At 47.8% G+C, this 57,671-nt stretch carries 57 protein-coding genes and 5 pseudogenes (2 of these 62 cut by a window edge); 30 read left to right on the top strand and 32 right to left on the bottom strand.

The features are described from left to right. The 17 genes and pseudogenes from B5F53_RS20945 to B5F53_RS03795 all read right to left on the bottom strand — a co-directional run. Positions 1-130, bottom strand: a pseudogene (locus tag B5F53_RS20945) (recombinase family protein) (its annotated part extends 694 nt beyond the left edge of the window); the annotation flags it as partial. Between the two features lie 52 nt (positions 131-182). Beyond that, positions 183-410, bottom strand: coding sequence for an SHOCT domain-containing protein (locus B5F53_RS03875; RefSeq protein ID WP_087220001.1), 228 nt, complete (start codon positions 408-410; stop codon positions 183-185). A 159-nt stretch (positions 411-569) separates the two neighbouring features. After that, positions 570-2,069, bottom strand: coding sequence for an N-acetylmuramoyl-L-alanine amidase (locus tag B5F53_RS03865; protein ID WP_087219994.1), 1,500 nt, complete (start codon positions 2,067-2,069; stop codon positions 570-572). A 1-nt stretch (position 2,070) separates the two neighbouring features. Beyond that, entirely contained in the window at positions 2,071-2,484 is a 414-nt protein-coding gene (locus B5F53_RS03860) for a phage holin family protein (RefSeq protein ID WP_087219991.1), read from the bottom strand. 46 nt (positions 2,485-2,530) lie between these two features. Continuing rightward, positions 2,531-3,367 (bottom strand): DUF859 family phage minor structural protein, encoded by an 837-nt coding sequence (locus B5F53_RS03855; protein WP_087219989.1) that lies wholly within the window; start codon positions 3,365-3,367, stop codon positions 2,531-2,533. Between the two features lie 145 nt (positions 3,368-3,512). Beyond that, complete coding sequence (locus tag B5F53_RS20265; protein ID WP_242970235.1) at positions 3,513-3,659, bottom strand: hypothetical protein; 147 nt, start codon at positions 3,657-3,659, stop codon at positions 3,513-3,515. 14 nt (positions 3,660-3,673) lie between these two features. Further along, positions 3,674-4,405, bottom strand: a complete 732-nt coding sequence (locus B5F53_RS03845) for a hypothetical protein (RefSeq protein ID WP_242970234.1) — start codon at positions 4,403-4,405, stop codon at positions 3,674-3,676. Positions 4,406-4,446: 41 nt separating this feature from the next. Next, complete coding sequence (locus B5F53_RS03840; protein ID WP_162610521.1) at positions 4,447-5,253, bottom strand: MerR family transcriptional regulator; 807 nt, start codon at positions 5,251-5,253, stop codon at positions 4,447-4,449. Between the two features lie 477 nt (positions 5,254-5,730). Further along, complete coding sequence (locus tag B5F53_RS03835) at positions 5,731-5,943, bottom strand: hypothetical protein (protein ID WP_087219983.1); 213 nt, start codon at positions 5,941-5,943, stop codon at positions 5,731-5,733. Continuing rightward, a complete protein-coding gene (locus B5F53_RS03830) occupies positions 5,933-7,066 on the bottom strand; it encodes a zinc ribbon domain-containing protein (RefSeq protein ID WP_087219981.1) in 1,134 nt (377 codons plus the stop codon). Before B5F53_RS03830 ends, B5F53_RS03835 begins: the two co-directional genes overlap by 11 nt. A gap of 106 nt (positions 7,067-7,172) precedes the next feature. Then, positions 7,173-8,921 carry an AIPR family protein gene (locus B5F53_RS03825; protein WP_087219979.1) on the bottom strand — a complete coding sequence of 583 codons (1,749 nt, stop codon included), beginning with the start codon at positions 8,919-8,921 and terminating at the stop codon, positions 7,173-7,175. An 11-nt stretch (positions 8,922-8,932) separates the two neighbouring features. Next, positions 8,933-11,812, bottom strand: coding sequence for a DEAD/DEAH box helicase (locus tag B5F53_RS03820; RefSeq protein WP_087219976.1), 2,880 nt, complete (start codon positions 11,810-11,812; stop codon positions 8,933-8,935). 2 nt (positions 11,813-11,814) lie between these two features. Then, entirely contained in the window at positions 11,815-13,944 is a 2,130-nt protein-coding gene (locus B5F53_RS03815; protein ID WP_087219973.1) for a site-specific DNA-methyltransferase, read from the bottom strand. A 9-nt stretch (positions 13,945-13,953) separates the two neighbouring features. Beyond that, the gene (locus tag B5F53_RS03810; RefSeq protein WP_242970233.1) at positions 13,954-14,718 is read right to left on the bottom strand and encodes a radical SAM protein; all 765 of its coding nucleotides are present in this window, start codon (positions 14,716-14,718) and stop codon (positions 13,954-13,956) included. Positions 14,719-14,736: 18 nt separating this feature from the next. After that, positions 14,737-15,597 (bottom strand): three-Cys-motif partner protein TcmP, encoded by an 861-nt coding sequence (locus B5F53_RS03805; protein WP_087219970.1) that lies wholly within the window; start codon positions 15,595-15,597, stop codon positions 14,737-14,739. 35 nt (positions 15,598-15,632) lie between these two features. Continuing rightward, entirely contained in the window at positions 15,633-16,757 is a 1,125-nt protein-coding gene (tcmP, locus tag B5F53_RS03800; protein ID WP_087219967.1) for a three-Cys-motif partner protein TcmP, read from the bottom strand. Positions 16,758-16,768: 11 nt separating this feature from the next. Further along, a complete protein-coding gene (locus tag B5F53_RS03795) occupies positions 16,769-16,990 on the bottom strand; it encodes a helix-turn-helix domain-containing protein (RefSeq protein WP_087220082.1) in 222 nt (73 codons plus the stop codon). A 199-nt stretch (positions 16,991-17,189) separates the two neighbouring features. On the opposite strand from B5F53_RS03795, the gene B5F53_RS03790 reads away from it, so the two are divergent. The 25 genes and pseudogenes from B5F53_RS03790 (at position 17,190) to B5F53_RS03665 (ending at position 39,210) form a co-directional block, all read left to right on the top strand. Then, positions 17,190-19,064 carry an ImmA/IrrE family metallo-endopeptidase gene (locus tag B5F53_RS03790; RefSeq protein ID WP_087219964.1) on the top strand — a complete coding sequence of 625 codons (1,875 nt, stop codon included), beginning with the start codon at positions 17,190-17,192 and terminating at the stop codon, positions 19,062-19,064. 410 nt (positions 19,065-19,474) lie between these two features. After that, positions 19,475-19,987 (top strand): hypothetical protein, encoded by a 513-nt coding sequence (locus B5F53_RS03785; protein ID WP_087219961.1) that lies wholly within the window; start codon positions 19,475-19,477, stop codon positions 19,985-19,987. 298 nt (positions 19,988-20,285) lie between these two features. Further along, on the top strand, positions 20,286-20,618 hold the full coding sequence (locus B5F53_RS03780; protein WP_087219958.1) for a DNA ligase: 333 nt from the start codon (positions 20,286-20,288) through the stop codon (positions 20,616-20,618). Continuing rightward, positions 20,608-21,747 carry a DUF2800 domain-containing protein gene (locus B5F53_RS03775; protein ID WP_087219955.1) on the top strand — a complete coding sequence of 380 codons (1,140 nt, stop codon included), beginning with the start codon at positions 20,608-20,610 and terminating at the stop codon, positions 21,745-21,747. Before B5F53_RS03780 ends, B5F53_RS03775 begins: the two co-directional genes overlap by 11 nt. Beyond that, positions 21,740-22,312: a DUF2815 family protein gene (locus tag B5F53_RS03770; RefSeq protein WP_087219952.1), complete on the top strand. Its 573-nt coding sequence runs from the start codon at positions 21,740-21,742 to the stop codon at positions 22,310-22,312. The genes B5F53_RS03775 and B5F53_RS03770 overlap by 8 nt, the downstream gene beginning before the upstream one ends. An 18-nt stretch (positions 22,313-22,330) precedes the next feature. Next, positions 22,331-22,522: a hypothetical protein gene (locus B5F53_RS03765; RefSeq protein ID WP_087219948.1), complete on the top strand. Its 192-nt coding sequence runs from the start codon at positions 22,331-22,333 to the stop codon at positions 22,520-22,522. 63 nt (positions 22,523-22,585) lie between these two features. After that, positions 22,586-24,557, top strand: a pseudogene (locus B5F53_RS03760) (DNA polymerase). 86 nt (positions 24,558-24,643) lie between these two features. Continuing rightward, the gene (locus B5F53_RS03755; protein WP_087219945.1) at positions 24,644-25,066 is read left to right on the top strand and encodes a DUF7768 domain-containing protein; all 423 of its coding nucleotides are present in this window, start codon (positions 24,644-24,646) and stop codon (positions 25,064-25,066) included. A gap of 4 nt (positions 25,067-25,070) precedes the next feature. Beyond that, positions 25,071-25,289 carry a hypothetical protein gene (locus tag B5F53_RS03750; RefSeq protein ID WP_242970232.1) on the top strand — a complete coding sequence of 73 codons (219 nt, stop codon included), beginning with the start codon at positions 25,071-25,073 and terminating at the stop codon, positions 25,287-25,289. Positions 25,290-25,397: 108 nt separating this feature from the next. Continuing rightward, a complete protein-coding gene (locus B5F53_RS03745; RefSeq protein WP_242970231.1) occupies positions 25,398-27,752 on the top strand; it encodes a phage/plasmid primase, P4 family in 2,355 nt (784 codons plus the stop codon). Continuing rightward, complete coding sequence (locus B5F53_RS03740; RefSeq protein WP_330396142.1) at positions 27,662-28,729, top strand: DEAD/DEAH box helicase; 1,068 nt, start codon at positions 27,662-27,664, stop codon at positions 28,727-28,729. The genes B5F53_RS03745 and B5F53_RS03740 overlap by 91 nt, the downstream gene beginning before the upstream one ends. A gap of 220 nt (positions 28,730-28,949) precedes the next feature. After that, positions 28,950-29,378 carry an RNA polymerase subunit sigma-70 gene (locus B5F53_RS03730; protein ID WP_087219939.1) on the top strand — a complete coding sequence of 143 codons (429 nt, stop codon included), beginning with the start codon at positions 28,950-28,952 and terminating at the stop codon, positions 29,376-29,378. A gap of 162 nt (positions 29,379-29,540) precedes the next feature. Beyond that, positions 29,541-29,888 (top strand): HNH endonuclease, encoded by a 348-nt coding sequence (locus B5F53_RS03725; protein WP_087219936.1) that lies wholly within the window; start codon positions 29,541-29,543, stop codon positions 29,886-29,888. 116 nt (positions 29,889-30,004) lie between these two features. Beyond that, the gene (locus B5F53_RS03720) at positions 30,005-30,586 is read left to right on the top strand and encodes a P27 family phage terminase small subunit (protein ID WP_087219932.1); all 582 of its coding nucleotides are present in this window, start codon (positions 30,005-30,007) and stop codon (positions 30,584-30,586) included. Continuing rightward, positions 30,587-31,851: pseudogene (locus B5F53_RS03715) on the top strand (site-specific DNA-methyltransferase). A gap of 145 nt (positions 31,852-31,996) precedes the next feature. Further along, positions 31,997-32,665: a virulence protein gene (locus B5F53_RS03710; protein ID WP_087219928.1), complete on the top strand. Its 669-nt coding sequence runs from the start codon at positions 31,997-31,999 to the stop codon at positions 32,663-32,665. Further along, positions 32,656-32,880 (top strand): DUF4314 domain-containing protein, encoded by a 225-nt coding sequence (locus B5F53_RS03705; protein WP_087219925.1) that lies wholly within the window; start codon positions 32,656-32,658, stop codon positions 32,878-32,880. The genes B5F53_RS03710 and B5F53_RS03705 overlap by 10 nt, the downstream gene beginning before the upstream one ends. A 142-nt stretch (positions 32,881-33,022) precedes the next feature. Beyond that, complete coding sequence (locus B5F53_RS03700) at positions 33,023-33,388, top strand: DUF7698 family protein (protein ID WP_087219922.1); 366 nt, start codon at positions 33,023-33,025, stop codon at positions 33,386-33,388. Between the two features lie 4 nt (positions 33,389-33,392). After that, a complete protein-coding gene (locus B5F53_RS03695) occupies positions 33,393-33,641 on the top strand; it encodes a DUF7678 domain-containing protein (RefSeq protein ID WP_087219919.1) in 249 nt (82 codons plus the stop codon). Between the two features lie 115 nt (positions 33,642-33,756). Next, a pseudogene (locus tag B5F53_RS03690) lies at positions 33,757-35,360 on the top strand (terminase large subunit). A 103-nt stretch (positions 35,361-35,463) separates the two neighbouring features. Next, on the top strand, positions 35,464-36,783 hold the full coding sequence (locus B5F53_RS03685) for an ATP-binding protein (RefSeq protein ID WP_087219916.1): 1,320 nt from the start codon (positions 35,464-35,466) through the stop codon (positions 36,781-36,783). 36 nt (positions 36,784-36,819) lie between these two features. Beyond that, entirely contained in the window at positions 36,820-38,178 is a 1,359-nt protein-coding gene (locus B5F53_RS03680; RefSeq protein ID WP_442856285.1) for a phage portal protein, read from the top strand. Then, complete coding sequence (locus B5F53_RS03675; RefSeq protein WP_140398199.1) at positions 38,063-38,803, top strand: head maturation protease, ClpP-related; 741 nt, start codon at positions 38,063-38,065, stop codon at positions 38,801-38,803. Before B5F53_RS03680 ends, B5F53_RS03675 begins: the two co-directional genes overlap by 116 nt. Positions 38,804-38,816: 13 nt before the next feature. Beyond that, positions 38,817-38,990, top strand: a pseudogene (locus tag B5F53_RS03670) (phage major capsid protein); the annotation flags it as partial. Further along, positions 38,920-39,210, top strand: coding sequence for an SPOR domain-containing protein (locus tag B5F53_RS03665; RefSeq protein ID WP_242970230.1), 291 nt, complete (start codon positions 38,920-38,922; stop codon positions 39,208-39,210). The pseudogene B5F53_RS03670 and the gene B5F53_RS03665, both read left to right, overlap by 71 nt. Here the strand turns inward: B5F53_RS03665 and B5F53_RS03660 are convergent. From B5F53_RS03660 to B5F53_RS03640, 5 genes are all read right to left on the bottom strand, one after another. After that, positions 39,119-40,342 (bottom strand): terminase large subunit domain-containing protein, encoded by a 1,224-nt coding sequence (locus B5F53_RS03660; protein WP_204246898.1) that lies wholly within the window; start codon positions 40,340-40,342, stop codon positions 39,119-39,121. The two genes, B5F53_RS03665 and B5F53_RS03660, sit on opposite strands and share 92 nt — an antisense overlap. Next, positions 40,335-40,721, bottom strand: coding sequence for a P27 family phage terminase small subunit (locus B5F53_RS03655; RefSeq protein WP_087219907.1), 387 nt, complete (start codon positions 40,719-40,721; stop codon positions 40,335-40,337). Before B5F53_RS03655 ends, B5F53_RS03660 begins: the two co-directional genes overlap by 8 nt. Positions 40,722-40,744: 23 nt before the next feature. After that, a complete protein-coding gene (locus B5F53_RS19800) occupies positions 40,745-40,954 on the bottom strand; it encodes a hypothetical protein (protein WP_087219904.1) in 210 nt (69 codons plus the stop codon). A gap of 154 nt (positions 40,955-41,108) precedes the next feature. Next, positions 41,109-41,255, bottom strand: coding sequence for a hypothetical protein (locus B5F53_RS20255; protein ID WP_242970229.1), 147 nt, complete (start codon positions 41,253-41,255; stop codon positions 41,109-41,111). 31 nt (positions 41,256-41,286) lie between these two features. Continuing rightward, positions 41,287-41,472, bottom strand: a complete 186-nt coding sequence (locus tag B5F53_RS03640) for a hypothetical protein (RefSeq protein WP_087219901.1) — start codon at positions 41,470-41,472, stop codon at positions 41,287-41,289. Positions 41,473-42,162: 690 nt separating this feature from the next. Here B5F53_RS03640 and B5F53_RS03635 point away from each other — a divergent pair. Then, on the top strand, positions 42,163-43,380 hold the full coding sequence (locus tag B5F53_RS03635) for a tyrosine-type recombinase/integrase (RefSeq protein ID WP_087219898.1): 1,218 nt from the start codon (positions 42,163-42,165) through the stop codon (positions 43,378-43,380). 133 nt (positions 43,381-43,513) lie between these two features. On the opposite strand, the gene rlmD is transcribed toward B5F53_RS03635, so the two are convergent. The 4 genes from rlmD to B5F53_RS20250 all read right to left on the bottom strand — a co-directional run bounded on the left by rlmD (position 43,514) and on the right by B5F53_RS20250 (position 47,988). After that, positions 43,514-44,875: a 23S rRNA (uracil(1939)-C(5))-methyltransferase RlmD gene (gene rlmD / locus B5F53_RS03630; RefSeq protein WP_087220076.1), complete on the bottom strand. Its 1,362-nt coding sequence runs from the start codon at positions 44,873-44,875 to the stop codon at positions 43,514-43,516. A gap of 137 nt (positions 44,876-45,012) precedes the next feature. After that, entirely contained in the window at positions 45,013-45,960 is a 948-nt protein-coding gene (locus B5F53_RS03625) for a 3'-5' exoribonuclease YhaM family protein (protein WP_087219895.1), read from the bottom strand. A 14-nt stretch (positions 45,961-45,974) separates the two neighbouring features. Then, positions 45,975-47,273, bottom strand: a complete 1,299-nt coding sequence (locus tag B5F53_RS03620) for a S1C family serine protease (protein ID WP_087219892.1) — start codon at positions 47,271-47,273, stop codon at positions 45,975-45,977. 97 nt (positions 47,274-47,370) lie between these two features. Next, on the bottom strand, positions 47,371-47,988 hold the full coding sequence (locus B5F53_RS20250; protein ID WP_242970228.1) for a YARHG domain-containing protein: 618 nt from the start codon (positions 47,986-47,988) through the stop codon (positions 47,371-47,373). Between the two features lie 146 nt (positions 47,989-48,134). Between B5F53_RS20250 and B5F53_RS03610 the strand changes: the two genes are divergently transcribed. The 3 genes from B5F53_RS03610 to B5F53_RS03600 are packed head-to-tail and all read left to right on the top strand — an operon-like array spanning position 48,135 to position 52,635. Further along, positions 48,135-50,516 carry an endonuclease MutS2 gene (locus B5F53_RS03610; RefSeq protein WP_087219886.1) on the top strand — a complete coding sequence of 794 codons (2,382 nt, stop codon included), beginning with the start codon at positions 48,135-48,137 and terminating at the stop codon, positions 50,514-50,516. Positions 50,517-50,536: 20 nt separating this feature from the next. Next, entirely contained in the window at positions 50,537-51,238 is a 702-nt protein-coding gene (locus B5F53_RS03605) for a response regulator transcription factor (RefSeq protein WP_087219883.1), read from the top strand. Beyond that, entirely contained in the window at positions 51,235-52,635 is a 1,401-nt protein-coding gene (locus tag B5F53_RS03600; RefSeq protein WP_087219880.1) for a HAMP domain-containing sensor histidine kinase, read from the top strand. Before B5F53_RS03605 ends, B5F53_RS03600 begins: the two co-directional genes overlap by 4 nt. A 1-nt stretch (position 52,636) precedes the next feature. On the opposite strand, the gene B5F53_RS03595 is transcribed toward B5F53_RS03600, so the two are convergent. From B5F53_RS03595 to B5F53_RS03580, 4 genes are all read right to left on the bottom strand, one after another. After that, positions 52,637-53,140, bottom strand: coding sequence for a tRNA (cytidine(34)-2'-O)-methyltransferase (locus tag B5F53_RS03595; RefSeq protein WP_087219877.1), 504 nt, complete (start codon positions 53,138-53,140; stop codon positions 52,637-52,639). Beyond that, positions 53,128-53,709, bottom strand: a complete 582-nt coding sequence (locus tag B5F53_RS03590; RefSeq protein WP_087219873.1) for an AIR synthase-related protein — start codon at positions 53,707-53,709, stop codon at positions 53,128-53,130. Before B5F53_RS03590 ends, B5F53_RS03595 begins: the two co-directional genes overlap by 13 nt. A 157-nt stretch (positions 53,710-53,866) precedes the next feature. Beyond that, positions 53,867-54,496, bottom strand: coding sequence for an endonuclease III (gene nth, locus B5F53_RS03585; RefSeq protein ID WP_087219871.1), 630 nt, complete (start codon positions 54,494-54,496; stop codon positions 53,867-53,869). Positions 54,497-54,510: 14 nt separating this feature from the next. Beyond that, entirely contained in the window at positions 54,511-56,178 is a 1,668-nt protein-coding gene (locus B5F53_RS03580; protein WP_087220073.1) for a B12-binding domain-containing radical SAM protein, read from the bottom strand. A gap of 161 nt (positions 56,179-56,339) precedes the next feature. On the opposite strand from B5F53_RS03580, the gene B5F53_RS03575 reads away from it, so the two are divergent. Next, a complete protein-coding gene (locus tag B5F53_RS03575; RefSeq protein ID WP_087219868.1) occupies positions 56,340-57,011 on the top strand; it encodes a Crp/Fnr family transcriptional regulator in 672 nt (223 codons plus the stop codon). Positions 57,012-57,047: 36 nt separating this feature from the next. Here B5F53_RS03575 and trxA read toward each other — a convergent pair whose 3' ends face one another. Together trxA and B5F53_RS03565 are read right to left on the bottom strand one after the other, a co-directional pair. Continuing rightward, a complete protein-coding gene (gene trxA, locus B5F53_RS03570; protein ID WP_087219866.1) occupies positions 57,048-57,350 on the bottom strand; it encodes a thioredoxin in 303 nt (100 codons plus the stop codon). Between the two features lie 13 nt (positions 57,351-57,363). Beyond that, on the bottom strand, positions 57,364-57,671 hold the 3' end of the coding sequence (locus tag B5F53_RS03565) for an NAD(P)/FAD-dependent oxidoreductase (RefSeq protein WP_087219863.1). It continues 580 nt past the right edge of the window; the window shows 308 of its 888 coding nt (coding positions 581-888); the start codon falls outside the window, past its right edge; the stop codon is at positions 57,364-57,366.

Genomic DNA, 57,671 nt, shown 5'->3' with positions numbered 1-57,671 from the left:
GGACTTTTTGCGCCGCCAGGCTAACAAGCTGCTCATCGCTTGCGGTTGATACCCTGCAATAGGCTGCCACCCGCAGCTTTTTCTTTTTATCAAGACTCTTATTTTCCTCGATTTTTGTGATCCGTTTCATCAACTCACCTCGCTTTCGGTAGGTCACATATTCGCTCTAAACGCCCGTAATATCAAGTCGTTTCAGGCATAATCTCAGCCAAATATGGGGAGAAAGTCTGGCGGTTTAATGCGGTTATTTTGTTGAATTCACCCTCGGAAATCAAATCTGCCTCCCGTAGTTTTTTCAACAGTTTTTGCGCCATGTAATAGTCATATTCCTGCTGCAATTCTCCCATAGTAAATGTCCGTGGATTTCGTGAAGGCATCTGACCTTCTTCTGTAATTTTTGTTACCTGCATGACATCCCTCCGATCTGAAGGACTGGCCTGCCGGGAACCGGAAAACAATCAATCCTTCAGGATACGGAGATTTCTCCGCCTTTTTGATGGGGTATTTCAGGGAAAAAATAAGCCTGCGAGAGTCCCTTTGATGAGACTGCCCACAGGCTGTACAATCATTTATACTCTTTTTCCATAATCCAGGGAAATCCAGCCGTCACGGTTCTTCTGGTAGGATTTCAGAAGTCCCCATTTAGATGCACCTTTTCCGTCCTCTTCGTCCACAATGGTAAAGACGCCTTGGCCAGTGTACTTCCCGGTCTTTGCATAGTTCGTTCCCGGCCCTTTACGGATGTTCAAGTCGGAAATGCTGACCTTTACCAGATATGGCGTAAGTCCCGCCTGGGAGGTGTACAGCACCTTGCCGGATTCATCGAACACGGAGTACCCCGCATTCTCATCGGCGCACCGTTTCGCATTGTCCAGGCTGTGGAAAGCCCCCTTCTGTGAAGCCGCGTCCGCCCAGGTCTTCCGCACCCGGTACCAGACCTCCGTAGAGGAAGATATCCCGCCGGAGATGTCGGTAATAGTTTTCAGGATGGAGAGAATTTTCGCCCCGTACCCGGCTCCCGCAGCCCAGCCTTTCCTGTCCGGATTCTCCTGCTGTCCCAGCCACTCCACATATTCCGCGCATCCCCTCGTGACATATTTAAACCGCGGGTCAATGCAGGGATTTTTCAGGCTCTCTGTGGAGGCATAGGCTTTCAGGTGCTGGATCTGCGCCCGGATGCCAAGCTGCGGGGTATCAAAGGAATTTCCCTTCAACCCGTTGCTGGTCACGCCCATCCCGCAGAAGTTGTTTTGTGAAAGCGTGACCGCAGAGCCGGAGAAGGTAAAGTTCCCGGTCTCCAGGCAGGACTGCGCAAAGGCGATGTCGCCCCGCACACCCTCTGTCTTTCCCTCGGACAGATACAACGGGAGCATATCCAGGACGCTCTGCGCCACAGACGGGTTCTTGCCTTTGAGGTAGGCTTTCATCTGCTCCACCGTTGCAACCGCAGTCCCCATGATCTTCGTATAGCCGCTGGTATTCTCGGACGTCCCGGACATGGCTGCTTTCACCGCCTTGCGGAACCCGTCCATTGTGTATCCCATGCCAAGCTGCGTCCAGAGATGCTCCGGGTCCCCGTGGTTGCTGGCAATCCCTCGGCTATGTCCTTCCTTGTGGCTGATAATTACCCCATCCGCAGTCGGATTCAAGCTGTACTGTTTACACAGCATAGCAAACAGCTCCACCGCCGCCTCATAGGTCCTCTTTGCCACTGCTTTCGCCGTTGCCGTATCGGAGCAGGTAAAGTTCGAGCCTGACGTGTACTTGATACACGCAGGCTCGCACATCTCTACGCCGATATGGGTATTATTCCCGCTGCCCTTGCTGCCGGAGCCGCAGTGCCATCCCCGGTGGTTCCAGGGAAGCGTCTGGTACACCGTCCCGTCATTGCCGTCAATGAAACCGTGGACGCAGGCATTGTCATAGGACGGGCTGTTCCAGGAGTTGATGAACACGGACGCCTTAGGCTGCGGGCAGCCCACGGAATGGAGCATCAGCCCCTTGACCGTGATCTTTCTCCCCGCCGTATAGCAGGGGTTCTTTGTCAGAATACTCTGTACTAACTTCATATCAGTTTCCCTCACTTTCCGAGCGGTCATGCAACTGCTCTAATACGGTCTTAATCTTCTCCGGGATGGGCAGCCCCAGGTGTCCGGCGTTCTCTAAAAGGCTCACGCCCTCGTTGGAGAGGTAGAAAAAGATGACTGCCGTGCGCAGTACCGAGCCGGTGCCGATGACCTGCACATCCAGGATGTTGGCGATCCCCACCAGGATAAAGATCAGCACCTTCCTGCAGATGCCCTTAAATCCCACCTCGCTGGACAGCTCCTTATCCGCCACGGCACACATCACGCCCGTGATGTAGTCCGCTGCCACAAACACCACCAGCGCGATCAGAAGCCCGTCGCAGCCGCCCAGGAAGTAGCCGAGCCACCCTCCGATAGCTGCAAAAATAACTTGGATCGTGTTCCAGAATTCCTTCATGTTGAATCCCTCCTTTGAAATTTTTGTATGAAAAAAGCGGCTGCCCCTAAGAACAGTCGCCAGTTTCCAGAAAGTATAAAGTTATGCTGTCCGCTTCCACATATAGCAGACAATATAGGGCTGTCGTTTGCACATAAATCCCCCATGCGCTTGGCACATCCCCATCAATCCGGGAGGCACTCAGGCTGGAAATGGTTGGCTTCACACTCGTGGGCACACTCAAAGTCAGCGTGCAGGTTTTTGAACCGACGCTCGTACTCCCGTTATAAGTCGTACAGGTAATCGTGCAGGTACCGCTTGTGGCGCTTGGGATCTGGTTTGCCAAGGCCAGCGGCGGCGTCCACGAAACCGACGTTGCTGTCGTTTTTGTCGCAATGGTTCCGGTGGCATTCCCAAAGGCATAGGTCAGCGTATGGGTAAAGGAAGAGGACGCCCGGCTGATGCTGATCGTACCTGCCGTCCCCATCGTCATGTTCCCCGCGGACACGCTGGATGCACGGGGGATGCTGTCCAGCGTGATATTGGCGCTTGCCGTGATGGAATTGTAAAACGTCCCGCTGAGCGTGGCCTGGATGTAGAACACAGCGGAAATCGTCAATGACTTGCTGCCGTTGCTGGCATGGTTCACTGTCTGTGATACGTTTCCTATAAGGTGCGCCCCCGTGGAACTGATAGCCGGAGAGGTAAAGGTCTGCGACGTTCCATCAATGGTGCAGGTATTGCTGCTCCGGCCACTGATGCTTAGGCTCCAGTCGTTGACCAGATACAGCTTACAGGTCACCGTGGAGGTATTTGCGGATACATTCTTGCTCTGCGACCAGTCCACTTGTAACTTATAATGCCCATCCCGGATGGAACCGGAAAAGCTGCCGCTTGACGCCATCTTCCTCACCCCTTCCTGCCGTCAGCGTTTTAAGCCGGGCCTCTCCACTTGATGGAGAGGTTCCCGTTAATCCTTGGTATAAAATCAAACCATCCCCGGCTCTCATTGCCCAGGGACAGCTTGTTGCGGATCTCCGCATTGGTAATCACAAGGCTCTGGTTTGAATGATCTGCTCCGAGGTTTTGGTGATCTCGGAGTAGCACTCCCGGATATTTTCTTCCAGGGAAGCGAGGTCATCCTCATATCCGGTGAAATTCTGGAAGGTGGCCTGACAGCTTGTGATGGGTGTCATGCAATCACCCCCGTTTACTTGGAAACGTCAAACTGCAGGGTCAGGAGACTGTCGATGTCCGATGCGGAAAGGTAGATCACCTTCCCGGCCTTATCGAATGATGCCGCATGGCCGTCCTTGTCCTGCGCATACCATGTGTACGTTAAGTCCTGCGTCTCGGTGGCAGCCTCCCATGCCGTGCCGGAATATTTCATCAACGTCACTTTCTGTGCGGTATGGTCAACCTGGTACCAAAAGTCCCCCTCACTTGGGTTAGACGGGGCAGTCTCCGAGATGTTGCCAAGCAGGGGATCGACCTCTTTCTGATTGGTACGGACGATCACATAGGGAACCACACCACCTAAGTTATTCTTTACCGTAAACCCGCCGATGGAGAGCATCTCCGACACATACGGGTCGGACTTATCTTCCACCGTGATGACGTCTGTATAAGATTTCCCCTTGTATGTCATGGTACAGCGGTAGGATTGGATGTTCACGATATCCGCTCCTGAAACAGACAGGGAAGAGGAAGTTTCTCCGCTGATGTCCGTCCAATTGCCGCCAGTGTATTTCGCCCACTGGTAGGTCGCCCCGGTGGTGATCTCCGAAGCGCCGTCATACCCAACCGCCGCCAGCGCAAGGCTCCCGGACTGGTTGATAACCACGGTACCTTCCGGCGCATACACGGAAAACACCACCGCATTCGCACCGCTGGCACCATTGCTGCCTTTATTGGATTTTGTCCACGCAAACTTTTTCGCCACAGAAACACCGGACACAGTAAAGGTCAGGTCTATGGTACCGTTTAGAACTGTGGCCCCTCCCAGTGTGGCATTGGCAGCAAAGGTAAGGACAACCGTTCCGGCTTTTGATGCGGTGGCCGATTTCCATCCAACTTATATTGGTTATCCCCAATCCAGCGAATGATTTCCTCATTTGCTTGCGGTAGCAACTCATACCTTCCTTTAAATGTGAGTGTCGCAGCAGTGATTTCTTCAACCTTTTTACATTTCATGACATCCGTATCATGGCACTTTCCAATAACTGCCTGTTGAATCTCTACATCTAAATCCCGCTCCTGAAATCCCTCATCATGGAAAACTGCGATATTCCACGCCGGATTCGCAAATTGAATTTTTTGTCTTTTTCTTTCCTGCGCCAATCTTTCCCAAAGCTCCGCTTCCTTGTCAGGCGTTTCGATAATTCCCCTCACACTGATTACATAATGAGCAGGGATTCTCTTGAGTGCTACGCTATACAAAGGAATGTCTGAAGCATGGTCCAGATTGGCTATCGTTGTTTCAAGCAAATTCAATTGTTTCTGCATATGCTCTATTTTTTCTTTCTGCTCTATGGCCTGAAGCTCAAGATAGGTTTTTAACCCTGCGTTGTCCGCATACTTTGTCAATATCTCCTTCATCAAATTCAGACTCAGGCCCATACTTTTCAATGCCTGTATCTTCCCTGCAATTGGCAGCTGCCGTTCACTGTAATATCTGTACCCGGTAAATTCATCTACCTGCTCTGGAATCAACAGGCCAATTTCATCATAATGCCTCAACATATAGATGCTGATTTGAGACAAAACTGAAAATTCTCCTATTTTCAACAAAGAAATGACCTCCTGTTCTTCATTATAAACCTTCACATTATACGAGAGTCAAGCGGCTCCCGTACTTTGGTAGGTGACACTATAAATCGTCGTTAGCATAAAGTCAACTGGAAATTCTGCATCTATTCCCATTTGAAAAAAATCTCATCAACTCCACACCCTTTTAACAATTTTGTCTCCACGACCTACCCCATATCAATCCTGTGTACTCAACCCTCCGCCTATTTTTCTCGTTGATATGTTTCCACGGAGTAGACAGGCATAAAAAATCCGGGAGCCAGAACCTCTGTCCAAACAGTCCCAACTCCCGGAAATCCCTTGTTTCCTTAAATCACACCGTTTTTTGCCCTTGTCCGTTCTCGGAAACAGGTCAAAGACCTTGCTCCTACCTATAATATGCAAACCCACAGATTTTCCAATCGCTTCAAGACTTCGCTCTGAGGGAACAAGTCTGAAATCCCATCGCCTCGACTCAGCTTAGGCTTTATTTCCTCCGCCACCATGCTTTCCTTTGGTAACAATAAATAGTGCGACACTACCAACTGTGCACACTGCACCTAATACACCATTTCTAATATTTGCATTCCTTTCGCGTCTGCAATTATCACATAACTTGTGCTTATTCGTGCTTACAAGTTCGCATCCGCACTTCTTGCAGTAACGAATTTCTGAACCTTTATTATTGCTCATCAGAATCACCTCCGGTATGTTCTGTTTCTGCAGTCAACAGATTATGTACTGAATACTCAATTTGTGCCTTCGGATCAAAAGCTGTAATCCTCGCTGCAATATCGGTAAACTGATCAACTACTTCGATTCGCTTTTGAGAAGAATTTTCATTGAGTAGCAATAATGTATCTCGCTCATTAAGTTTATTTTCCACAATGAAGGATTTGAATTCCTCTAAGCATTCCTTGCACGGTTCGTATTCTCCCAGCATAGCGTATCCTTCACACTCGGTCTGCACAGAGTTAGTAATGTAAACAAGTGCCTGAAATGCGTCAATTGCCTTCCTGCTGATATCTTTTTCCCTTTTGAAATCAAGCATCATTTGAAGATCTGACTTCTGGGAATGTTCGGTGATATGATACATATTCTGGGCAAAGTTCCGCATCAATACTCGCTTTGCATCTGTCGCACTATGTATAACACCCAGTATTGCCACTTCTCGCAGTTTTGCATCCTGAATCAGCCTTGCCTGCCTTAGTTTATCCCTTGCCCCTTCTGCCATAGCAAGACGATCATTCTGAAGCTCTACATGGAGCTCTCTTATTGCATCACCGACATATTCTATTTCATCAAGAATCTGGGCCATTATCGCGTGCGTCGATAAATTGTTTAAGGACTGTGTGAGATTAGGCATCAAGGCCATGTCCTCAAGTCGCACCTGTTTAACAAATCCATCTGCGTCACGAATTGTTGGCAGTATTTCTCCCTGCTTATCAATGGTGAATCGATAGATTCCCTTATCTATTAAATCCTTCACATAGGAATCCATCTTAGCAACCATGATGTGATCCTTGCCTGCCATAGCTCCTATTACTTCTGCAATTGCAGGAAGCTTTACCTTGATATTTTCCCACTTACCAAAATACTGAATAAAACTTCTATTATCTTCATATGAGATAATGCTTAGTTCTCCGCAATTCGGCTTCCACTCTTCAATATCATATTCGAAGATTGGAACCATCTCGTATTTGTCCTGCTCACTGATTGGCCTCTTTGGATCGGCACTTTGAAACCCACAATGCGGACACTTCGTGGCTTTATCTGATATTTTTGTCCCGCATTCCGGGCATAGTATTCTGCTCATTTATTCACGACCTTTCCTTTTTATTTGATGTATCATAAGAGGCCTTGTAATTTTTGCGAATTAATTAATCTTACTCAGAAAATTTTGTAAGGAAACCTTAATAGGTTTAATCTGCACTCCAGCGAGATTCAAAATCATCATTTGACATTTTGAGACCCGTATTCAACTTGTCGAGTATATCCTTCCCGCCGGGTGTCATTCTCACGGTCATCAGATATTGCTTTACGGCAGTACGGATATCACGTAAGGAGGCTTTTGCCTTAGTCCAGTTCGGAGGGCTAAATACCTTGTTGTTCTGACTTGCATCATCAAGTGCAATTTCAAAGCCCATATTCAAACACTGACCGGCGAGTCCAATAACCGTATTAAGAAGGTCGTTGTCCTTGAGCTTTTGCATTGCAACTGCCGGATTCGGAACAAGATCCTGCATCTTATTGATTTCGCAGAATAGAACAGAAACAGCGAAAAGATGGTGATACGGAGCATATGCCTTAAGGGCTATCAATGCCTCGTTCAGGCCAAGCGGATTATCATTTCCCCAATTCTTATAAACCTCTTTGAAGAGATCAGAAAGCGCCTGAACCTTTTCTGGACCATACTCTCTATGAAACAACTGCTCGAAATACTTGTCAAATATTCTGCTCTCACTGTAAGAGATGGTAGGCCTCTGAGAATGCCATGCAATCAGTTGTTTGCCGAGTGATGTCAGATCCACGATATGAGCCGTGTTGTATTTAACTGGATCAGCATTCTCTCCGCGTTTTGTAATGAAGTATCCATCTGTAAAATGTTGTTCGTAAGCCTTCTTCATTGCCAGAACGTATTTATCATTGCTCCTCAAATCACGAGCTTTTACAGCACTCTGAGAGTTAGTGCATGTGCTGATTTCATCTGCACGCTCTGCATTACTAATCTCATAGAAGCGAAACATTATATAAGCGTCGCTGACATTGCGGACGGATTCACTGCAATTAAAGATCGTACTCAGGGATTGGCAACCATTCACCACGTTCAATTCCTTTACGCTCATGGTTCCGTTGACAATTTTGATAGACGAGCAAATTGCCGTTATTCCATTGTGAAGGAAGAAGAACTCCTCCGGATTATTCCGAAGCGTGCGAGCGATTCCCTTATTAACCTTATTCCCGGTACCGAGAGACTGGCGTACATTTTTTCTGAATAGCGTCCCGTCCTTAATGCCGGGAATCTTTATACACTCTTTCAATGGAATGGCTGCGATAACAGCTCTGGTCGCACCAATCAGCATCTCCATATACTTTCCCTTCTCAATGGAAAATTCATAATTTATATATGGACGATTTCGATTCAGTGCCTCATCATATCGAGCTTGAAGAGTCTCATCGTCAACAAGCACAAGATTCGCGCTCAAAGTTTCGCTCTCCGCAAGCTCTGCCTGAAAAGCAGCCAGATCAGACTTAGCAGAATCTGTCAAACCAGATGTGGTAATCAGTTCAAAACAAACCTCATAGTCGTCCTCTAAGGCTGTAGCAATCTCATTGATTTTTGCCTGCAGCTTTTCATTAGCCGCCTCCTGCAGCTTTGCAAAATTCTTAATTTGAATCCACGACGATGTTACCTCACGAAGAGGTTCTGCATCCACAGTGTCGCCTTTGTAAAACTTTCCCTGAATGATATATATTGTCGAAGACTGGTCATCGATATAAACCGCATCAATCTGCTTATCACCGGCTCCATCAGTAATGCAAGCCTTGGCCTCAAAAGTATCAAGGTTATGAATATTACGAAGATACCAAGCAACAAACCGCTGCCCATCGTTAGGATAGTTCTTCACGTAATATTCTTGTGCTATGTCATTCTTTATTTTATCGTACATGATGCTCCTCCTTACTCGACAACTCCGTCTGTATCGAAAATATGATCCAACTCATCGGTGTTGATTGCATGGGAAACCTTATCTCGAATTGCCGTCCGGTACATATCCAACCTCTTAAACTGATTTTTTCCAATTGCGTCCTTGCTCATGCGAATGAGCTGAATCCTTCCAACGCCCGGATTCTGGCGTGCATATTCGGCAAAGCCTTTAGCTTTTCCAAGGTTATCCTTAAAGTCGGGACTATGAGGCTCAAGGATATCAATCACATATCCAACACGCTCATCTCTTCTTACTACGATGAAGTCCGGATAGGTCGGCTTGATTTCTCCATCGATTTCATACGGGATGCAGAGTGCCCATGAGCCTCTGGAAGGATTGCGAATCCAGCATACAAAGTCCGGACGCTTTTCCTCCGTCTCGATAAGCTCGGCTTCCCATCCGTTCAATTTCAGCTTTGCAGTTCCAGTCACTTCACTGACAAAAAGATGGTCTCTGTATTCCTTTCCACCAGTTTCATGTGGCACCTGAATTGTCTCAGGAAGTCGGAAATTATGTTTGCTGACTACGTCGCCGTCAGAGACAATGCTATCATACTCACGACGAATTTTTTCCGAATCAATAGTAGCAATGTACCTGCGATAGTCATCGTTTAAACCATGAAATCTCTCCTCCGCATAAGCATGGAGCCTGTTCATGCTGTCCTCATCGGCTACAAAAAGGATAACATCCACTTTAAAAGCTATTAGATCGCTGAAGTCACCATATTTATTGCCGTATGCCATACCGATGCCTTCTCGACCGAGCTTTACGTCGGCAATCTGAAATTGCCGCTCTATATCAGTATCGGTCGTCGTAAACATATCATGTACCGAGTAATTGTCTACGGTCTCTCCAAAGGCATCAAAGATCTGAGTTGCCAACTTGAACTGCTTAACCTGCTGAACAAGGTCATCATATTTTCCATCTGCCTTGAGTCCTTCCACATAGCTGTGGATCATCTCAACAATCTCATCCTGAACCTCCCGGATAGCCTCACGGTACAATTTGGACATCGTAAGAAGATGTGCCATCCTATACAGAGATTTCAAGTAGTCATTTATCCTAAGCGCTCTAACGTTATAGGAAAGCAAACCTGCATTATTTATAAATTTCATAACCTCTTCACGGTCAAACAGATCTTCCTCTTCAGAAGTTTCCACCTGAGCCGTCTGCTGACTTCCCGCAGCATTATTCTCGGACTGTACTGCAGTAGCAGATGCCTGTGGTATAACCGGTGCAGACTGAGCAGGAGCCGTTGTATCTGCGCTCGACTGTGTCTGGTTTTGTTCTGCCGTTTCATCCTGTTTTGTTTCTCCGCCAGTGACCTGAAGCTGTGCTGTCGAAGTCAAGTCACCAGCTGGCTCGTTTCCTCCGGCAGACTGCTGTACGCTTGTGTTCTGTCCAGAGAACACATCGAATAAAGTCATCTGTCCCGGCGTCTGCTGTTCTTGCTTTTTCTTCTTTGGTCTGACAGTCAACGTTTCAAATTTCTTTCCGGACAAGGACTCGCCATAAATATCGGTCGGGATGTCTCCGCCTTCTGTACTCTGCAAGGCCTCCACAACATCCTTGACGGTATCCTCATTGAAGTACGGCAAATAGAGATGCACGTCGTTCAAAACGTCGTCCACCTGAATATGCATTTGCATCGGCGTTCTTACCATTCGACCGAGAAGCTGCGCAATGTATGTGGCATCATTAGCGTGCTTAAAGGACATCATGGTCTCTGCTCGCGGGCAATCCCATCCAGTAGAAAGATTTTCTTTAAAGAATACCACGCGAATATTTCTATCCTCAGCAATATTGGAGGGCTCCTCATAGCGCACGTCGAGTCCATTGACAGTCAGAGTTGCTGTCGTGCCGCCGAAGGTATGAACCACCTGTCCGCTTTCCAGTTTAAAACCGGTACGTTCCTCAATCTTTGCAATGCAATCATCCAGATTTGTATCTGTCAGAGCATCACCGCTTCCATTTAAAACCTGAATAATCAGAATTGGATTTACATAGGCGTAGTGCTGCTCGAAGCAATACTGCGTCCAGTGCTCCCACTTTTCTTTCCAGTCATCTGCAGCAGCCTGCAGAATGGCCATATCATTATTGACCGTGCCTTCCTCCGGATAGGTGATAACGATCCTATCCTTCAAAAGGCCAGAAGCTCGTACCTCATCCGTCGTCACGATAGACTTATGAATTGTAGAGGACGTCCCTTCGACCAGCGCATTGAATCTCTGTGTAGTGGCGGACATGCCAATGACAACTGGCATGGGCGGGATACCATCCGAATCGCTACCTTTGATGAACTTCTGCATGATTGTGGTGGCCTTGCTGGCCTCACGTCCCTGCATGCCACGGTGCGCTTCATCGATGATAAAGTACAGCCGGTCGCTCTTTTCTCGGACAGTATTCGCAAGCGTCTGCCAGATCGTGTAAGTCCTGCCGTCTCCATTTTTTGTGAGTTTGGAGGTGACCGATAGCTTTTGCGTGTTCAGAAAATAAACATGACCGTCCTCAAATACTTCTTTATCAAAGGATTCCTCGGCAACTGTAACGCACTGTGATAATTTAATCTTATCAGCTTTTGAGTCAATCTTTTGCTTTGACTGCTCGTTCAGCTGAGGCGAATCCGAAAGCCAGACAATGACTGCATCCGGCTGCTCCATATACTGTTCATCACCGAAAAGAATAGCCTCAATCAGTGCGGACATTATGATGGTCTTTCCGGCTCCAGTCGGTGCAGTAAAAGAAACCACCTGCGGCGCATGTGTTCTATGATAGCTGCCCATTGCTTCCGCAGTCTTCATGCGGATATCTACAAGCGCTCTTTTCTGAAAAGGGAATAATTCTACTCTCATGGTTACCTCCCCGTATTGATTCTGAAATTATCCAGATAGTCCCTATAAAGTTGATAGCAGTCTTTACCATCGTAACTACGTATCATCGAGCGGTATGCTGTTTCTGAATCCGTTACAATAAAAACAGTCTGGATTTCTGGATACTGACTTAACTCCGCATCGAACTCGGAATAATATATTTCATCTGCCAAAACTGCCATCTTGTTCTGTGGCAAAATCAGCATGTTCGGGAGATCATCATTATCAATAGCCGGGCACTTACCAATGGCTCCTCCCTTCATCCAGAGCACTGGAAGCAGCTCTCGGAACTGCCTGCCGAGGGCAACCGAAGTTTTATCAAGAAAGCTCAGTTTGAAGAAGGCCGCGTTTGCAGGAAATCCGTTCGCCATAGGTCTATCAATTCCAAGATAGTCACCTTTCAATGATGCTCCATTTGTATCATGCCCTTCAATAGTACAAACAGTACGAGGCCAAGTAATATATCGAGCAATACCAAAGTTTTCCCACTCTTCATCGCCCGGATGTAAACCCTGCTTGGTTAGCGACTTAATCTCTGCCTCTGAAACCTCATTGTTTGTAACCATTACACATCTACGTTGTCCGTTATCTTCCGCATTCAGAAGATTCACAGCGTGTAAAGTCGTTCCTGAGCCAGAAAAGAAGTCAACTATAAGTGCGTTCTTCTTATTTCCCACATAGAAGTGCAACGTATCCTCAACGGCATACAATGACTTTGGAAAAGGAAAATTCCTCTTAGGAATAATCTTGTCTATGAGATTCGTACCATAAGTACTTGCGTCGTGCCAGTCACGCACCCACATCGTTTTAGGCTCTCGATCTTGTTCAGCTTTTTCATTCCACTCTAAAATCAGAGAACCATCAGTATCTTTACCCGTTGCAATAAGAATTCCATCACGTAATTGTTCTTTTTGCTTCTTCTTCAAAAACACAATAGCCCACTGATCTCTGTTTTTGTTATATGCACCTAATTTTGCAATACCCTGCTCCAGATAAGATCGCAATGTTTTATGTCCAAGCTGCCAGCGACCTTCACTATTATCTGTTCTAATCGGCCATACAGCTTTCAGTCCCGGTACAGGTGGCCTTTTTTCCACATCATGCCTATCTATTTCAAGCGGAAGTGGATCTCCAACAACTTCTATTTTCTTCTTCTTAGCATCAATCCAAACTGGATAAAACAGATTTGGGGATTCTCTACGTGAGGAACCATTTGAGCCTCGACGTAACATACTATTCCAAATGGTATCTGTCTTTGCTTCTTTTGCATCCGGATTACTATTGTCAGTAACATCCAGCATGGAATATTTGGACTTCTGTATAGTCATACTGCCAAATTGCAACAGAAATAAATATTCATCGCATCTGGCAAACTGCCCCACTCTGGTAGATGCTTTTTTATTAATTCTGGATGTAATCATTTGCATACGAGCCTCCGGAAAAATTTCTTCCAGCAGGCATCCAAGATGTAGGTATTCTTTTTCATCAATGGTAACAATCAACGCAGAATCATTTGGATTCAGAAGCTTCTTCGCAATCTTCAGGCGCTTTTCCATCATAGATAACCATTTACTGTGACGGTAAGCATCAGAACCATCTACATAGTCATTGTTGTATTTCCAATCCTTGGCACCAGTATTGTATGGCGGATCGATGTAGATACAGTCCACCTTTTCTGCATAAAGATATTCCAGAAGCTGCAAAGCATGGTAATTGTCCGCCTCAATCAGCGTATGCCAAAGCCCGCTGTCTGGAGCATTCTCCACGCTATCCAATGGCTTAAGCGTCGGATAGATTGCTTCTCCAAATTCGGCCACTGTTACCAACTCATCCAACTTAAATGTTTTCTGCTCATGAGTTTCCCTGCGGTCGCACTGCACATCATCGCCATCGATATTTATAACTGTATAGATATCACTAACATACCCTGTATTCAGAGCGACCTTGGAGCCAATGCGAATCGGTACGTCATAAAGCGGCGTGCATTCCGGCAGATGTTCTTCAAACACCAATCCGAACTTCTTCTGCTTCAGTAATTTATTTGTTTCCTGCAAGATTCTCTCCTTGAGCGCCGGATCGTCAATCTGTTGGATCAGGTCTTGTAGTAAAGCCATAACGCTACCTCATTCTTCTGTTATTGTTTTTTCCTTAATGTGATAATCAATACCGTGCTCCTGACAGAAGGAAATCACCTCTGCCGCACATTCATTGTAAAAATGCTTATGCCCTTCATAGGCGTTTGCTACCTTACTATAATTCGTTCTCCCGAAAATGATCCGATCTGTAAAAGATACTGTTTCCAGCATTTCATGCAGATTCTGTTCAACCATGTTCGGTGTTGGATACGGTTCCATGCTTACCCACGTCTTACAACCGGCATCATGGAGTGCTCTCAACGCTGCAAGTCGATCTGTACAGGAAACAGCTCCCGGTTCCATCTGTTCCCGATAGGCTTCATCCAAAGTGATCAGCGTAACCCCGTATTCGTTTTCCGGAGAAAGCTCTGCCAATTCTATAGGTAGCAGTCCCTTCGTCAACGTAGTGCATTTGATTCCGGCCTCGTTCAGCTTTCGGATAGCCGCAATACTCATCTGGGACACCTCTGGATATCCTTCCATGAACGGATCTGTGGTAAAGCAAAGCTGTACAGACAGAATCTTATCTCTGAGCTTCGGTATTTCTTTATCTAGCAATTCAAGCGTGTTTGATATAAGCACCGGCTCAAGCCAGCTCTCATAATCCTTTATTTGCCCGAATCGCTTCTTCATCAGGAATGCATAACATGGATATTTGCACCCATGAGCGCAGCCCTGCGCGTGATTCATTGTGTAGTCACCATACTCTACCCCTGTTTGATAGAGCATGGATTTTCGTTCTATCGTCTTCAAGTTGTTTTCATCCTCCGCCTACTTGTTCTTCAATATGTAGTCTGCCATCCGCAGTGCAAGGTCCTGCGCTTTCGGGCTTTCACTCGCAATGGCAAAGCAGAATAGGAACATCGGCGAGTTCCTGCTGTTCCTGAAAATCCGTGCATGCTTTGACACACATGGAAAGATTGTCCCAAGCCGAGAAAGGATATACTCCTTTATGTGATCTGGATTTGCGTCTTTAACCATCCGCTCGCCATCGCTCTGTCCGGGCTCCGGGAATAGGTCAAAAAGCGTCATCTGAGGATCTTTCTTATAGAATTCCTCTCGCCATCCGGAATCTCCAAGCAATCGATCTATGCAATCTTCCCATTTATCGTACTTTCCGTTTTTGGGCAGCATCCGTTCAAGTGCGGAGAACGGAAACAGGTACCATACATCTATCGATTTAGTCTGTGCTACATTTTCAAGCGTCGTCCAATGTACCTGCGTCGCATATGGATCTAAGAACAGCAAGCCTCTGTTAAATCTCCAATCTACGCTACTAATAATCCCTGCGAGTTTATCATTTGCATCGCCACAAAAAATCGTAACACTACGCCTCATCTGCGGAAACTCGGAGTTTATCATGTCTTGAAGTTCTCCTGCCTTCTGAGAATCCGCTTCTATAAAATAGTAGTGATCGAACTTCTTCTCAGACGCCAGTGCACGCTTAGCGGAGCCCGCAAGATACTGCCCACCGTCGCTGGTTTCGATTTCTCCCGTCCCGGCAAAGGCGTCAATATAAATCTTTTTGAACTTCTGGTTTTGCAGTGCAATCAGGTACGCGTCCAGATATCTCGTGAAGATATTGAGCTTCTCTTCTGTCCAATTGCCACCAAATTTCTGTGACGTTGTCATATATTCCAATCACCTCATATATCTGAAACTCTGTCTCATGAAGAGAAAGAGATCACTGTTTCCTTTTTTCCTGTCTCAGGATTCACAATCTGCTCGATCTTCGCGTCAAAGAAATCCGTAAGATCACTCTTTATATCATTACGAAATCCCTCTGACGGAAAAATCGGATGGTTATCCAAAAGTTCCCACATCTCATCAAGAGGCACTTGCTTGCGGCCTTTCAGACAGCGCTGCAGATATTTCGCAATATCGATAACATGCAAACAGCTTTCATCTTCTACCTCTGTGATCTCTCCGAAAAGGTTAAATGACAACTGCCTATTCTCAACCGAATGTTTTGTAGAGGACTGAGCACCAAAAACTTTCCAAGCACTCTTCTTGTAGAGCTTAAAGCCCTCTTTGTTGCTCGTGCAGTGAATCAGATTGTAGACGAGCGAATTCTGCGTGTTATAGAACGGAAATGCCGATACATAGTATCTGCGAGCTCCTTTCAGTGAATTTATGATTTCCTCCACTCTGGCCTCATAGGCCTTCTTGTCGCTTCCGTAAGGCACCAGCTTCTCAAAGTCTTCCAGATAAGTGTTCTCATACTTTGCCTTTGTCGTTTTCTTCTTAGCGCTTGTAATCGCCCGCACCGGATCTGAAACCATGTGATTAATCATAACTTCACCCCAGTTTCGGAAAAACGGCAGAAGTGCTTCCCAGTCGATGGTCGCATCATACGGATCGTAGAGCAGGAAATAATGCAGGTGCCCGGTTCCATATAACTGCGGCCCGATAGTTCGGAGTAGCTCGTGCGCATCACTGTAGGACGTTACAATCTTAAAATTGCGCTCATCCTGTGGAAGATGCTTTTTCAACTCATCTACGCGCGCTTTATCCTTGTCATTTAAGTAAATGTGTATATTTTTCTCAGTATAGGTTCTTGATGCTTCCCTAAGTGCTTCTGAGACGCGTACTGCTGTACCTTTCACCAACTGCCCGGCATCGTCGGTGTATACACCACTGTTGCACATGCAGTCTATAAAGATCAGCCCATTGCAAGACCCAGTCAGCAGCAACTTCTGTGCCCACGATTTTATATATTCCTCAATCAACTCAAATTTCTTGATCGTATGAGGACTTGCTTTACTGATTATGCTCTTTTTCCTGCCGGACATCATATCACTCCTCAAGTAGTTTCATTATCTTTTGTAGGGATTAGCTCCATGATGTCCCCAATATCACAATTCAGCGTTTTACACACTTTCATTAGAACTTCCATGCTTACTGTCTCTCCCTTCGAGAGCTTGGTTACCGAAGCCCAGCTTATCCCGGCAGCTGCCTGCAAGTCTTTCTTCTTCATGTCTTTGTCAATCAATATTTTCCACAATTTTTTATAACTAACTCCCACGGTAGTCACCTCTCGATTTTCAAAAACGTAATTTTTGTCACTGTACTTCCACAGTATAGCACAGAGCCTTTGAAAAATCAAGAGTATTTCTTCACGTTCGCAAGAATTTTCTTTTGTTCCTATTGAAAATTCAGCGGATTTGTGTTATACTGTGCTTGTATCCTCAAATTTTGTGTCCAAGAAAGGGAGTCTGCTTGCCGTGGGAACGTATAACAACGAGATCGAGCAGTTTATATATACTGTGTGCTACCGCCCCATGTGGGAGGCAGCTTATACATACATTGCAGAGCATCCTTATGCTCTGAATTTATCTTACACCAGAATTCAGAATCCGGATTCTGCCATGCTTGAGGACATGATCCTCGAATATACAAAGAATATCCGAATAGATGAAGACAGCCTTTTGTTTGACGCGGTCGTAGGCTGCACAATAAATCTGACCGAAGATACATACAAAGGCACAGCATCGCACGAAACAAGTCAATGGCTCGTCTTTTCCTGTGTGGCGGTCGTAACCGATAAGCTCGAATCTGTTACTGTTATGAATATCTCCGGGTACACCTCTGGCCAACCTCGCAAAACGGATGGTCATGCCGTCTCGAAGAACATAGTTCCGATCTTATACAAAAAGGATTTGGATGATGAAGCCACAACTTTTCTCCAGCAATATTTCCCGGAAGCACTGGAAAAGCCAATGGCCGTCCCTATTGCTGATATTGCAAAAGATATGGGACTTGAAATTATCCAAGGCAATCGGATCACCGATGATTTCAGTGTTTTTGGAGAAATATACTTCACTGCTGGGAAGGCAACCATCTATGATCTTTTTAAGGTTTCAGAAACAACAATCGATGTAAAGCGCGGCACCATTTTGGTAGATGCCTACACCTTCTGGAAGCGGAATCTTGGGTGCGTCAAAAACACAATCGCCCATGAAGTCTATCACTGGTATAAGCACCGAATGTATGCAGCGATAAAACACGTTCTCTATGGTCAGGACTTCGTTGCATGCCGCTGTCCTTCCAATATGGCATACCCTCAGAAAGATGAGGAGTGGTCTGATATCCAACGTATGGAGTGGCAGGCAAACAATATGGCTCCTCGTATTCTCATGCCATATCGTACTTTTCGAATGAAAGTAGATGAGCTTCTACAGGCATACGATTATGAAAATAGTCCTATAAAACCAGCTATTCTCACTTCCGTTGCCGAGGAGCTGCGCGAATTCTATGGTGTGTCCCGTCAATCAGTATTGATCCGTATGATGGAAACCGGCTACAAAGACGCTGCTATCATCTACCAGTATGACGAAGAATCTCCATACCACGGATACTTAGACCAGCGTGATGCGTTCTATGCCTATCGCACCAGCAGCGAATTCCGCAACCTTGTTGATTCTGGTCTTTTCCGGTATGTGGACGGATACTTTGTTATCAACGACGAGCAATACATCGAGCGTAACAATGAAGGCAAGCCGACCCTTACTGATTATGCATGGGCAAATCTGAATGAATGCACCCTGCAATTTACATGGCAGCCCCTGCGAGCAGATGAGGCAAAAAAACACTTCCCATTCGAGCTGTTTCACCGTGAAACCGGAGAGCGCAAAGCATCAAAATATGATTCCAAGCAAAGTGCCTCCGCTGTTCAGATGTCCGAAGCGCTGCAAAAAAAGCGCGAAGAATTCGAGCGCCAGAGTGCCGCCAGAAAGATAACAGGTGTGAATAAAACCTGCTGGGAGGTCATTTTTGAGATTGTGCAATCTCGCGGACTTAGCAAATCGCATTTCTGTTCTTTGACCTGTCTCGGCGAAGAGGTGTACCGAAAGGCCGAGAAGAACATCGACACAAAGCCAAGTCTGAGAACGATTGTCGCTATAGGCAGAGGACTTGACCTTGATATCGGAACAACAGAAAAGCTGTTGCAACTTGCTGGACATGCATTTGATGAATCTGACGAGCACCAAGCATTAAAATACTGCATCACCGGTTTCTCTGGGATGTCCATTGATGATGCAAACGAGTTTCTTGAATCATACAATTATGAGCCACTCGGCTCCAAACAACGCCTGTAAGCAGACCTAATTTACCGCACTTCCGTCATGTAGGTGCGTTTTTTTTAATTTTCCCGACTCGCTGAGTCGGACTTTTTTATGCCTATATTCCTTATCATCGCCGTCTTTTCACAAAATCTGTACCCTATTCAAGAATCGTAAAAACGCCTGTTTTAAGGCATTTCTGCGACTCGTCGAGTTTTCTGGTTTTTCTCTCTCCTGACTAAAATGTAATTAGCACGTGGGAACCATCTGCGCAGGGGTGTTTCCGGTTCCACGTGACTACCGATGACAATCAAATACTGTACCGATCACCGGAAGTGAGGTGCAGCCGAAATGGAGCAATCCTTCGGTATGCCCTCACGCCTGTGGTCTGGTTTTGCATGTCTGGAGCTCTCCATTTCGGCAAAAGCCGAAGGAGGGCTTTCATTATGCAAAACAATGACAATCAGAAGACCTATTTCATCTACGTTCGCAGCACCGGCGAGAAGGTACCGGTCACCAAAGAACAGCACGACTCCTTCTATAAGGAAGCAGATCGTATCCGCCACAAAGAGCAGAATCACGGGAGGTGCATGTGCCCTTACCGCTTCATCTGGAAATGCGACGGTGACTGTATCGGATGCGAATATCACGCGGCGGGTGACATCACTTCTCTGGATCAGCCTCTCCCTGATGGCAATGGCACCCTGGGCGACTATATTCCTGACTTCAGCAAACCGATGGAAAAAGTCATCGCCGACCGCATGCTGCTGGAGCAGCTCTTGGCCAGACTGCGCGAGCTTGACCCGGAGGCCGATACCATTATCCAACTTTGGAAGGATCACCCGGAGGGCATCTCCGACCGCGCCATCGCCAGAGAACTCGGTCGCCCGCAGAAGACTTTCGCGGATCAGATGAAGAAGTATCGCACCGACCTGCGCAAGATTACCGGCGATAAGTAATACCAAGATCACGAACCACACCCTTTCCGACCATTGTCCCTTTTCAGATGGTGGTCGGAATTTTTTTATAAAACCCTCCGCTCAAATCGGCAGTTCATCTCCAGTGGAAGGTGAAGGCAAGAGAACACAGCCTTCAGAAAGCGAGGTGAACACATGATGTACCGCAGTTACGCAGACACCGGCGGCAACGTGAACGAGGAGATCAAACTCCTGAACTCCATCAGCCACGTATCCGCCAGACTGGCAAGGAATCTCTCACTCCTTGCCGCAAGCCAATCCGAGGAAGGAGGAAAAGAAAATGTCAAAGATGGCAGAAATGCACGAGACCATCGAAGAACTCAAAAGCGCTGCTGCTTCTATTAATGCCGTAGCCGACTGGCTCTACCAGCAGTTTTCCGGCGACAACAATTCTACACCGGAACCCACGAAGGCACCAGTTAAGAAGGAAACAAAACCACAACTCAAGCTGGAGGACGTAAGAGCTGTCCTTGCTGAGAAGTCCCGTGCCGGTCATACCGCAGAGATACGAGCCCTGCTTAAAAAGTACGGTGCCGCGAAGCTCTCGGAGATCGATCCGGCAAACTATGAAGCCCTGCTTCAGGACGCGGAGGTGATAGGCGATGACAGCTAAAGCACACGCGTTCCTATCCGCATCCAGCTCCGACAGGTGGCTGCACTGCCCTCCGTCAGCGAGGCTCTGCGAAGCCTATGAGGACAAAGGAAGCGACTACGCTGCAGAAGGCACCGACGCTCATGCGCTCGGTGAGTACAAGCTGAAATCCGCGCTGGGACTTCCCTCAGAAGATCCGACTGAAAGCCTCACATGGTATTCCGAAGAGATGGATGACTGCACCAGCGGCTATGCCGAATACGTGCTGGAGCAGGTCGAAGCAGCCAAGGAAACTTGTACCGATCCGGTAGTTCTTATCGAGCAGCGTGTGGACTTCTCCCGCTGGGTAGAACATGGCTTCGGTACCGCCGACTGCATCATCATCGCGGACGGCACGCTTCGGGTGATCGACTACAAGCACGGCCTTGGAGTACTGGTCTCAGCTGAGGAGAATCCGCAGATGCAGTGTTATGCCCTCGGCGCTCTTGAGCTTTTCGATGACATTTACGACATCGATCAGGTTTCCATGACCATCTATCAGCCGAGACGTCAGAATGTCAGCACTTACGAAATCAGCAAGGACGACCTGTACCGCTGGGCAGATGAAGTCTTAAAACCCACCGCAGAACTGGCCTTTGCCGGTGAAGGGAACTTCCTCTGCGGTGAATGGTGTGGCTTCTGCAAGGCTAAAAATGAGTGTCGTGCCAGAGCCGAGGCGAATCTGAAGCTCGCGCAGCACGATTTCAAGCTCCCGCCATTGCTTACGGATACCGAGATTGAAGTCATCCTCGGCAAGGTAGATGAGCTGGTCAGTTGGGCTTCCGATATCAAGGAATACGCCCTGCAACAGGCTCTCTCCGGTAAGGAATGGTCAGGCTTTAAGCTCGTCGAAGGACGCAGCAACCGCAGATACAGCAACGAGGCCGCTGTCATCGACGCGGTCGAGAAAGCAGGCTTTGACCCATATGAGAAGAAGCTGCTCGGCATTACCGCCATGCAGAAGCTCCTCGGCAAGTCTCGCTTTGATGAACTCCTGACGGCCTATATCGAAAAGCCACAGGGCAAACCCACACTTGTGCCGGATAGCGACAAGCGCTCGGCCATGAACACAGCAAAAAATGATTTTATGGAGGAAAACGACAATGAGTAAAAATGTAAAAATCAGCAATCCCATGAAGGTTATCACCGGTGCCAGCACCCGCTGGAGCTACGCAAACGTCTGGGAACCGAAGGCCATCAACGGCGGCACTCCCAAGTACAGCGTAAGCCTTATCATCCCGAAATCCGACACAAAGACCATCGCCAAGATCAAGGCTGCCATTGAAGCTGCCTACAAGGAGGGCGAGGCCAAACTCAAGGGCAACGGCAAGTCGGTACCAGCGCTTTCCGTCCTTAAGACACCTCTGCGTGACGGCGATGCAGAACGTCCGGATGACGAAGCATACAGGAATGCCTACTTCGTCAACGCCAATGCAACTTCTACTCCCGGCATTGTGGACGCAGACCTGAATCCGATTCTCACCCGCTCCGAAGTGTATAGCGGCGTGTACGGCAGAGCCAGCATTACGTTTTATGCTTTCAACTCTTCCGGCAATAAGGGAATCGCCTGCGGACTCAACAATCTGCAGAAGATCCGCGACGGCGAGCCTCTCGGCGGCAAAGCAAGCGCTGAGTCCGACTTTGCCACTGATGACGATGAAGATTTTCTTAACTAAGGAAAGGAGCGCAAAACTATGGAAAGCACAGTCATGATTTCATCCCTCCTCTGCAACATCCTGATCGGGTGCTTCTGCATCGTAGTTCTGTCTTGGGCAGTGGTCGCCATCCAGACGGTGATCAACGACTTCAAGCGTGAGAAACGCGAAGAGAAAAAAGCCGCGCAGGACGACGAATACCATATCAAACGTATGGAAGCCCTGAAATAATCCAGTATCGCAGGCGGCTTAGGAGCGTTCTTAAGCCGCTTGTTTGAATTGAGGTGAAAATCTATGCAAACACTCAGTATTGATATTGAAACCTATCCAAGTGCGGTGTTTATAAATATGCCGAGTCGCCGGATTTTGAAGTACTCCTTTTCAGCTACAGCGCCGATGGCTCCGATGTGACGGTTATTGATCTTGCACAGGGAGAACGCCTGCCGCAGAAAATCATAGAAGCCCTGACGGATAATACTGTCATCAAATGGGCTTTCAATGCAAATTTTGAACGGGTGTGTTTATCCCGGTATCTCCGTGATCTTGGAGTTAGCCTTGATCCCTTTCATGATAATCACCCTCTCTCGACCGAATGCGCGCGCTTCTTAAATCCGGAAAGCTGGCGCTGCTCTATGATATGGGCGGCCACAATGGGACTGCCGCTTTCACTGGAAGGCGTCGGTGCCGTACTCGGTCTTGAAAAGCAGAAGCTCACGGAAGGGAAAGATCTGATCAAATACTTCTCTGTGCCCTGTGCTCCGACAAAGGCAAACGGCGGTCGCATGAGAAACCACCCCTTCCATGCACCGGACAAGTGGGAAGCCTTCAAAAAATATAACATCCGTGATGTGGAAACCGAGATCGGCATTAAAGATCGTCTTGCCAAATTCCCTGTAGCGGAGGCGGTTTGGGATGAATCTCACATCGATCAGGAAATCAACGACAGAGGTGTCCGGCTCGACATGGATCTTGTAAAGGAAGCCATCGAAATGGACTCACGCTCCCGGTCAGAACTGACTGCTGCCATGAAAGATATGACAGCACTTGATAATCCAAACTCCGTCCAGCAAATGAAACAGTGGCTTTCTGACAACGGTCTCGAAACTGACAGCCTTGGGAAAAAAGTCGTGGCAGAGCTTATTAAAACCGCTCCTCCAGAGCTTCAGACCGTTCTGGATCTCAGAGAGCAGCTTGCCAAATCCTCCGTCAAAAAATACCAGACGATGGAGCGAGCGGTCTGTGATGACGGCAGGGCTCGCGGCATGTTTGCATTTTACGGAGCCAATCGTACCGGACGCTGGACAGGCAGACTTATACAATTACAAAACCTCCCTCAAAACCATCTCCCGGATCTGGCCGATGCCCGTGCTCTTGTGAAGTCCGGCAACTTCGATGCCGTGAAACTCTTATATGAAGATGTCCCGGACACCCTCTCCCAGCTGATCCGGACAGCATTCATCCCGAAGGACGGTACGCAGTTTTATGTTTCCGACTTCAGCGCCATCGAAGCAAGAGTCATTGCTTGGTATGCCGGTGAGACATGGCGTCAAAAAGTCTTTGAAACCGGAGGTGATATCTACTGCGCCAGCGCCAGTCAGATGTTCCATGTTCCGGTTGAGAAGCATGGCATTAACGGACACCTGCGCCAAAAAGGCAAAATTGCGGAACTCGCGCTCGGCTACGGCGGCTCGGTCGGTGCCTTAAAGGCAATGGGCGCTATTGAGATGGGACTTTCCGAAGATGAGCTTCCTCCGCTGGTGGATGCATGGCGGCAGACTAACCCCAACATCGTGAAATTCTGGTGGGATGTCGACCGCGCTGTTATGGAGGCTGTGAAGTATAAACATACAACCAGCAGCTATGGACTTACCTTCTCCTGCCGCTCCGGGATGCTCTTTATCACGCTGCCTTCCGGACGGAACCTCTCCTATGTAAAGCCGAAGGTCGGTACCAATAAATTCGGCGGCGAGTGTATCACTTATGAGGGAATCGGCAGCACAAAAAATGGGAACGGCTCGATTCATACGGGCCGAAATTTGTGGAAAACATCGTGCAGGCTACCTCCCGCGACATTCTTTGCTATGCTATGAAAACGCTGCGCTGCTGCTCCATCGTCATGCATATCCATGACGAACTGGTTATCGAAGCAGACCCTCGCATGTCTCTCGACGTTCTCTGTGAACAGATGAGCAGGACTCCGCAGTGGGCAAAGGGCCTGAAGCTCCGTGCAGACGGTTACGTCACGCCTTTCTACAAAAAAGATTAAAAATCGTCCGCTCAAATCAGGCGTTCATCTCCAGTGGAAATTGGAGGTGGACGCCTTTAAGTCTGCCCGGAAAGGAGGACTTTTTAGTGAGCAACGATTATCGCAACAGCGAAGGCTATCCTGACCCAACTGCAGGTGAAGCGCTCTCCCGGATTGCTGCAAATGAAAAGCAGTCCCTTCGTGCTTTCCGGCCTATCGTCTACATCTGCTCTCCGTTTTCCGGAGATGTGGAAGAAAACATAGCTAATGCCAAACGCTACAGCCGCTTTGCCGTGGACAAAGGATATATCCCTATCGCGCCGCATCTGCTATTTCCACAGTTCCTTGATGATGACAATCCGGAAGAACGTGAGCTTGGTCTTTTCTTCGGAAATGCCCTTATGAGCAAATGCGCCGAGGTCTGGGTGTTCGGTAGCCGCATCTCATCCGGTATGGAAGCAGAAATCAAACGCGCCAAGTGGAAGAACTATCACTTGCGCTATTTTACAGAAGAATGTCAGGAGGTTTAACGCTATGTATGAAATTAAAGAAAATCGCAGAGAGCTTTTCGATGGCACCAAGATTACAACCTACACCCGCGATGTGTTAAGCGCTAATGTCCTTCAGGTAGAAGCAGGAACGACCGGATACAAAGGTGGCGACACCGGTCACGGCGGACGTACCTATTTCCGCATTTCCGACGAAGGTAGCACAGATATCCATGTCACGCCTTTTATGGACAGATTTGGCTGATGGCTTTAAAGTCACCCTTGGCGGCGACTGCGAACTGGAAAACATAATCCGCGCTCTGAAATTTATCACGAAGGTGCTGGAGGAAGAATCGGAGGAGGTGTACGACTGATGTTTACCCTGTATAGCGCTGATTTCATCGGCAATCCCGGAAACTGCTCTTATCCGCATAAGACCGTTGTCATGGACGCAAACAGTATGAGAGCTGCAGTCAGTCACGACTATGTGTGCGCGGAGTACAAGAATCACTATCGCAATAGCGACAATTTCCTCTCCGCAGACTGCCTTCCCGTGGATTGTGATAATGATCATTCGGAAGATCCGAAAGACTGGATCACACCGGCAGACGTGCTGGAGGCATTTCCCGGAGTGAGCCTCGCTATCCATTACAGCCGTTTTAATCAGCGCGAGAAAAACGGTAAACCGGCGAGGCCAAAGTTCCATGTGCTTTTTCCCATTGAGCGGGTGACAGATGCCACCCTTTATAGCGATATGAAGAAACTGGTCAATTCCATCTTCCCTTATTTCGATACGAAAGCACTGGATGCTGCCCGTTTCTTCTTCGGAACGCAGGAACCGAATGTGGAACTCTATCCCAGTCGCATGAACCTCACAGAATTTTTAAACGACGACGAGTTCGATGCAGACCTGCCCGGCGGGCATGAAATGGACGTCGTAATCTCGGAAGGAAGCCGTAACGCTACCATGTCCGGTATCGTCATAAAGAAATACGGCGATACGGAAAAAGCATACCAGAGTTTTCTGGAAAAAGCCGCAACCTGCGTACCCCCTCTGGATAACAGCGAGCTAAATACCATTTGGCACAGTGCCCAGCGTTTTTATTCCAAGATCAGTCGTGAGGACGGTTATGTTCCTCCGGAAGTTTATAACGACGAGAACAGCTATAAGCCGGAGGACTTTTCCGATGTGGGACAGGCTGAAGTTCTCTCGAAGTATTTTGCAAACGAGCTGCGCTACTCACCGGCCACCCATTTTATCCGATACAGCGATCACTACTGGCAGGAAACAGAGCCCGGTGCACAGGCCGTCGCGCATGAGCTCACCCGTAGGCAGCTCGCAGAAGCCAATCGAAATATGATGGAGGCTCTGCAGAAACTCAAAAGCTGTGGTGCACAGGAAATCCTTGATAACACATCCAAGGCCAAAGCGGAACAGTTGATGAGCGATGAACAGATGGAAGTTTATCAGGAGTTCCTTGCCGCAAAGGCCTATCAAAACTTTGCCGTTCGCAGGCGCGACTCTAAGAATATTACATCTACCCTTAAGGAGACGCATCCGATGCTGGAAATCTCTCCGAGAGATCTGGACGCGGACTGCTTTCTACTCTGCACACCGGAGGCAACCTATGACCTCAGAAAAGGCATGTCCGGAGCCCGCGAACATTCTGCAGATGACTTTATTACGAAAATCACGTCCGTATCGCCCGGCAGTAAGGGAGCGCAGCTCTGGCAGGATAATCTGGATCTGATTTTTCAGAAAGATCAACAGCTGATCGACTATGTACAGATGATCTGCGGTCTTGCTTCTATCGGAAAAGTTTTTGTAGATGCGCTCATCATCGCATATGGTGATGGACGCAACGGCAAATCTACCTTCTGGAATGCCATCTCCCGTGTTCTGGGACTCTACAGTGGAAATATATCCGCAGACACCCTGACAGTCGGCTGCCGCAGGAACATCAAGCCGGAAATGGCCGAGGTCAAAGGCAAACGCCTGCTGATTGCTGCAGAAATGCAGGAAGGCGCAAGGCTCAACGACTCCACCGTCAAGCAGCTCTGCTCTACGGATGATGTGTGTGCGGAGAAAAAGTATAAAGATCCGTTCTCCTTCAAGCCCTGCCATACACTGGTGCTGTATACGAACCACCTTCCTCGCGTCTCCGCCTCTGATGACGGTATCTGGCGCAGGCTTATCGTGATCCCTTTCAATGCCAAGATTGAGGGCAAGGCCGACATCAAAAATTACGGTGAGTACCTGTATGAAAATGCCGGGGAAAGCATTCTGGCATGGATCATCGAAGGTGCCAAAAAAGTCATTGCACTGGACTACCAGATTCCCGTACCGGACTGCGTGGCAAAGGCCATCAATGAATATCGAAGCCAGAACGATTGGTTCGGACATTTTCTGGACGAGAAGTGCGATGTGGATGAGTCCTTCAAAGAGAGTTCCTCTGCACTCTATCAGGCATACCGCAACTACTCGCTGGACTGCAATGAGTATGTGCGCAGCACGGCAGACTTTTACTTTGCGCTGGAGAAAGCCGGATTTGAACGGCTGACACTGAATCGAAAGCGCTATTTCAAGGGATTAAAGATTCATGAGGTGGGCGACGCAGAGGAAGAAAAGCTGCACTTATGCAGGGCGCAGACATCACGATCATCAACCGTGAGAATCTGCAGTGGCTCATTGAAGAATCCGGCTTTTCCTTTGACTTCGACATGGTGATTATCGACGAGTTGTCCTCCTTCAAGAATCATAAATCAAAACGCTTCAAGTCGCTGATGAAAGTACGGCCACGGATTCACCGGATGATTGGCCTGACCGGCACTCCTTCTTCAAATGGTCTCATGGATTTGTGGGCAGAGTTTAAAGTGCTGGATATGGGCGAACGTCTCGGACGCTTTATTACGCAGTATCGGACAAATTGCTTCATGCCGGACAAACGAAACGGCGAGATTATCTATTCCTACAAGCCGCTGCCCTATGCAGAGGATGCCATCTATCAGAGGATCTCGGATATCACGATTTCCATGAAATCTACCGACCACCTGAAAATGCCGGAGCTGGTTTCAACAGAATATGACGTGCAGCTTTCCGAATCTGAGCGCAGCCGTTATGAAGATTTGAAGCAGGAGCTCATATTACAACTCCCCGACGGTGAAGTGACCGCAGCAAATGCCGCATCGCTTACAGGCAAGCTCGCACAGCTTGCAAACGGTGCCATTTATGCCGACACCGGGGAGGTCATTGAGTTTCACGGTAGGAAGCTGGACGCTTTGGAGGACATCATTGAGGCTTCTAATGAAAAGCCACTCCTTGTAGCCTATTGGTTCCGACATGACCTTAGCCGAATCAAGAAGCGCTTCTACGTCCGTGAGATTAAGACCAGCCGCGATATTGCCGACTGGAATGCGGGAAAGATTCCTGTAGCAGTCATCCATCCGGCCTCTGCCGGTCACGGTTTGAACCTTCAGGCCGGAGGTTCCACCCTTGTGTGGTTCGGTCTTACATGGTCTCTGGAATTATATCAACAGACAAACGCCCGTCTCTGGCGGCAAGGTCAAGAATCCGGCACCGTGGTAATCCAGCACATTATTACCAAGGGCACGATTGACGAAAGGATCGTAAAGGCGCTATCCAGGAAAGAAATGACACAGACCGCACTGATTGACGCGGTCAAGGCAGATCTTAAGGTGGTGTGATGACTGATCCATATGAAAATCTCGTGAATACCATCGTGCTGCAGACAGTGAAAGATTACCGAAATGCCCTAAAGCGCCTGAAAAAGAAGCCCAGTAATCAAGCCGCCCTATCGGATGCAATGGAGTGTGAACGTTTCTTTCGATCCAGCTGGTACGCAGCCCTAACGAACGTAGACGGCGAGTACCTTATATACAAACTACGAGAGGAGGCGAAGTCCTTATGACAGTAAAAGAATATCTCCATCAGGCCTACCGCCTTGACCAGAGAATCAAGTCCGACACGATAGAAGCACAAAACCTGCGTGAGATGGCAGGAAATGTGTCGGCCATCCAATATGATAAAGACCGCGTACAGACTTCCCGAAATACGGAAGCACCATTTGTCCGAACGCTTGAGAAGCTGTGGACACTGGAAAAGAAAATCGCCGATGAGCTGGAAAAGCTATCAGACCTTAAGAAACAGATACGAGAGGTCATTGAGGCAGTTCCTGATACCGACGAGCGCATGGTTTTGAAATACCGGTACATCCACGGTCTTACGTGGGAGCAGATCGGCATGGAGCTTTGTGCAGATGCCCGCACCATCAGGCGCTGGCATGGAAAAGCACTTCTGCATATGACGCTCCCTGATGATCCTATTGTAATTTGAAATGCGCCCGAAATGTCCTGCTTTGTCCTAAGATGCCCACCCGCCCTTTATGATAGTATATAATCAGCGAAAAGAATAAAGGAACTGCTGCACGCGCAGCACACAAGCCTTGCGGGTTTGTCCTGCAGGGCTTTCTTTATGCCCTGAAAGGAGGCACGGCTTATGCCAAGAAAACCACAACGACCGTGCCGCTATCCCGGCTGCCCACATCTTACGGACGGCGTTTATTGTGAGGAGCATGCCAAGGTTATGGAACAGCACTACGAGAAGTTCCAGCGCGGCTACTCTCCCGGCAAACGCTACGGCAGAGCTTGGAAACGAATCCGAGACAGATATGTCCACAAGCACCCGCTTTGTGAGCAGTGCTTAAAAGACGGACGCTATGTCACGGTTGAAGAAGTCCACCACATCGTGCCTCTTTCCGAGGGAGGATCGAATGACGAGTCCAACCTCATGAGTCTTTGTCGTTCGTGTCACGAGAAGATTCACCGCGAGCGTGGCGACCGGTAGGGCGGTCAAAATCTCTACGACCCTTTTGCCCGGAAAACGGCGCGGGGTCTTTTACGCAAAAATTGCAATTCAAACAGGGTATTAAACCCTGCACCATAGAAATGGAAGTGATTAACATGGCGAAAGACGGAACCTATCGCGGCGGGCGGCGTATCAAAGCTGGCTCCAAGCCAGACGCCCTCGCCGACAAAATTATGAAAGGCGCACCTGCAAAACGCATGGAGTTGCCGGACTTCACCAATGACATGACCGACTTCGATGTTGACGAAATCGGTGACGGTGTAGAGCTGGAAGGCATGGATATGCCAAGTCCGGACGACTATCTTTCTTCTCTGCAGAAGGACGGTAAGCCCCTTGGCGCAGATGAAATCTATAAGGAAACATGGCTGTGGCTCAAGGAGCGCGGCTGCGAAAGACTGGTAAACAAGCGCCTGCTTGAAAGCTATTCTGAGGCCTTTGCCCGATATATTCAGTGCTCGGAAGCGGTCAGCAAATACGGTATGCTCGGAAAGCACCCGACTACCGGCGCTGCAATTGCAAGTCCTTTTACACAGCTTTTGATGAATTTTCAGAAGCAGGCCAACCTGCTCTGGTATGAGATCTACGATATTGTGAAGCAAAACTGCACCGAGCCTTTTGAGGGCAGCCCGCAGGACAGCGTAATGGAACAGCTGCTTCGAAGCAGGAGGAATATGTAAATGAACACACAAAAATTAGAACAGGTACCCATTGATAAGCTGGTGCCCTATGCCCGAAATTCCAGGACGCATAGTAAAGAACAGATCGCACAGCTGCGCGCCTCTCTCCGGGAATTCGGCTTTGTGAGCCCTGCTGTTATTGACTCAGATTATAACATTCTCGTCGGTCACGGCCGCATCACGGCTGCCCGCGAGGAAGGTTATGAAACCGTACCCTGCGTCTTTGCTGAAAACCTGACGGAAGCACAGAAACGTGCATATATCCTTGCGGACAATCAATTGGCACTAAACGCAGGCTGGGATGAGGAAATGCTGTCGGTCGAATTATCTGACCTGCAGGATCAGTCCTTTGACCTCTCGCTCCTCGGCTTTGATGCCGGTGAGCTGGATAAGCTGCTCGGCACAGGGAATGAAAAAAATATCGCTGATGATGACTTTGACCTCACTGCTGCTCTTGAGAAAGCTTCCTTCGTGGAGCTCGGCGACATCTGGACGGTCGGCAAGCATAAAGTCATGTGTGGAGATGCCACCTCGCCAGAAGATGTGGAGAAACTCATGGACGGCAAGAAAGCAAATCTTGTTCTGACCGATCCACCCTACGGCGTATCCTTTAAAGCCTCAGACGGCCTTGCGATCCAAAACGACTCTCTCAAGGGCGAGGAATTTTATAATTTCCTGCTGGCTGCTTTTAAGAACATGGCTGAGCACCTCGAAAAAGGTGGAGCTGCTTACTGCTTCCATGCAGATACTGAAGGGCTCACTTTCAGAAAAGCATTCATCGACGCAGGTTTCCATCTCGCTGGTGTATGCATCTGGGTAAAGAACAGTCTCGTACTCGGTCGCTCCGATTACCAATGGCAGCATGAGCCTGTGCTCTACGGTTTCTTACAAAACGGCAAACACCCGTGGTACTCCGACCGCAAGCAAACCACCATCTGGAACTACGATAAGCCAAAGCGCAATAAGGATCACCCGACCTCAAAGCCACTCGACCTTCTGTGCTATCCTATTCAGAACTCCACTCAGGAGAATTCTGTCGTTATTATACCTTCGGCGGCTCCGGCTCCACACTGATGGCCTGCGAGCAGCTGAACCGTATCTGCTACATGATGGAGCTTGATCCAAAATACGCCTCTGTCATCCTTCGCCGCTATGTGGAGAATACCGGCGATACGGAAAATGTGTATGTAATAAGAAACAGCGAAAAGATCCTTTATTCAGCTCTGGCAAAGGAAGTCGAGACATCTCCTACGGCAAGTGTATAGTACACAATTTCCGCTCGAATTCTTTGGCGATTTTCTACCTCAGAAAATGCTAGAAATCGCTTGATAAATAAGGCTTTCAGAGTGATTATATAACAGCCGCAAGGCACAGTCTAAAACGTTAATTCCATAAAGGAGGAACACACTCATGAAAGCAAATTACAACGTAATTGGAAACGACAGGAAGGCATTGGTTGCAGCCATCGAAAATCTCACCGGCGACAAGGCAGTCTACATGCGAATGCCAACCTGCGCCTACCAGATTGGCGACATCACGGTCGACAAAGAAGGCGGTGTAACCTGTGATGACGCAGACAAGTTGGAACGCCTCATCCACAACCTGATCGCGGACGGCTTCACACCGGAGGATACCGAGGAAGACGAAAGCGACGACAAAGCCATCGGCCTCACAATCAGCCTCCCACTCGACAAGGTGGCGGTCGGAAACCTTACCAACCTCCTCACCGCCAAGGAGCACCTCATCAAGAAGGCACTCGGCATTGACGACCTTGACATTGAGGTGTCAGAGGATACGGTCAGCTTCCCTTGGTTCACAGAGATGCCGGAGCCAGAAACGGTCAAAGCCTACACTCACTTCATTAACGCCCTTGGCAAAATGAGCCGAGATTTGAAACGTATCAGCGCCAATGAAAAGGAAGTAGCCAATGAAAAGTACGCATTCCGCTGTTTCCTCCTGCGACTTGGTTTCATCGGAAACGAATATAAGGCAGAGCGCAAGATTCTCCTTAAAAACCTCTCCGGCAACTCAAGCTGGAAAAACGGCGCACCCAAAAAGGGGGTGGCGGCATGCGAATGATCACGAAAGAGCAGCTTGCAGCGCTCCGCTCTCGATATCCGGCAGGCACTCGTGTGGAACTTCTACAGATGGACGATGTACAGGCTCCTCCCATCGGCACCAAGGGAACCGTCACAGGAGTCGACGATACCGGGAGTCTCATAGTGAATTGGGACAACGGTTCCGGCCTGAGTGTCATCTACGGCATTGATCGTATACGGAAGGTAGTGAGCTGATATGGATGAAAAGGTACGATTTATGCCTCAGAATTTCACGCAAAATTGTCACATATATTTCGATAAATAGCTTGCTATTACAAGCGTTTAGAGTGATATATGTACATACCAAAAGGGAAAACAACCACAAGGAGGAAACACCATGAAGTACACAATCGAAGCCATAGAAAACGCGAAACCAGGAATGCGCTGGGAAGAGAGCGGATGTCAGTGGACACTGGGACAGGCCTACCTTTACAGCAAGGAAGCTGGAAATGACCTGCCGAACTTCGCTGACGTCATCTGGGATTACGACATCGAAGCGATCCTTGCAGATTGCCGGAAGCTCGGAATAAAAGAATTCACCATCAGCTCCACCTTCAGCAGCTTGATCGAAACCATTGCTAAATTCGAGGAGCTCGGCTGCACGCTGGACGGAATTGTAAAGGTCAAGGAGCGCTACACCCACTTCGGAAGCGACGAGCACGCCCTCATCCCAGCCTTCAAGATGACGGTAAAGGAGGCATAAGAAAATGTGGAGCGAAGGAGTTATCGGCATCCCGGGGGCCAAGGACAAGGAAAAATACACCAAGTGTCACTACTGGGTAAAGCACCATGATGAGCCGAGCGAGACCTACGGTATAAACGGCGGCAGGATCAGCAAGCTCATGATCAAGATTGACGATGAGACCGTTTGTAACTACGACAAAGGCTGGGATATTCATCCCACCTGCAACGAAGCAGAGATGGCTCTTTGCATCCTGCTTGAAAACTACAACTAAGCATAAAACCCTGAATATGAATATTCCGGGAGACTGAGCCAAGAGGCTCTTTCTCTCGTACCAATACCGGATCGCTATGGCGATCTTTTATTTTGCTCTGAAAGGAGGCGCCATCATGCCAATGCGAAAACTGAAAAACTATAAACCGACCCGCTTCATGGCAGAGACTTCGCATTACAGTAAGAAAATGGCGGACTTCGCAGTGATGTTCATCGAGCAGCTTACCCACACCAAGGGAACATGGGCAGGAAAGCCCTTCGAGCTGATCGACTGGCAGGAACGAATCATCCGCGACCTGTTCGGTGTCCTGAAGCCGAATGGTTACCGGCAGTTCAATACGGCCTACATCGAAATTCCAAAGAAGATGGGAAAGTCAGAGCTGGCCGCTGCTGTCGCCCTACTCCTTTGCTGCGGTGACGGTGAGGAACGCGCCGAGGTCTATGGATGCGCTGCTGATAGGCAGCAGGCCACCATCGTTTTTGATGTCGCTGCGGATATGGTGAAAATGTGTCCGGCGCTGAATCGACGCGTCAAAATACTGACCTCTCAAAAACGCATTATCTACGAGCCAACAAACAGCTTCTATCAGGTGCTCTCAGCTGAAGCCTACAGTAAGCATGGCTTTAATATACACGGTGTGGTATTCGATGAGCTGCACACACAGCCGAATCGGAAACTCTTTGATGTAATGACTAAGGGCTCCGGTGATGCCAGAATGCAGCCGTTGTATTTCCTGATTACCACTGCCGGAAATGATACAAACACCATTTGTTATGAAGTCCACCAGAAAGCACAGGACATACTCGACGGCAGGAAGGTCGATCCAACCTTCTATCCGGTCATTTACGGTGCGGAACCTGATGAGGATTGGACTGATCCGAAGGTGTGGAAAAAGGCCAATCCTTCTCTCGGTATCACGGTCGGCATTGACAAAGTGGAGGCTGCCTGTGAATCCGCGAAACAGAATCCCGGCGAGGAGAACGCTTTCCGGCAGCTTAGGCTAAACCAGTGGGTAAAGCAGTCTGTCCGCTGGATGCCGATGGACAAGTGGGACGCCTGTGCGTTTCCGGTCTCCGAAGACGATCTGGAAGGACGCATCTGCTACGGCGGGCTGGACTTGTCTTCTACCACGGATATTACGGCCTTCGTGCTGGTGTTTCCGCCGCTGGATGAGGAGGATAAATACTACATCCTGCCTTATTTCTGGATACCGGAAGATACACTTGACCTGCGTGTGTACAGAGATCATGTTCCCTATGACCTGTGGGAACGGCAAGGTGCGCTGATGACTACTGAGGGCAATGTAGTTACGGCTACATTGAGAAATTCATCAAGCAGTTGGGCGAGCGGGTCAATATTCGGGAGATCGCCTTTGACCGCTGGGGCGCTGTGCAGATGGTACAGAACCTGGAAGGCATGGGATTCACAGTCGTTCCCTTCGGGCAGGGCTTTAAGGATATGTCTCCGCCGACCAAGGAACTGATGAAGCTGGTACTGGAACAGAAAATCGCCCACGGCGGCCACCCGGTGATGCGGTGGATGATGGATAACATCTTCATCCGTACCGATCCGGCGGGTAATATCAAAGCGGACAAGGAAAAATCTACAGAAAAAATAGATGGAGCAATCGCCACCATTATGGGGCTTGATCGTGCAATTCGTTGTGGGAACGATTCAGGCGCTTCGGTTTATGACAGCCGTGGTCTGTTGTTTATCTGACAGTGCATTTTTTGTCGAAAACAGAAAGTTTATGCTGTTAATAGAACAAATTTGATTTTTTCTAAAATTTGTGCTATAATAGGAACGACAGGAGGAATGCGCCATGATAGAATCACATGAACTCAAGAACCGGGATCGATACTTGAAAAAACTCATCGGTTTTCAGGACACGGAACCGGTAAAGGTCATCACCGGTATCCGCCGCTGCGGCAAATCCAGCCTACTGAAGCTGATGATTCAGCATTTACGGGAAACCGGCATAGGGCAGGAACAGATCGTGGAGATGAACTTTGAATCCCACGATTTTCGGAGCATGACCTCGGATGAGGTGTACCACTATGTCAAGGAGCGAGCCGTTCCGGGCAAGCGGATGTACCTCTTCTTTGACGAGCTGCAGCGAATCGATGCCTGGGAAGATGCGGTCAACTCCTTCCGGGTGGATCTGGACTGCGACATCTACATTACCGGCTCCAACGCCTACCTGCTGTCCTCCGAGTATTCCACCTATCTCTCCGGTCGGTGCGTGGAGATTAAAATGTTGCCGCTCTCTTTCCGAGAGTTCCTGGACTTCCACAACTTTGAAGTTCGGGAAACCATCAGCGCCTTGGGCGGAACTCACCGGCAAGTGTTTGATAAAAACGGCGAACGCTATGACCTGCGGGAAGTATTTGACGCCTATATGCGTTTTGGCGGGATGCCTGGGATCGCGGATATCGGACTGGATCAGGAAAAAGCCCTGAGCCTTCTGGAAGGCATTTACTCCACCGTGGTGGTGCGGGATATCCTGGAGCGGGAAAAACGACGCGGCCAGCGACAGATCACCGACTCTGCGCTTCTGCGTAAGATCGTCCTGTTCCTTGCGGACAACATTGGCAGCAGCGTTTCAGTTTCCTCTATTGGCAACACGCTGATGAACGAAGGACTCCTGGAGGATGGTAAACGCAGAGGAACCCCCAGCACCCACACGGTGCAGGCCTATATCGCCGCACTGTTGGAAAGCTACTTCTTTTATGAAATCAAGCGGTTTGACATCAAGGGCAAGGAATACCTGCGCACCCTGGGCAAGTACTATATCGTGGACATCGGGCTTCGGAACTTCTTGCTGGGATTCCGCAACCGGGACAGCGGACACGCCATTGAGAATGTGGTCTACTTCGAACTGCTCCGCCGGGGCTATGATGTGGCCATTGGGAAGATCGACAATCAGGAAGTGGATTTCATCGCCACCACGGCTGACGACAAACTCTATATTCAGGTGACGGAATCCATGCAGAGCGAGGATGTCCGCAAACGGGAGCTTGCCCCATTGCAAAAGATCCGGGATAATTACGAAAAGATCGTGCTGTCCCTTGAGCCGGGGCTAGACGTCTCTTATGACGGTATCAAGTCCTTGAACCTTGTGGATTGGCTGCTGGACGGCTGATCGCCAGAAAAAACAACAATTCTATTTTCGAAGAGCATCGGGCTTTTCCGTTCCAGGGATAAGCCCCAGAACCGTACTACAGGCAGTGCCTACAGCTTTTTCTTTGGAGGAAGCTCTTCGGGCAAGCGTGTCAATGAACGTTCCGCGATGCAGATGACGGCGGTGTATTCCTGCGTCCGTATTCTGGCGGAGGCTGTGGCGGGATTGCCACTCCACCTCTACCGCTATAAGGAGGACGGCGGCAAGGAGAAAGCCCTTGACCATCCGCTGTATCTTTTGCTCCATGATGAGCCGAACCCGGAGATGAGTTCCTTCGTGTCTAGGGAGACGCTCATGACGCACCTTCTCCTATGGGGGAATGCCTATGCGCAAATCATCCGGAACGGACGCGGTGAAGTGATGGCGCTCTATCCCCTGATGCCTGACCGGATGGCGGTGGACAGGGATGATAAGGGGCAGCTTTATTACGAATACACTACCAGTGCAGACGATGCGCCGATTTCTAAAGGCAGCATTGTCCGGCTGAAGCCTTCGGATGTGCTACATATCCCAGGCCTTGGCTTTGACGGGCTGGTGGGCTACTCCCCCATTGCGATGGCAAAGAACGCAATCGGCCTTGCCATTGCCACAGAGGAATACGGCTCCAAATTTTTTGCAAATGGCGCGCAGCCAAGCGGTGTGCTGGAGCATCCGGGAACCATCAAGGACCCGCAGAGGGTGCGGGATTCCTGGATGAGTCAGTTCGGGGGCTCGGCAAACAGCAACAAGATCGCTGTGCTTGAGGAGGGGCTGAAATACACGCCCATCTCCATCTCGCCGGAGCAGGCGCAGTTCCTGGAAACAAGGAAGTTCCAGATCAATGAGATCGCAAGGATCTTCCGGGTGCCGCCCCACATGGTCGGTGACCTGGAGAAATCCAGCTTCTCCAACATTGAGCAGCAGTCCCTGGAGTTTGTGAAATACACCCTGGAACCCTGGCTGGTGCGCTGGGAGCAGTCCATCCAAAGGACCCTGTTTTCTGCGGATGAGAAAAAGCGGTATTTTGTCCGCTTCAACGTGGAAGGGCTCCTGCGGGGCGATTATGCAAGCCGCATGAACGGCTACGCTGTGGGCAGGCAGAACGGCTGGATGAGCGCCAACGATATTCGGGAGTTGGAAAACCTGGACCGCATCCCGGCGGAGGAAGGCGGCGATTTGTACCTGATCAATGGAAATATGACAAAGCTGAAGGACGCAGGAATCTTTGCGGCGTCCGGGGCTGGAAAGGAGGAAGGAACCGATGAAGAAGTTCTGGAAGTGGAAGAACAGAACGGTGACGGACCAGGAGAATCAGACGAAAACAGTGGGGAGAACGCTGTTCTTAAACGGCACAATCGCCGAGGAGAGCTGGTTTGATGATGATATCACGCCGGCTCTTTTTAAAGAGGAACTGATGGCAGGATCCGGCAATATCACCGTCTGGATCAATTCACCCGGTGGGGACTGCGTGGCGGCAGCCCAGATCTATAACATGCTGATGGATTATCCCCATGACGTGACGGTCAAGATTGACGGCATTGCGGCAAGCGCTGCTTCTGTCATTGCGATGGCAGGCACAAAGGTGCTGATCTCCCCGGTGGGGATGATGATGGTGCATAACCCGGCTACGGTTGCATGGGGAGATTCCGCTGAGATGCAGAAGGCCATTGAGATGTTATCCAGTGTAAAAGACTCCATCATCAATGCCTATGAGATCAAGACGGGGTTGTCTCGTGCAAAGCTCTCCCATCTCATGGATGCGGAAACCTGGATGGATGCCCATAAGGCGGTGGAGCTTGGATTTGCCGATGGGATTCTGGGAAGGACAGAACTGCCAGAGGACATGGAGCCGCCAGCGGTCACCATGCTTTATTCTAAAGCCGCCGTGGTCAACTCCCTCATGGATAAGATCGCGGCGAAATGCAAAACGAAACCGAAAACCGAACCGGAAGGCCGCAGCGTAGACAGCCTCTACGAGCGGCTTGATTTATTAAGATTTTAAGGAGGACATGGCTATGACGATTTTAGAAATGAGAGAAAAAAGGGCAAAGGCATGGGAAGCGGCGAAGGCATTCCTGGATTCCCACAGGACTGATAAGGGTGTGCTGTCCGCTGAGGATGACGCCACCTATTCCCGCATGGAGCAGGAAATCTCCGACCTTGGGAAGGAAATCTCCCGTATGGAGCGTCTACAAGGTACAGGTCGGCGCGTACAGTGTCAAGGCCAACGCAGAGGCAATGATGAGAAAGGTCAAGGCAGCCGGGTTTGACGCTTTCATTACGACTGCATCCGGGTCAGCTGTATCTTCCTCTAATGCTAAGTCCATTGACACGCTTTATATCTCCCGTGAAGTGCAGTCCCGGTTAAGTCATACATCTTTGATAAATCAGCTCCACCATACCAGTTAATCGGCAGCTTTGCCAGTTCCTCCAATGTCCAGTTGTATTTCTCATCCGAAGCCCGCACGACCGCCATATCGAAATAGGCGTCCATGGCACTGGTAAATACGTTCAGGGATTTCGCAAAGTAATCTTTGCGAAGCTGCGGATTGTCCCGCGCCTGTCTGGCTTCTTCCATCAACTCTTCCGGCTGAACGGATTCTCCGTAAGCCGGATTTGCCATCTCCTGGGATTTCGGATCCATAAAGTCGATATATTCTTTTCCTTCCTCTGTTTTTACTGGGTCAGCTTCACAGATGAAGAAAAAATACTGTTCATTCTCTACCTGCTTATCAAGGACACGCTTCCCATATGCAACCTGCTGCGCTAAAAAACTGTTTGGATCATCACCTGCTGTTGAAATCCCGATCATCAATTTATTCCGGTAGGCCTTCATTGCCTCTTTAAACAGTGTGTACTGCTTGGGCTTTTTGAAGGCGTGGATCTCATCCGCAATAGCAATATTGCAGTTAAAGGAATCCTGTGCGTCCGGGTTTGCCGCCAGGGCATTTAATTCAATCAATCCTCCGCTAATCTCAGCTTTTAAAGAATGTTCATTGTTGTTGTCGATAATATGAAAATGTCCGCCGTCTTCATCCCATTCCCCCATTCTTATTATGTTGTATTTTACAAAGTTGTACGTCTCCAATGTCTGCTTCAGCGCCGCTGCCACAACATAGATTTTAGTCCCTGATAATCGATACAAAAGCCCTAGGGCGTATGCAAGTGCACCGGCAAAACTAGTTTTTACATTTTTTCTGGGTATAAAAACAAGACACTCATGGAATCGTTTGATTCTGGTGTCTTTCATGTAAAATCCAAGAATATTATATATAATGAATTTATGGAAATCCATCAACAGGAACGGTCTTCCGCGCAATGGCACACCGTCCTTGTCTTCTCCCTGTTGGTGGCAAATGGTGTTTTCGATGATTCGGATAACAAATTCCGCATCTTTCGGATCAAAGTCGTATCTCCCACTCTCATAATCTTCCAAAAATCTTTGGCATGCCTTTATCCGGTATTTGTTCGCCACCCGTTTCCCGGATATACAGTCCTCAGCATACTGAAAAACAGTATCCCAATTTTTATACTTATTCACTCATCCGCTCCAGTGCCGCATCCAAAGCACTTGTTTTCTTTTCTTCCAGGCCTTTGGCTTTTATTTGCCTAAGCCCCTTCGGAGTCAGCCCGAAAGTATTTTCCATGTCTATGAGCTCTTTCCGCAGGTTTTCCATCGCCATGTAAAGAGCCGTCTTCCTTAAATTGGTGGCGCCATTTTTGTTTGTATACTTCTCCGTTATCTTACAGCCATCTTCATACCACTTATCACTCAAAATTTCATATTGGATTGCAAGCTCTGCGTATCTCCTTACGGAGGCTTCAAATTTCTTTCGGAATGTGCCGAGAACTCGCATATTTTCTACTGTTTTGTTAAACAAACGTGTGATTTTTGTCTTTCTATTCTTTGCACTTTCCATTCTTTTTCCCCCTTTCCTGTATTTTACATAGAGTTGGAAGATGCTACCCCCGTCCAGTAGATGCTTCTAAATTCCTTCCCGAGCAGGCAGGGGGCTTCATATTCTCCTTTTTCAGAGGTAGCACTTGCATTTTTCAGCCATTCATTCCTTTCTAATGTTTTTCGGAGCATTTTTATTTCTTTTGTTAATTCGCCGATGCTTTTACATATCATTTTTACTTCTGTACTTACCACGTTCTCGCCTCCAATTCACTCCTGGTTCTGTTCTTCTTTGTAAGTCCTTTCCTAACTCTGTCAGTTTTCCTGTCTTTCTGTCTTCCAATTTGTTATGGGTTGCTCTGCTTACACTTATCTGGTTCCAGTCTTCCCAGGCATATTCTGGATACTCTTACGCCGGATAGATATGATGTACAACTGCTGCCTCTTCTACCCTTCCGTATCTCTTAGCTATCTGGCACCTATACCCATCCAGTCGTAGTATCTTCTCTCTTTTCTTTTTCCATTTGGTTCCGTAATAATTAAACATCATCCACACAAAAAGCGCCTGATTTCTCAGACGCCTTTTCCTATTCCTTATTCTGTTCTATGAAGTCCTTCATCATCTTAGTAAGCTGAGTCCCCATTGCCACGCCTGCCTTTTTACAGGCTTCCTGAAACTCCTCCGCTACCTTTTTATTCACCTTATAGGTTTTGGAAATCATCCCTGCTTTTGCATCCCACTTATCTTGTGGCCTTTTTCTTTTTTCTTCCATTCTTACACCAACCTTTTTATTTCTTTTATTATTTCAGGTATCGTTTCCACTGATAAGTATATCCCTGCACACATAAGAAGAATAGCAGAATACATACTCTTATTTCCTATAAAAATAATCCACGCCGCAATGATAAATATTTCTTTGAATTTTAGGCTTTTCATTTTTTTCTAGATGAGTTATACTTTTATTAAGGAATCGGGGCTTTCGCCCCTATCCTTTACTTGAGAGCCTGTATAAAACTTGCAAGTCCTGTTAGAAACGTTCCTAGCGCAATTAACAGTTCTATAATAAGTTTTATCAGGTTCTTTTTCTTTTGTTTCTTTTTACTCATCTGTTTCTCACCTCCTTATGTATATATAATATCATATACGTGTACGTATGTCAATAGATAATCAGAAAGTTTTTTATAAATTTTTATAATATATATAGTAGTATAGTATGCAATCGTAACCGTAGAAACCGTAACCGCCAGTAAAATCAAGGGGGTTCACCCATTTTAACCGTAGACTGAACCGTAGACTGAACCGTAGTTTAATAAAAAAATCCCCAACTGTTGCAGCAGTCAGGGATTCAGTAACTTTAATTAAGCCGGACTGATGATACGATCAGTGAAAACTAAAAAAAAGCTATGCATATTGATTATATCATTTCAGTCCTGCATTTACAAGAAAAGAAAGGACTGATTTTATGGCAGAAGGTGTAAGAAAAAGAGGAAAAACATGGTCATATTATTTTGACACAGCAAGAATCAATGGTGAACGTCACAAAATTGAAAAAGGTGGTTTCCGTACACAAAAGGAAGCACTGGATGCAAGGGCAGCCGCCATTGCTGAATACAACAATACCGGACGTGCCTTTTCTCCCAAAGATATAAGCGTTGCGGATTATCTTGACTATTGGTTAGAAACCGCAATCAAAAAGAATATTGACCACGGCTATTCTTATGAAACATGGCGAGACTATGAGTCCAAAATTAGGCTTCACCTAAAACCCACTTTTGGTATATATCGGTTAAGCAGTTTTCAGTATGCATCTGATAAAGTTCAGGAATGGGTAAACAATATGAAACTAAAGGGATTTTCCAAAAGTATGATTAAGAATACCCTGACCTGCTTACAGGGCGCATTGAATTATGCTATCTTGCCACTAAAATATATTCAAGCGAACCCCTGTATACCAGTAAAAATTGGCAAAATGCCCATTGACGTAAACGCAAAAGAAAAGATCGAGTATGTTTGCCCTAAAGAAGAATTTGAAAGAATATTAGCCCGTTTCCCGGAAGACAATTATTTTCATATGTCCCTGCTTTTACCTTATTATTCCGGTACACGCATAGGGGAAACGTTTGCCATTGACTTGAATGAAGATGTGGACTTTTCTAAACATGAACTACATATTAATGGACAGATGCGGAAAAGGGATAAAACATGGTTCATCAAACCACCTAAATATGAATCATACCGGACAATTAAAATAGGTAATACGTTGGAACAGGCGTTGAAGCACACCATAAAGCAAAGAAAAATCAATCGTTTGAAATACGGTCAATTCTACTTAAAGACTTATCTGCTACCGGATCAGTCTATTGTCCAAGTCCGGGCTGATGTGAATGTAGTACATAAAGAGATCATGCCCTTATGTGTAAAAGAAAACGGGGAATTGGTCACGCCGGACTCCTTCAAGTATTGTGCAAGAGTTATTCATTATGAACTGGGAAATGTTCTTTTCCACTCCCATAGCCTCAGACACACTCACGGAACAATACTTGCTGAAAAGGGTGTAAACCCTAAAACAGTTATGGAGCGATTAGGGCATAAAAATATCGAAACCACCTTGCAAACCTATACATTCAATACCAAAGTCATGCAGCAGACCGCTGTTGACGTATTTGAAAAAGCTATGTAAGCATAAAAAATATGGCTGACACACTGTTCATAGTGTTCAGCCGTATTTTTAATTTTTATTAAATTTTATTTTTTAGGGTGGCAAATCGGTGGCAAATACACTGAACCTTACCCAAGAAACGCCGGAAAACCGCCTATTTCCGCACTAATTTCACGATACTTTCGACGTGAACCGTTTGTGGGAACATGTCTGTTGGACAGATTCTGTCCAGCCGGTACCCTCTTTCGCACAGGTATTTCAGATCTCTGGCCAGGGTTGCGCTGTCGCAGCTTACATACACCACGCGCTTTGGCTGCATGGCGGCAATGGTATCCAGAAGCTGTACGTCGCAGCCTTTGCGGGGCGGATCCACCACAATCACATCCGCGTAAATCCCCTCCCTGCGGTACTTCTCCGGGAGGACTTCCTCCGCCTTTCCCACGAAAAATTCCGCGTTCTTAATTCCGTTTCTTCGGGCATTTTCCCTGGCGTCTTCTATGGCCTGGGGAACGATTTCCACGCCGTACACCTGCTTCGCTTTCTGGGAAAGAAACAGGGAAATTGTGCCGATTCCGCAGTAAAGATCCCATACGGTTTCATTACCGGTAAGACCGGCATATTCCAGGGCTTTTTCATATAATTTCCGGGTCTGGACGGGATTCACCTGGTAGAAGGAAAGAGGCGAAATCCGGTAGGTGATGTCTCCGATGGAGTCTTCGATATACGTTTGTCCCCAGAGCAGGCGAATCTGTTCTCCCAGGATGACGTTGTTTCGTTTCTTGTTGACGTTTAAGGTAATGCTTGTCATTTTGGGGATGGTTTTTAATGTTTCCACCAGCTTTTCTTCCCGGGGCAGACGTTCTCCGTTAACAATCACACAGACCATCCACTCTCCGCTGGTGAACCCGCAGCGGATCAGGATGTGACGGACCAGACCTTTTCCTGTCTGTTCGTCGTAGGGTTCCACCCGATACTCTTTCATATAAGAAAGTACACGATTTAAAATCTCTTCATTGCCTTTGGCTCCCAGACAGCAGTTCCGGTTATTGATGATGCTGTGGGTGCGGCCGGCGTAAAAGCCGGTAATGATTTCCTTTTCTTTGTTTTTTCCCACGGGAAACTGGGCCTTATTTCTGTAGTAATAAGGCTCTTCCATGCCGATAATCGGCTCCATGGGAATCTGGGTAAATCCCCCAATCCGCTCCAGGTGATCCCGGACTTTTTTCTCTTTAAATTCCAGCTGTTTTTCGTAGGTTAATGCCTGTAACTGGCAGCCGCCGCACTGTCGGGCGATGGGACATTTGGTCTCCCGGCGGAAGGGGGAGGGCTCCAGAATTTCCATCAGCCGGCCGTATCCGTAACTTTTTTTCGCTTTAATGATTTTGGCCCGGATGTGGTCGCCGATGACTGCGTCTTTTACAAATACCGTGTAGCCGTCGGCTTTTCCTATTCCTTCTCCATCGTTTCCCATGTCCGTAATTACCAGGGTTACTTCATCGTTTTTCTTATATGTTATCATTCAAACGTTCTCCTGCTTCTATTCTTTCTTTTATCCGCGGGCTGTTTTTTTTCCCGTAAAGGCCAAAGAGACTGCTGTTGTTTCTGCCTTTGCAAAAACAGCAGCAGTCCTTTCTTTTCTGCATTCTGTTTTATTTATACTTCGCTGGTTCTTCGTAAGTTGCTCTCGAACAGCCGGTTGAATCCCAGCCATTCCTTTTTGGCTCCTGCATTGGAGAAGATTTCTGTAAGCGTTTCCATTCTGGCGTCTGTATTATCTGCCAGGTTTAAAGCCACTGCCTCTGCCAGGGCCGGTTTCTTGGGGGAACCGTATTCCAGCTCTCCATGATGGGCGATGATACAGTGTTTCAGTTCGTTTTCCAGCTTCCGGGGGAAATCCGGAATGGTTCTGATAATGTCATGAATCATTTCTGTTCCAATCACAATGTGTCCCAGAAGCTGCCCTTCATCCGTGTAGTCGTTTAACGGAAAGGCAGACAGCTCTTTCGTTTTTCCGATGTCATGACAAAGAGCGGCGCTGATCAGCAGATCTCTCTTTAAAATCGGGTAGCGGGTGCAGTAATAATCGCAGAGTTTTACCACACTCAGGGTATGTTCCAGCAGCCCTCCGATAAATCCGTGATGTACGGTTTTGGCTGCGGAATGGCTGGTAAAATTCTTCTGAAATTCCGCGTCTTCCACAAACAGTCTGTTCAGAAGCTGAACCAGGTAGGGGTTTTTTATACTGTTAATATAAGTCACAAGCTGACCGTACATATCTTCGGTGCTGTTTTCGCTCACCGGGAGATAATCTTTGGGATCGTATTCGCCCTCTCCTGCTTTTCTGGCCCTTCGGATGGTAACCTGCAAAGCTCCGGCAAAGCTGCTTACCTCTCCCACAACCTCCACATAGTCCAGTGCGTCGAAATCGTCAATTCCGCTGGAATTGGGATCCCAGATTTTGGCGTCTATGGTTCCGGTTTTATCCTGAAGTATCACATTTTCATAGGGCTTTCCGTTTTTGGTAACGGCTGCCTGTTTCTGTTTGCATAAATAAATGGCTCCCACTCTGTCGCCTTCGTGTAACTCGTTTATAAATCGCATGTTAATCTGCCTTTCTAAATTCCTTCTACTATCATTGTATATTCCATTTTCTCGTAGTTCTCGGTTCCTCTCCGCTTCAGAACCACTTTTATCTTCTGGCCTTCTTTGCATTTCTGCAGATAGGTGCTGTATTCCTGCATAGTTGCCACCGGTTCTCCGTTCAGAGAACAGATGATGTCTCCGCTTTGGACTCCCGCTTTCATAGCCGGAGAATCCCTTTCCACCGAATCCACATAAATTCCCTGAGGAATGCCTCTGCTTTGTGAACTTTCGTCCACTTCCTCCCCTTTGATTCCCAGATACATAATCGTCTCCCCATTGGAAAGGATTTCCAGCAGAGGTTTTAACTGGGAGACGGCCAGGGCTTTTACCATACTGGAGGAAGCGTTCTGTCCCTCCTGGGGCTGTACAATCAGACCGATGATTTCCCCCTGGTTATTCAGCAGAACTCCGCTGCTTTGTTCCTCTCCCAGTATATCTGTCATCAGCAGGTTATACCGGGCGTCTATGGACTGGTATTCATTGGCCACAGAGGTAATCACGCCATAAGATACCAAATCTGAATAGGCGGATGGATTCCCCAGGGCAATCACGCCTTTCCCCCGAAAGAGACTATAGGAATTTCCCAGGGATGCCACATACAATCCCGCTCTGGTATCCTGGGGAATTTTTTCTTTTTCCACGGTCATCACCGCAAGCCCCGTGCGGGGATCGCTTTTTCTTGGGTTTCCTTTCACTGTTTTACCGTCCTGAAAAGTAACCCACAGGGTTTCTGCATTCTCTACGGCCTTTGTCTCTGTCAGAATATAATATTCGTTTTCGTTTTCCATATAAATGATTCCGGAGGCCAGACCATAGGTCAGCCTGGTTTTATCCAGAAGGTTTTCATCTTCGGATTCTCCGTAAACGGTTACCAAAGCTTTCTGAGGCTTTTCTGCAATAGTAAGAATCTCCTGATACGCGCTCTCATACTGCTCCAGAGCGTTTTTCTCTGTCTGTGCAGACGAGGCAGCCTCCGGCTTTTCCTGTTCCTGCACCTGGGCATTTTCTTCTGTTTCCTCCTGCTCCTGTGGAGAATCAACAGGAATCTGAACTTTTTGAGTCTTTTCTGCATTTTCTTCATTTATCTGCAAAAACTGCGGCGCAGCCAGAGTAAAGGCAGCGGCGGCGGCCAGACCGAACAAAATCCCCGCTCCCAGAAGATACCCGGTTTTTAGAATCCGTTCCTTCTTCCCGTTCTTTTTTATAGTTTCTTTGATAAAATAATAGTTTTCCGGGTTTTCATTTCCCTCTTTTTTCTTTTTCCACTGCATAACTGACTCCTGACATTCATCAAAATTAAAATCCCGACTGCCAACTGTCGATTATTCTATCAAATACTTATGAATTTTTTATGAATAAAATCAGATTTTACTGGTTTAAAAGCTGTATATTGGCTGCTTCATACTGGTTAAAGACGGACTCGCTGAAATTGGCCGGATCCACAGTTCCCTGATACCAGGATTTCTGATTGAAATAGTCCTGTACCTCTTTCATAGTAAAACGGTATCCATGGCGGGCATAGATTTCATTGATTGCCATCTGCTTTTGTTCATAGTTCAGTCCGCTGACTTCCTCCCGGGTCAGATACCGGCTGCTGCTCTCTGGCAGAATATAGTCCCCTCCTGCTGCAGCAGGCGTGGGTGTGGGTGTTCCTGTAATTCCCGGCGTAGGGGTGGGCAATACACTGGGACTTGGCGCAGGAGTCGGTGTCGCCGTCGGGATTGGGGTGGGCACAGGCGTTTCCGTAGGTTTGGGACTTAAGGTCGGTACCGGTGTGGAGGTGGGAAGAGGCGTAGGCAGGGGTTTCACCCTGACGCTGTCTTTATCCTCCAGTTCCTGCGTATCACTGGAGAAAAATTCATCCACCTTTTCGTTGGCCTTCTCATCAATCTTATCCAGAAGACTGCATCCGCCCAGAAAAACAGACAGACAGAATACTCCCAGAACAATCCCTGTTCCTCTTTTTTTCCAGCCTTTGTACTTCATCTGCATTCCTCCCTTGTACACCACGGTTATTGCTTTATTATAACTTGACTTTCCCGGAAAAGCCAGAAGACTTTGAATTTTATCTTTCTTTTGTTTCCCAAATACGGTAAAATGTGTCTAGATAAACGGACTTCATGGAGGTTATGATGAATAATAAAGCGCTGAACGCTCTTGAATACAATAAAATAATCGAACAACTGACAAACTATGCTTCTTCCCCCCTGGGAAAAGAGAAATGCCGAAATCTCCTTCCTTCCGATAATCTGGAGGAGATCCGCCATATGCAGACTCAGACGAAAGACTCTCTGAGTCATTTATTCCGCAAGGGACGGATTTCCTTTGGGAATGCCAAAGACGTACGTCCTTCTCTGAAACGGCTGGAAATCGGAAGCTCCCTTGGAATCGGAGAAATTCTGGCTGTGTGCTCTCTTCTGGAAAACGCAGGACGGGTAAAATCCTACGGACGCTCCGAAAGAGGGGAGGAAATCCAGGATTCTTTATCCGGCATGTTCCAGACTCTGGAGCCTCTTACTCCCCTGGCCATGGAAATCCGCCGCTGCATTCTCTCCGAAGAAGAAATCAGTGACGATGCCAGTATGGGACTTCGTCATGTACGACGGAGCATGAAGGTAATTAACGACCGCATCCATACCCAGTTAAATGCTTTTGTAAACGGCAATGCCCGCACGTATCTGCAGGATTCCGTCATTACCATGAGAAACGGCCGTTACTGTCTTCCGGTAAAAGCCGAATATAAGAACCAGGTGCCGGGAATGATCCACGATCAGTCTTCTACCGGCGCTACCTTATTTATAGAGCCCATGAGTATTGTAAAATTAAACAATGAAATGCGGGAACTGGAGCTGCAGGAACAAAAGGAAATTGAGAAAATACTGGCAGAGCTCAGTGTGAAAATCCAGGAGCACACAGAAGAAATCGCTGCAGATTTGCAGATTCTGGTGGATTTGGATTTCATTTTTGCCAGAGCGTCTCTGGCCATGGAACAAAATGCCACAGAACCTGTTTTTCAGGATAATGGGGTCATCCGTCTGAGAAAGGCCCGCCATCCCCTGATTTCCAAAAAGCAGGTGGTTCCCATTGATATTCGTCTGGGAGAAGATTTCGATCTCCTGGTGGTTACCGGTCCCAATACCGGCGGTAAAACGGTCTCTCTGAAAACCGTGGGGCTTCTGACCTTAATGGGACAGGCCGGCCTTCATATTCCTGCTGCCGATCGGTCCGTTCTCTCTCTGTTTCAGGAAGTTTATGCGGATATTGGAGATGAACAGAGCATTGAGCAGTCTTTAAGTACCTTTTCCTCCCATATGACCAACGTGGTTTCTTTTCTGGAAAAGGCCGACGCCAATTCCCTGGTTCTCTTTGACGAGCTGGGGGCAGGAACTGATCCCACAGAAGGGGCGGCCCTGGCCATTTCCATCCTCTCCCACCTGCATGGGCAGGGGATCCGAACCATGGCCACTACCCATTACAGTGAATTAAAGGTCTATGCCCTTTCCACCGAAGGTGTGGAAAATGCTTCCTGCGAATTTGATGTGGAGACTCTGCGCCCCACTTACCGGCTTTTAATCGGTGTTCCGGGCAAGAGTAACGCCTTTGCCATTTCCTCAAAGCTGGGGCTGCCCGATTACATTATCCATCAGGCTAAGGAACAGATCAGCAAAGAGGACGAATCCTTTGAGGATGTTCTTGCCACTCTGGAGCAGAACCGGATTACCATTGAAAGCGAACGGGCGGAGATTGCCCGCTATAAGGAGGAAATCCGTCAGTTAAAAGAAGAAATGACCCAGCGCCGGGAGAAACTGAATCAGCAGCGGGAACGTATCCTCAGCGAGGCAAACGAAAAAGCCCTTCACATTCTGGCCGATGCAAAAGAGTATGCAGATCAGACCATGAAAATGTTCCATAAGTTCCAGAAAGATCATGTGAATTTAAGTGAAGTGGAAAAAGAACGGCAGAATTTAAGGAAAAAACTCTCTAAAACAGAGAAGCAGCTTTCCATGAAAGCCCGGGCTCCCAAACCGAAAAAGCAGTTAAAAGCTTCGGATCTTTCCATCGGTGATGCCGTGAAGGTTCTCAGTATGAATTTAAAGGGAACAGTCAGCTCCCGCCCGGATGCCAAAGGCAATGTCTTTGTCCAGATGGGAATCCTCCGCTCCCAGGTGCCCATCACCGATCTGGAGCTTCTGGATGAACCGGTAATTACTGGCCCCACTTTACAGCGGACCGGAGCCGGAAAGATTAAGATGTCTAAGTCCGCCACCATTTCCACGGAGATTAATCTCCTGGGAAAAACAGTGGATGAAGCCATTTCTGAGCTGGATAAATATCTGGACGACGCGTATCTGGCTCATATGTCCAGTGTACGGATCGTTCATGGAAAGGGCACCGGCGCTCTTCGAAAAGGCGTTCATAACTATCTGCGCAGATTAAAATATGTAGATTCTTATCGTCTCGGCGAATTCGGGGAAGGCGATGCCGGCGTAACCATTGTAAATTTTAAAAAGTAAGCGGAAAGGAGACTGCAGTTATGGCAGCAAAACAGAAGATTTTAATCGTAGACGATGATAACAATATTGCAGAGCTCATCGCTTTGTATCTGACCAAAGAATGCTTTGATCCCCTGATTGTCAATGACGGGGAAGAGGCCTTATTAAAATTTAAAACCTTTCAGCCGGATTTAATCCTGCTGGATTTGATGCTTCCGGGTATGGACGGCTATCAGGTCTGCCGGGAAATCCGCCATACTTCCGATGTGCCCATCATTATGCTCTCTGCCAAAGGAGAGACCTTTGATAAGGTGCTGGGGCTGGAGCTGGGCGCTGATGATTACATGATTAAGCCCTTTGACTCCAAGGAGCTGGTAGCCCGTGTGAAAGCGGTTCTGCGCCGTTTCCATGTAAAACAGCCCGCTGTGCCCTCCGCGGAAAAACGGGTGGATTACCCGGATCTCTCCATTAACCTGACAAATTACTCTGTAGTATATCTGGGGCAGCAGATCGACATGCCTCCCAAAGAGCTGGAACTTCTCTACTTTCTGGCCGCCTCTCCCAATCAGGTGTTTACCAGAGAGCAGCTTCTGGATCACATCTGGGGGTATGAGTATATTGGAGATACCCGCACTGTGGATGTGCATATCAAACGCATCCGGGAAAAAATCAAAGATCATCCCCGTTGGTCTTTAGCTACCGTGTGGGGAATCGGCTATAAATTTGAGGTGAAAAACCCGTGAAAAAGAAACTTTACTGGAGATTTCTGCTTATTTACCTGCTGCTGGGATGTCTGGGGCTCTTTCTGACCACCACTTTAGGAGCTCACTTAGTGGAAAGAAAGCTGGAAACATCTGTCAGTCAGGATTTATATCAGGAATGCACAGCCATCGCCTCTGACTCTACCTTTAAGTATCAGATGTCCTACCGCAATATATCTGCCCTGGGAAAGAATCTCTCGGCCCTGGCCGCCTATCAGGACGCCATTATCTGGGTAATCAACAGCCAGAATGAGATCATCTACAATTCCCGGGAAACCGTCTCCCAGCCTGTGCCGGTAGATGGTTTTGATCCTACCCTCTGGGGTGAGAGTTATTATACCACCGGCGACTTTTTCGGAAATTTTTCCGAAGATATGCTAAGCGTTATGGCTCCTGTCACTGCAAATATGACGCCGAAGGGATATATTGTCTTTCATTATCCCCTGGAAGTTCTTTATCAGGAACGGGATCAGATTGTGGCAGTTGGCGTACTGCTCTTTTTCCTGATTTTTCTGCTGTTTCTGAGTACTTTTTTCATTTTTTCACTGACCGTATTCAGACCCCTGCAGAAAATTACTGAGGGAGCCCAGGAATTTGCCCGGGGAAACCTGGACTACCGGATTCCGGTAAACAGCAGCGACGAAATCGGTTACCTGGCCAATACTTTAAACTATATGTCCGACAGAATGAATGAAACCGGGGAATACCAGCAGAAATTTATCGCCAATATCTCCCATGATTTCCGTTCGCCCCTTACTTCTATTAAAGGCTATGTGGAGGCCATTCAGGACGGCACCATTCCCTATGAAATGCAGAACCGGTATCTGGGAATTGTGGCTCATGAAACGGAGCGGCTGGAGAAGCTCACCCGCAGTCTTCTCACTTTAAATGCTCTGGATGTTCATACCCGGATGATGAATATCCAGTCCTTTGACATTAATCAGATTATTAAAAGCACGGCCAGTGTTTTCGAGGGAATCTGTACTCCCCGCAAGATACAGCTGGAACTGATTCTCATGGGAGCGTCTCTCCAGGTGAGGGCAGATGAAGAACAGATTCAGCAGGTTTTATACAACCTGCTGGATAATGCCATTAAATTCAGCCCGGATCACGCTTCGATTACCATTGAAACCACAGAGAAAAACGGTAAGGTTTTCGTTTCTGTCAAGGACAGGGGAATTGGGATTTCCAAAGAAAATCTCTCTAAGATTTGGGAACGGTTTTATAAGATTGATTCTTCCCGGGGCAAAGATCCCAAAGGCACCGGCCTGGGTCTGTCTATCGTAAAAGAAATTCTGAGCGCCCACGGGCAGAATATCGATGTGATTAGTACCGAAGGAGTCGGTACGGAATTTATTTTTTCCCTGGAAAGAGCATAACTTACTCTTTCCAGTGGTATTTTGTCAATTGTCCCTCCAGCTGCATATGATCAAACTGATGCTGACGAAGGGCTTCATATAAGATAACAGCCACAGAATTGCTCAGATTTAAAGAACGGATGTCCCCGATCATGGGAATCCGTATGGCTGTGGCCTGATTCTCAAGCAGAATTTCTTCCGGAATTCCTCCGCTTTCTTTTCCGAACATAATGTAACAGTCTTCTTCAAACTCCACTTCCGCATAGGTTCTGGGGGCCTTGGTAGTGGCATAATAGATTTTGGCGCCGGGATTTTTCTTTAAGAAATCCTCATAATCCAGATAAGTGGTTACATCCAGATCCTTCCAGTAATCCATCCCTGCCCGTTTAATGGCTTTTTCATTGAGACGAAATCCCAGCGGTTCGATCAGATGCAGCCGCGTTCCCGTGGCCACGCAGGTTCTGCCGATATTTCCCGTATTTGCCGGAATCTCCGGTTCATGAAGTACGATATTTAACTTTGCCATAATGCTCTCCCTATTTTCTCTAATTCGTCTTTTCCAGGCCGATCCAGATAGCGGATATGTTCTCCGTTGTAAAGTCTTCTGGCCGGGCCTCTGGTGGTCTCTCCGATGATGCAGGCCTCAATCCCTGCCTCCTTCAGACGTCGAAGAAGGGCGTTTCCATGGGGTGCGGCAACTAAAAAAGAGCCCTGAGAATGCAGAAGATACGGATTCAGATTATACAGCTCCGTGATCTCCACCGTCTCCTGGCGAATGGGAATCTTTCTGACGTCGATGTCCATCCCGATCTTCCCGTATTCTTCTGCCATCTTCCACAGACCACTGAAAATACCTCCCTCTCCCAGAGGATAGAAGATTGCTTCTTTTTCTCTTTTTATAAAGTCCTGTTCTTTCTGTATATTTTCATATTCTTTTAAGTTTCCCGCCAGACGGAGAAAATCCCTGGAAAACCTCTGCTCCAGTTCTTCTTCTTTTTCCCTGAGAAGGACAGAGGTTCCCGAAAGGGCAATCCACTTTGTGACAAGCAGTTCCCAGCTCTGGGGAATCTGCCTTTTACTCTCTGTTTCTTTCATACGTCTCTCCCGTTTTACATCAGATAGGATACGGCCGTGGGCACTACCATGGCAATCACTAAAAGAATGGCTATTATCGCAGCCACAAGTCTTCTCTTTTTCGGATCAAACATTCCCATTTTACTCACCTCTTTGTGATATAGACGGCGTTTACCTGTTACTTTCTGCGTTCCTTACAGTATTTGGTAAGGAAGCATTCTTCACATTTCGGACCTCTTGCAAAACAAATCTGACGTCCAAATGTGATAATCTGTATATTATACAAAATCCAGTGATCTTTTGGAAGGACTTTCATTAAATCCATTTCAATTTTTACCGGATCTTCTTCCTTTGTCAGTCTCAGCCTTCGGGAAATCCGCTTTACGTGGGTATCTACCACAATGCTGGGCTCATGGAAAATATTGCCCCGGATCACATTGGCGGTCTTTCGTCCCACTCCGGGAAGGGTTATCAAATCTTCCAGCCGGCTTGGCACTTCTCCGTGGTAGGTATCCATGATCTTTCTGGCGCACCCCAGAATGTTTTTGGCTTTATTATGATAAAACCCGGTGGGCTTAATATCCTGCTCCAGTTCATTGAGATCCGCATTGGCAAAGGCCTCCATGGAAGGATACTTCTGAAACAGATCTTTTGTCACCACGTTTACTCTGGCGTCTGTACACTGGGCGCTCAGGATGGTGGCGATTAAAAGCTGCCCCGGATTTTCATGATTCAGATAACATTTGTATTCTCTTGTGTAATGTTCGTCCAGAAGAGCTAAAATTTCTTTTGTACGTTTCGTTGCCACAGATTCTGCCTCCTTTATTCCTCGTCCAGATTCCAGTCTAACTCTTCTACTCTGGCGTTTTTCGTCAGGGGATCCCGGTTTTCATAATCAAACAGCAGGATACGGCCCGGTTCAAATACTTCGATATGGGCTGTTTTAGGGATCTGCCTCTTCTTTCGCAACCGGTTGAGTTTCTTCTCATAAGAACCTCTCTCAGGCGCCCATGCCGGACGGCTCTTTAACCGCTCCCTCAGATACAGATCCAGAAGCATTGCTTCTTCTGCCTCCCTTAGGGGAATCTGTTTCTGCTTTTTCAGAAATTCCCGCAGGATTTCGTATCGGCGCAGCCTGGAATGGGAAAGGAGAAGATACCCCTGCTCTTCATAATAATTGCCCAGCTCCAGATAAAAGGTAAAGGCATCTGTAAACCAGGGAAGAATGGTTTTTAAAGTGTTTACAAACTGACAGCTGTTATAGTAAATCTCCACCATACTTTCTACCGTTTTCAGCTGAAGCAGCTCCCCGTAGGAAATCCAGCGGGTAAACAGGACTTCATAAGGCTCTTTTCCCTGGTAGACGCATCCGCAGTTTTTTGCCTCTTCATACATTCTGGATCCTTTTAGCACTTTTAAAAATCCAAGCTGAAGCTGCTCCGGTTCCAGGGCGTAAACTTCCTCAAAGGAGCGGTGAAAGCTCTCCAGATCTTCCCAGGGCAGTCCTGCAATCAAATCCAGGTGCTGGTGGATGTTCCCCCCTTCTTTTACCTGACGGACCCTTTCCTTTACCCTGGAAAAGTCCATCTTCCGTCCGATGGCTTTCAGGGTGTCTTCATTCACAGACTGTACGCCGATTTCCAACTGAATCAGTCCGGGACGCATCTTTTTCATCAACTGAATTTCCTCGTCCGTAAGTAAGTCTGCAGAAATCTCAAAATGAAAGTTGGTGATTCCATTGTCATGTTCCGCCAGATACTTCCAGATTTCAAGGGCATGATCTTTTTTACAGTTAAAGGTACGGTCGACGAATTTCACCTGGGGAACCTGCCAATCCAGGAAGAACTGCAGCTCTTTTTTCACTCTTTCCGGACTGCGGAAACGCAGTCTTTTATCCACAGAAGACAGGCAGTAGCTGCAGGAAAAAGGACAGCCCCTGCTGCTTTCATAATATAGGATCCGGTTCTGAAATTCCTGCAGTTGTTCATAGACAAAGGGCACGGTGTCTAAATCCAGGGGTTCTCTCCAGGGATTTTCCAGAATTTCTCCGTCCTTTTGGAAGGTAATCCCCTCTATCCTTTCCAGTTCCCCTTCGCCTTTTATATAATACCCGGCCAGACAGGAGAAAGTTTCCTCCCCTTCTCCCTTCATAACCCCGGTCACCCAGGGGTTCTCTTCCAGAAACTGCCTGGCATCATAGGAAACTTCCGGACCGCCCACCCAGAAACAGGTATGGGGAAGAACTTTTGACAGTTCACAAAGAAGTTCTTTTACCATAGAAATATTCCAGATATAGCAGGAAAACGCAAGCACATCCGGGTTTTCCCCGTAGAGATCCCGCATAATTTCTTCTTTTTGCTGATTGATGGTATACTCCTTTAACCCAATCCCGATCCCCTGTTTTTTCTGGCAGTATGTCTTTAAACTGTACACCGCCAGATTGGAATGAATATATTTGGCGTTGACCGCCGCTAGAATCATTTTTTTCATGCCCGGCTCCTTTTCTGATACGTTATCCAATATTATAGTCATGTGCTTTTTTCTTGTCAACGAAATTCCCGGTTCTCCTGAGATCCCCTGAGAAATAAGAGGTCATTGAAAAACCCGGGGACATAAGATACAATAAATCTGTGAAAGGGAGGACGGTCATCATGACGAAAAAACAGTGTTATTCTTTTTATCACAGATTTTCCTTCTGGGAACATCTGACAGAGCGGGAGAAAGACCTTCTGGCCGAAAACACCTACTGTCTGTCCTACCGGGCCAATGAGGCTATCCAGTCGGAAAAATCCAGTTGTCTGGGAACGATTTTTATCCGGAAGGGGATCCTGCGGGTTTATCTGCTCTCAGAGGACGGAAGGGAAGCGACTTTGTACCGGCTGCGGGACAATGACGTCTGTACCCTCTCGGCCTCCTGCATGCTCTCCTCCATTACCTTTGATGTACAGATTGATGCGGAGACGGACTGCGATCTGTTTCTTCTGCCTGCTCCTTTCTTCTCTTCTTTTATGAAACAGAATATCTATGTGGAAAATTTTATATACAAACTGACCACGGAACATTTTTCGGATGTGATTCATGCCCTGGAGCGGACCTTCTTTCTGACTCTGCGCCAGAGAATCATCGCTTTCCTTCTGGATGAATCTGCTCAGGAGAATACTTCTGTGCTTACCATTACTCAGGAACATCTGGCGAAAGATATAGGAAGCGCCAGAGAATCTGTCAGCCGGATTCTAAAGCAGCTCTCTTCGGAAGGCAGTTTAAAAGTATCCCGGAAGGGAATTGAACTTCTGGATAAAAAAAGGCTTTACCGGGAGCTGTGATCTTCCCGGTAAAGCTTTTTTTGTTTCTTTATGTTTTTACTCTTTCAGAGCGGCTTCTAAAACGGCTTTGGACTGCAGTCCTACGAAACGTTTCACTTCTTTTCCCCCTTCAAAAACGATCAGGGTGGGGATACTCATAACTTCAAATGTTCCTGCCAGATCCGGTTCCTGATCCACATCAATCTTTCCTACCTGATAACCCTCGGCTGCCAGTTCGTCAATGGCGCCTGCCTGCCGTCTGCAGGGCGCGCACCAGGTGGCCCAGAAATCCACCAGAACTCTTCCTTCTGCCTGTAATACATCACTTTCAAAATTTGCCTTTGTAATTGTTTTTGCCATTTTTGTTCTCCTCTCAATTTTCTTTTTCTATTTTATTCTTTTTGCTTTTCACATATTTCGCCGCCTCAATCCCGGCCACGGTTCCTTCGTAGACGGCTTTGGAAATCTGCAGCAGCCCTCCGGTGCAGTCTCCGGCAGCATAGAGTCCGGGAATGGACGTCTGCATCTGACTGTCCACCACCACATGGCCTTTCTCCGTCAGCTCTGCGCCCATCTGCCTGGCAATCTCTGCACTTCCCGCCGTTCCCAGGGCTACAAAAAGGCCGTCTGTGCCAATGCCGCTTCCGTCTTCAAAGGTCACGCCCTCTAACTTTTTCTCTC

It is taken from the genome of Blautia sp. An249 (genome assembly GCF_002159835.1).
Classification (GTDB): domain Bacteria; phylum Bacillota; class Clostridia; order Lachnospirales; family Lachnospiraceae; genus Blautia_A; species Blautia_A avistercoris.
Note: the sequence above shows the minus strand (reverse complement) of the source record. Positions and strands in the feature narration are given on the sequence as shown.

Coding starts and splice junctions, on each gene's coding strand:
- B5F53_RS03860 (WP_087219991.1), bottom strand. CDS start 2,484: ATGAAGGAATTCTGGAACACGATCCAAGTTATTTTTGCAGCTATCGGA.
- B5F53_RS03605 (WP_087219883.1), top strand. CDS start 50,537: ATGGCAGCAAAACAGAAGATTTTAATCGTAGACGATGATAACAATATT.
- B5F53_RS03720 (WP_087219932.1), top strand. CDS start 30,005: ATGGCGAAAGACGGAACCTATCGCGGCGGGCGGCGTATCAAAGCTGGC.
- B5F53_RS03700 (WP_087219922.1), top strand. CDS start 33,023: ATGAAGTACACAATCGAAGCCATAGAAAACGCGAAACCAGGAATGCGC.
- B5F53_RS03865 (WP_087219994.1), bottom strand. CDS start 2,069: ATGAAGTTAGTACAGAGTATTCTGACAAAGAACCCCTGCTATACGGCG.
- B5F53_RS03825 (WP_087219979.1), bottom strand. CDS start 8,921: ATGTACGATAAAATAAAGAATGACATAGCACAAGAATATTACGTGAAG.
- B5F53_RS03635 (WP_087219898.1), top strand. CDS start 42,163: ATGGCAGAAGGTGTAAGAAAAAGAGGAAAAACATGGTCATATTATTTT.
- B5F53_RS03835 (WP_087219983.1), bottom strand. CDS start 5,943: ATGAGCAATAATAAAGGTTCAGAAATTCGTTACTGCAAGAAGTGCGGA.
- B5F53_RS03750 (WP_242970232.1), top strand. CDS start 25,071: ATGTATGAAATTAAAGAAAATCGCAGAGAGCTTTTCGATGGCACCAAG.
- B5F53_RS03580 (WP_087220073.1), bottom strand. CDS start 56,178: ATGAAAAAAATGATTCTAGCGGCGGTCAACGCCAAATATATTCATTCC.
- B5F53_RS03745 (WP_242970231.1), top strand. CDS start 25,398: ATGTTTACCCTGTATAGCGCTGATTTCATCGGCAATCCCGGAAACTGC.
- B5F53_RS03740 (WP_330396142.1), top strand. CDS start 27,662: ATGCAGGGCGCAGACATCACGATCATCAACCGTGAGAATCTGCAGTGG.
- B5F53_RS03770 (WP_087219952.1), top strand. CDS start 21,740: ATGAGTAAAAATGTAAAAATCAGCAATCCCATGAAGGTTATCACCGGT.
- B5F53_RS03780 (WP_087219958.1), top strand. CDS start 20,286: ATGTCAAAGATGGCAGAAATGCACGAGACCATCGAAGAACTCAAAAGC.
- B5F53_RS03695 (WP_087219919.1), top strand. CDS start 33,393: ATGTGGAGCGAAGGAGTTATCGGCATCCCGGGGGCCAAGGACAAGGAA.
- B5F53_RS03705 (WP_087219925.1), top strand. CDS start 32,656: ATGCGAATGATCACGAAAGAGCAGCTTGCAGCGCTCCGCTCTCGATAT.
- B5F53_RS03675 (WP_140398199.1), top strand. CDS start 38,063: ATGAAGAAGTTCTGGAAGTGGAAGAACAGAACGGTGACGGACCAGGAG.
- B5F53_RS03655 (WP_087219907.1), bottom strand. CDS start 40,721: ATGGAAAGTGCAAAGAATAGAAAGACAAAAATCACACGTTTGTTTAAC.
- B5F53_RS03830 (WP_087219981.1), bottom strand. CDS start 7,066: ATGAGCAGAATACTATGCCCGGAATGCGGGACAAAAATATCAGATAAA.
- B5F53_RS03855 (WP_087219989.1), bottom strand. CDS start 3,367: ATGGCGTCAAGCGGCAGCTTTTCCGGTTCCATCCGGGATGGGCATTAT.
- B5F53_RS03590 (WP_087219873.1), bottom strand. CDS start 53,709: ATGAAAGAAACAGAGAGTAAAAGGCAGATTCCCCAGAGCTGGGAACTG.
- B5F53_RS03620 (WP_087219892.1), bottom strand. CDS start 47,273: ATGCAGTGGAAAAAGAAAAAAGAGGGAAATGAAAACCCGGAAAACTAT.
- tcmP (WP_087219967.1), bottom strand. CDS start 16,757: ATGTCCGGCAGGAAAAAGAGCATAATCAGTAAAGCAAGTCCTCATACG.
- B5F53_RS03875 (WP_087220001.1), bottom strand. CDS start 410: ATGCAGGTAACAAAAATTACAGAAGAAGGTCAGATGCCTTCACGAAAT.
- B5F53_RS03765 (WP_087219948.1), top strand. CDS start 22,331: ATGGAAAGCACAGTCATGATTTCATCCCTCCTCTGCAACATCCTGATC.
- B5F53_RS03575 (WP_087219868.1), top strand. CDS start 56,340: ATGACGAAAAAACAGTGTTATTCTTTTTATCACAGATTTTCCTTCTGG.
- B5F53_RS03785 (WP_087219961.1), top strand. CDS start 19,475: ATGCAAAACAATGACAATCAGAAGACCTATTTCATCTACGTTCGCAGC.
- B5F53_RS03815 (WP_087219973.1), bottom strand. CDS start 13,944: ATGGCTTTACTACAAGACCTGATCCAACAGATTGACGATCCGGCGCTC.
- B5F53_RS03820 (WP_087219976.1), bottom strand. CDS start 11,812: ATGAGAGTAGAATTATTCCCTTTTCAGAAAAGAGCGCTTGTAGATATC.
- B5F53_RS03710 (WP_087219928.1), top strand. CDS start 31,997: ATGAAAGCAAATTACAACGTAATTGGAAACGACAGGAAGGCATTGGTT.
- B5F53_RS03730 (WP_087219939.1), top strand. CDS start 28,950: ATGACAGTAAAAGAATATCTCCATCAGGCCTACCGCCTTGACCAGAGA.
- B5F53_RS03625 (WP_087219895.1), bottom strand. CDS start 45,960: ATGCGATTTATAAACGAGTTACACGAAGGCGACAGAGTGGGAGCCATT.
- B5F53_RS03595 (WP_087219877.1), bottom strand. CDS start 53,140: ATGGCAAAGTTAAATATCGTACTTCATGAACCGGAGATTCCGGCAAAT.
- B5F53_RS20265 (WP_242970235.1), bottom strand. CDS start 3,659: ATGACACCCATCACAAGCTGTCAGGCCACCTTCCAGAATTTCACCGGA.
- B5F53_RS03775 (WP_087219955.1), top strand. CDS start 20,608: ATGACAGCTAAAGCACACGCGTTCCTATCCGCATCCAGCTCCGACAGG.
- B5F53_RS20250 (WP_242970228.1), bottom strand. CDS start 47,988: ATGAAGTACAAAGGCTGGAAAAAAAGAGGAACAGGGATTGTTCTGGGA.
- B5F53_RS03610 (WP_087219886.1), top strand. CDS start 48,135: ATGAATAATAAAGCGCTGAACGCTCTTGAATACAATAAAATAATCGAA.
- B5F53_RS03640 (WP_087219901.1), bottom strand. CDS start 41,472: ATGGAAGAAAAAAGAAAAAGGCCACAAGATAAGTGGGATGCAAAAGCA.
- B5F53_RS03805 (WP_087219970.1), bottom strand. CDS start 15,597: ATGACAACGTCACAGAAATTTGGTGGCAATTGGACAGAAGAGAAGCTC.
- B5F53_RS03725 (WP_087219936.1), top strand. CDS start 29,541: ATGCCAAGAAAACCACAACGACCGTGCCGCTATCCCGGCTGCCCACAT.
- trxA (WP_087219866.1), bottom strand. CDS start 57,350: ATGGCAAAAACAATTACAAAGGCAAATTTTGAAAGTGATGTATTACAG.
- B5F53_RS03665 (WP_242970230.1), top strand. CDS start 38,920: ATGACGCCACCTATTCCCGCATGGAGCAGGAAATCTCCGACCTTGGGA.
- B5F53_RS03685 (WP_087219916.1), top strand. CDS start 35,464: ATGATAGAATCACATGAACTCAAGAACCGGGATCGATACTTGAAAAAA.